Origin of the sequence: Rhodococcus sp. BP-261 (assembly GCF_019835205.1) — a bacterium.
Taxonomy (GTDB): Bacteria; Actinomycetota; Actinomycetes; order Mycobacteriales; family Mycobacteriaceae; genus Rhodococcoides; species Rhodococcoides kyotonensis_B.
Genome location: NZ_JABUCO010000002.1, coordinates 115,343 through 173,013 on the forward strand (window position 1 = coordinate 115,343; position 57,671 = coordinate 173,013).

Here is a 57,671-nt window from a genome sequence, read left to right on the forward strand (position 1 = left end):
GAGACGGCTGCCCGACTCGCGCGCTCGCTCGTCGGCGGCGTTGAGCGACCGACGAAGGTCCGACTCCAACGCCCCGATGCTGTCGCCGCGCATCGGCCGCGGCTCGACGTTGATCTCGATGTTGAACTGACCGAGTTCGGTCTGATAATCCGGATCGGCGATGGCGTCGAGGACCGTCGCATTGGCCATCGCGGGAGCCATCTCGTCGTCGACGAGATTCAGCTCGACCTCCATGCCGATTCTCGGCTGGCCGACGTCGAACGTGTCGTGCGCGAGCATCGTCGCGAGTGCGTCCAGACAGTCCTGGACCTTCTGCCGGAACCGATGCCGGTCCTGACGGGTGAACTTGCGCCGGTCGACGTCGTCGCCCATGTTGTGACCACCCTGTTTTCGCCCCGTATGTTGCCGAGTGTCTCGTATAACCGTGACCGTCGCAGCACAAACGTAGGCGACACGATCACCAGGGAGAGGGCACGAAGTCCTTCAGGAACTGGCCGTAGAGGTCCACCCCGAGTTCGCCCTGGACGATCGGGTCGTAAACCCGTGCTGCGCCGTCGACCAGGTCGAGCGGTGCGTGGAATCCCTCGTCGGCGAGCCGCATCTTGGTCGGATGCGGGCGCTCGTCGGTGATCCAACCGGTGTCGACGGCCGTCATGAGAATGCCCTTCTCGCGCATCTCCTTGGCGCTGGTGCGCGTCAGCATGTTCAGCGCCGCCTTCGCCATGTTGGTGTGCGGGTGACCGGGACCCTTGTATGCGCGGCCGAACTGGCCTTCCATCGCCGAGACGTTGACGACGTACTTGCGACGCGCGGGCGAGGATTCCATGGCGGCACGGAGACGACTGACGAGGATGAACGGCGCGACGGAATTGCACAGCTGCACTTCGAGGAGTTCGACGGGATCGACCTGCTCGACGGTGTGCACCCAGCTGTTCGTGTCCGCGAGATCGGGCACGAGACCACCGGCGTCGATGGCGATGCCCTGCTCGATACGTTCGGCTGTTGCCGAACCGGCCACGAGCGCAAGCGAACTCACGGCGTCCGCCGTCAACGTGCCTGCGACCGCGCCCACGGCAGTGCCGGGCAACGCGCTCGTCAGTGCGGCCGGATGCGCCTCGCTCGTCTTGCCGAAGGTGATCACGTCGGGCCGCGGACCCGACGGCAGCGCTTCGGATTCCGCGTCGATCAACGCACTGTACGACCCGGCCGGGCGCTTCACCGTCTGCGCCGCGTTGTTGATGAGAATGTCCAGCGGACCCTCGGCTGCGACCGAATCGGCAAGGGCCACAACCTGAGCGGGGTCGCGGAGATCGATTCCGACGATGCGCAGACGATGCAGCCACTTGTCGCTGTCCTCCATGGCGCTGAACCGTCGGATCGCGTCGTTCGGGAAGCGAGTGGTGATCGTGGTGTGGGCACCGTCGCGCAGAAGCCGCAGGGCGATGTACATGCCGATCTTGGCGCGTCCACCGGTCAGTAGCGCGCGCCGTCCCGTGAGGTCGGTGCCTGCGTCGCGCTTGCTGCGGTTCGTCGCAGCGCAGTCCGGACACAGCTGGTGGTAGAACGCGTCGACCTGCGTGTAGCGCTGCTTGCAGATGTAGCAAGGGCGAGGACGGATGAGCGTGCCCGCGAATTCCCCCGTCGCACGTGCTGTCAGTGACAGACCTGCCGTCTCGTCGTCGATGCGGTCGGGGGAGCCCGTTGCGGTGGCGGCGACGACGGCCCGGTCCGCTTCGGACTTCGCGTTGCGGGCAGCGATACGACGAGCCCGCTTGAGGTCCTTGAACATCTGCCCCGACGCCCGCTGCACGACAATGGAATCAGGGTGATTCTTGTCCAGATCGCCTGCGAGCTTCAGCACCCGTAGGCACGTCTCGAGATCGGCGGGATCGATACCGGTGTCGGCGTCGGTCATCTTCTTTTTCCTCCCAGGCAGGCGCCTGTCACTCGACTGCATCCGGACAAGGACTGTAGCCGGACGACGACCGAATCGAGAACAACGACGTAGGCCCCGACTCCAAAGGAATCGGGGCCTACGTCGTCTGTCTCAACTCAGATCTTGTTCGATCTCACCGAGATGTCGGTGTCGATCTCTGGTGTCCGAGGGGGGACTTGAACCCCCACGTCCGTTAATAGGACACTAGCACCTCAAGCTAGCGCGTCTGCCATTCCGCCACTCGGACCAGTTTGCGTTGTTCTGTTGTTCGACGAGCACTCCGTCGCTCGCACACCCGGTCGCTGTGTGCTCGTTAAAGCTATACGAGAGACGCCCGATCTCCCAAATCCGCACGTCATGCGACCCGTCACGTCACCCGCGCATCCCGGACAGGTGGTAGGAAAGTGTGGTGTCTTCAGCCGATAACTCCGCACCAGCGACAGTCCCGACCACAGCACTGGACGAGGTCGTCGATCTCGTCAGTGCCCTGATCCGATTCGACACGTCCAACACGGGCGAACTCGAGACCACCAAGGGCGAGAAGGAATGCGCGGAGTGGGTGGCGCGGAAACTCGAGGAGGTCGGATACGAGACGGTGTACGTCGAGTCCGGTGCTCCCGGCCGAGGCAATGTCTTCGCGACGCTCGCCGGCGCCGATCCCGACCGCGGCACGTTGATGATCCACGGCCACCTCGACGTCGTTCCCGCCGAACCCGCCGACTGGAGTGTCCATCCGTTCTCGGGGGCGGTCGAGGACGGCTACGTCTGGGGACGTGGCGCCGTCGACATGAAGGATATGGTCGGCATGGCGCTCGCGCTGGCCAGACAGTTCAAGTCGCGCGGAACCGTTCCGCCTCGCAACATCATGTTCGCGTTCCTCGCCGACGAGGAGAACGGCGGCAAGTGGGGTTCGCACTGGCTCGTCGACAACCGTCCCGACCTGTTCGAGGGTGTGACCGAGGCAGTGGGAGAGGTCGGTGGCTTCTCGCTGACCGTCGCGCGTCCGGACGGCACCGAGAGGCGGCTGTACATGGTCGAGACGGCCGAGAAGGGTCTCGGCTGGATGAAGCTGACCGCGAAGGCGCGCGCCGGACACGGATCCTTCCTTCACGACGAGAACGCGGTGACCTACCTTGCCGAGGCAGTGGCCAAACTCGGCAATCACACGTTCCCATTGGTGATCTCCGATTCTGTCGCGGAGTTTCTTGCCGCGGTCTCCGAAGAGACCGGTCTGGATTTCGATCCGACGTCCCCGGATCTCGACGGCACCCTGCAGAAGCTGGGAAGTATCGCTCGCATCGTCGGTGCCACGCTGCGCGACACGGCCAACCCGACGATGCTGAAGGCGGGATACAAGGCCAACGTGATTCCGCAGACGGCCGAGGCGATGGTCGATTGCCGCGTCGTGCCGGGTCGTCAGGCCGAGTTCGAGCGTGAGGTCGACGAACTGATCGGTCCGAACGTCGAACGCGAGTGGATCACCAAGCTCGATTCGTACGAGACCACGTTCGACGGTCACCTCGTCGACGCGATGAACGACGCCGTCCTGGCTCACGACGCGAACGGGCGGACCGTTCCGTACATGCTCTCCGGCGGCACCGACGCTAAAGCGTTCGCGCGGTTGGGAATTCGCTGCTTCGGATTCGCTCCGCTCAGGCTCCCACCGGAACTCGACTTCGCCGCGTTGTTCCATGGAGTCGACGAGCGGGTACCCGTCGCTTCGCTCGAGTTCGGTACACAGGTACTGGAACACTTTCTGCTCCACAGCTGAGACCCCCAGCTGCACTCAGGATCGCTACGAAAGGACCGTCGATGACATTCGACCCGTACGCCGCGTTGCCCGACCTGCCGTCGTTCCGGCTCACCTCGGAAAATCTCCAGGAAGGGGCGACGCTCGATCTGCAGCAGGTCAGCGGAATCATGGGCGCGGGAGGACACGACAATTCACCGCAGCTGTCGTGGTCCGGCTTCCCCGAGGGCACCAAGAGCTTCGTGGTCACCGCGTACGATCCCGACGCGCCGACCGCATCCGGGTTCTGGCATTGGGCCGTCGCGAACATTCCGGCGGACACGACGTCGCTCGTCGCGGGTGCAGGTGACGACGGCGGCACCGGAATCCCCAGCTCCGCAATCACATTGAAGAACGACGCAGGCCTTGCCCGCTACATCGGTGCCGCGCCGCCCGCCGGACACGGCCCGCATCGGTACATCTTCGCCGTGCACGCCGTGGACGTGGAGCGACTGGAGGTCGACGACACGGCCACGCCGGCGTACCTCGGGTTCAATCTCTTCTCGCACGCCATCGGACGTGCATTGCTGACCGGCGTCTACGAGGCGTGATGGTGTGGGGCGTGCGGTGTGTCGTCCGCGCGCCCCACACGATCGTCAGCGGCTCGCCGACCCCACCGCGTCCGACAGCGTCGAAAAGCCGCCTGCGCGCACACGTTCCGCGATGCCCTTGTTGATGCGCCGCATCCAGAACGGGCCACCGTAGATGAATCCGGTGTAGCCCTGCACGAGGGACGCGCCTGCCGTGATCCGCTCCCATGCCTGATCGGGCGTCTCGATGCCACCGACAGAAATCAACGCGATTCGGCCCCCCACGCGGGCGTACAGCCGTCGGAGCACCTCCAGCGAGCGTTCGGCCACCGGCGCGCCCGACACTCCACCTGCGCCCGCGGCCTCGACGACGGCACGATCGGTGCGCAGGCCTGTCCGCGAGATCGTCGTGTTCGTCGCGACGATTCCGTCCAGTTCGAGTTCGACCGCCAGATCGGCGACGGCGTCGATATCGTCGTCCGTCAGGTCGGGAGCGATCTTCACCAGAACCGGAATCGACACGACGCTCTGTACTGCGGAGAGGATCGGCCGCAGGGATTCCACTGCCTGCAGGTCACGCAGACCCGGTGTGTTGGGCGAACTGACGTTCACGACCAGGAAGTCGGCCAGCGGCCCGAGGAGGGTTGCGCTGGCGGTGTAGTCGGCGGCGGCTTCGGCGGCCGGTGTGACCTTCGTCTTGCCGATGTTCGCGCCGATCGGGATCATGCCGCGACGACCACGCAGGATTCCGGCAGCAGCGCCTGCGCCGTGATTGTTGAAGCCCATGCGATTGACGAGGGCTCGGTCGTCGGGAAGGCGGAACAGGCGGGGCTGCGGGTTGCCGGGCTGAGCCTGAGCGGTGACGGTTCCGATTTCGGCGAACCCGAACCCGAGAGGACCCCAGGCGTCGACACCGTCGGCGTTCTTGTCGAATCCGGCCGCAAGACCGAGAGGCGCGGGGAACTCGACGCCGAACACCGTGCTGCGCAACAACGGATCGTCGACGACGAGGATCTTCTGCACGAGCGCCCGTAGGGGTGCGAACGCGGTCACAGCGCGCATCGCGCCGAAGGCAATGTGGTGAATCTTCTCGGGCGGGAGAAGGAACATCAGCCGGAGCAAAGCGCGATACAACGTGTGACCCACAGATCTTCTCTCTACTTGGAGTCCCGGTCGAGGGACACTCACATGCCCGGTTCGGGAACGTGATAGGCCGTCTTCTTGCGTTTGAGCAGAACCCGTCGACTGCCGTCCGTGTACAGCCGGACCCGGGACAACTCCCAGCCTCCGAACTCGGCCTGAATCGCGAGTCGCATCGATGCTGTCACGCGTGTGACGTCCGGAGGCAGGCGGAGGGGAATGTACTCCCAATCTTCGGAGGTGATGTCCCAGTCGGACGGAACGCGGGTGCGTGCGGCGGTCGTACTCAACGCAGTGGATTTCGGCGCCGTCGATTCCGGCACTGTGGATTTCGGCACTGTGGCATTGCCTTTCGCTGGTGTTCTAACGCCCCTCGACAACCGAAATTCTCTGCAGTCCATTCCCGGTTGCCGACCCGACGAACAGGTCACCGGTGTCGGAATCCACCGCGATCGAATCCGGCTGCCGGACGGTAGGGAACCGTGCGACCTCGACCGGAATGCCCGTGTCCAGCGTGTATCCGACCACTTCGTTGTCTCCGGGCACACTGATCCAGACGACGTCGGACTTGTCATCGTAGGCGACGGCCCACGGCTGCGCATCGACCGGAAAGCGCTGACGGAGCAGCAGATCCTCGGACGAGTAGACCAGCAGTTCGCGTCCGACGGTGTCGGTGACCAGAATCCGTCCGAACCTGTCGGTGTCGAGGTGCGCCGCTCCTTCGCCGGCTCGCAAGGCGAGGCCGAGGGAACCGTCGTCGACTTTCACCTCGGTGAGCGAGGTCTGGTGACGGTCGAGAGCGATCACGCCGTACTGGGTCGATGCCAGCGCGTCGACCGACGTCAGACCGTCGACCGTCTCGACCTGTGACCGATCGCCGTCCGGGTCGACGACGTGAATCGTGCCACCGTCGTCGCCGGCGGCGAAGCGGCCGTCGTCCAGAAGTGCCGCGCTCGTCAGATTGGCGTCGATCGGAATGGAGTCGATGTCCGACGTGCGCAGATCGACTTCGACGAGCGATCGGTCCATCGGCAGCAGCAGGCGACCGTCACCGGCGTCGGCGATCCCGGCGGCCGCTCCCGGTAGTGGAATCTCACGAGGTGGTCGGTCGGCGATCCGGCCGTCGGGAGCGGTGAACACGACGAGCGATCTCTGGTCGTCGGACAGCGCGACGACGGAGCGCGTGTCGGCGTCGAATGTGGTGGAATGCAGACCGGAAGGGGAGTCGGTGACGACGCCGATCGGGGGTACCGCAGTGTCGGGGGAGTCCACTCTCGTCACCGGTTCGAGGTTCACGGCATCGGGTTCGTCGCTGCTGTCGCTCGAGCAGGCCGTCGCGAGAAGCACAGCCGAAGCGGCCGCCATGACCAGAGCGATCCGCCGCGGCGACTGTGTGTGTTCCATCGGTTCGTCTGCTCCTGACAACGTTCGTGTTCTCGGTGACCGCTCCCAAGCCTGCCTGATCGCTCCGGCGAGCCCGTCGTCGGACCCGACTCGGACGGATCTGCGCGTGGCGGTACCGTGTTTCGCGGGGAGAAAACGAGGAGTCGAGTTGGAAACCGAAAATCGTTTCGACACCGCAGGCACTTCACTCCAGCACGTCGAATCCGACCGATTCGACGTCGAAGAGATCACCACGGGATCCCACGCCAACGGATTCGGCAGGACCGACGACGGTCGGCCGTTCGCGTTCCGTGTTCACCGAGGCACGTTGTATCTGGCGGTCTACCGCGCGAACATGTCGTCCGCCGTCCCCGACGAGTCCGACGTCTCGGCCGTCGCCGAGCAGTCGATGACCGAGGTCGACATCGCCGACGAACGCAGCGTCGTCGCCGCGGTGCGCGACGCCGTCAACCATGCAACTCCGGTCGACCCGTCGACCAGCGAGTCGTCACCGATGCGGTCGCTTCTGGGTCGGATGAGCTCACTGATCGACGTCGGCTGACTCCGGGCGCGACGAGCCGTCGCGCACCGGCAGCACGAGCAGAGCCCCGGTCACGGGGTGATCGAGCACCTCGACGGAATGACCGTAGACCCGGGACAGCAGGTCCGCCCGCAGCACCGTCCTCGGACTACCGACGGCTTCGAGCGAGCCGTCGTGCAGCACCGCGATCCGGTCGGCGTACGCGGCTGCGAGACCCAGATCGTGCAGAACGACGACGACGGCACTCCCGGCGAGTGCGCGTCCGCGTGCGACGGACATCACCGTTTCCTGATGACCGAGGTCGAGCGCGGCCGTCGGCTCGTCCAGGAGCAGTGTCGTGGTGTCCTGGGCGAGAACTCGGGCGAGGGACGCGCGTGCTCGTTCGCCGCCGGACAGACTCGAGAACGGTCGGTGCGCGAACCGAGCGACGTCGCACTCGTCCATCGCGGCTGCGATCGATGCGTCGTCCATGTCTTGGTACGGCGTTCCGTTCCACGGCGACCGGCCCATCCGCACGACCTGTTCGACGGTGAACGAGAACCCGACGGTGTGCTGTTGGGGTAGAACGGCTCGCCGACGCGCGGCTCGAAGATCAGACCACGACGACAACGGTCGCCCCTGTAGTTCGACCGTGCCCGCCTGGGGATCGGTCTCTCCGGCGAATACTCCGAGGGCCGTCGACTTGCCTGCTCCGTTCGGTCCGACGAGCGCGAGAACCTCGCCTGCGACGATGTCCAGGTCGAGCGACCGCAGAACGGTACGACCGGACCGAACGGCGTCGACGCCTCGGGCGCGCAGTGTGACGTCGCCCGGCGTGACGGGGGTGAGTTCGTCGTGTCGGCGGGAGAACAGCCTCATGCCCAGCCGCCCTGTTTCGCTCTGGTGCGGCGCAACATCCAGAAGAAGAACGGCGCGCCGATCAGCGACGTGATCATGCCGAGCGGCATGTCGACGTTCGCGACGAGCGAGCGGGCCAGCAGATCGGAGCCGATCAACACCACGGCACCGCCCAACGCGCTTGCGGGAATCAGTGTGCGGTGCGCCGGTCCGAGAAGCATGCGCATCAGATGCGGAACGACGAGCCCGACGAACAGGATGATGCCGGTGAACGCGACCCCGGACGCCACCAACAGCGCGACGACGACGATCGCAAACTGTCGCAGCCGTTCGACGTCGACGCCGAGGTGTCGTGCGACGTTCTCGCCGAGCGCAAGGAGATCGAGCCGGTGCGCGATGGCCATCGACGCTGCGATCCCGACCACCGCCAGCGGAGCGACGACCGCTACAGCCTGCCAGGTGGCCCCGGACAGTGATCCAAGCTGCCAGAAGACGATCTGATCGCGAGCCGCGGGCGACGCCACGAACGTGAAGAACGCGATGAGACCGCCCGCGAAGGCGTTGATCGCGACGCCGGTGAGGATGAGCGTCACCACCTCGGTCCTGCCGCCCCCGCGTGCGAGGAGATAAACGAGCACGGTCGTGATCAGCCCGCCGAGGAACGCGGCGGTGGCGACCGACCAGACGCCGGCGAATGCGCTGCCGAGCACGAATACGGACGATGCACCGACCGCTGCTCCCGACGACACGCCGATGACGCCCGGCTCGGCGAGCGGGTTGGCGAAAACACCCTGCAGCAGTGCGCCCGCGCAGCCCAGGCTTGCGCCCACGACGGCTCCGAGTGCGATACGCGGGAAGCGAACTTGCCAGAGTGTGACGTCGCCGCTCGGATGCGACGGCATGGGGCCGACGTCGAGACCGACGCGGTGGAGGATGCTTCCGACGACTTCCATCGGGGTCGTCTCCACCTGGCCCGTACACGCGGAGATCAGAGCCAGCACGACGACGAGTGCCACGAGCACACCGAACACCGCCCAGGTGCGCAGGTGTCGGTGCCGTTCCGGCGTCGACCCGACCTGTGTCTCTGCGTGGGACGTCATGAAGCCGGTTCGTAGACGGCCTTCGCGAGGGCGCCCAGTACTTTTCCGGTGTTCGGCCCGAAGCTGAGGATCACGCCGTCGGCCATGTCCACGATGCGCTCGGACTGCCCGGCCGGCGTCTGGGCGATCCCGGGCACCTGTTCGAGGCCCTCGATGCCGCCGATGGACTCGAGGCCGTCGGTCATCATCAGGATGACGTCGGGTGCGGCTGCAATCAGCGCTTCGCTGGTGACCGGCACGAACTGCTGGGTCAGGCCGGATGCGGTCCCCGCGTCGTCGGCGCCCAGCGCTGCGACGAGCGAATCCGCTCCCGAGCCGGGTCCGGCAAGCATCTTGATCGCGGGACCGCGCATGTACAGGAACGCGATCTTCAGCGGGTCACCGTCGGTCGGCGCCGCGCGTGTCGCGGCGTCGATCTCGGAGGCTGTGCGCTCGGCGAGACGTGCGCCCTGGTCGGGAACGCCGAGTGCCGACGCGACGGCCTCGATCTGCGGTCCGACGCCGTCGAGAGTGCGCGTCGGGTCGAAGTAGACGACCGGGATGCCCGCAGCCCGCAACTGGTCCTGGACCGCGCGTGGCCCGATGCTCGTGTCGGTCAGCACGACGGTGGGGTTCAGCGCGAGGATTCCTTCTGCGCTCAGCGAATGGCCGCCAGGGGTGACATCGGTGACGTCGGAGACCGCCGGAAAATCGGCGGACGTGTCGCGGCCGACGAGGTTGTCACCGAGTCCGAGGGCATACACCGTCGTGGCGAGGGTGCCGTACTGGTCGGCTGCGACGATCCGGCTGGCGTCGGACACCGTGACGTCGACTCCGTCCAGACTCCGCGTCGTGACGGGCAGCGCCGGTGCAGGCGCGTCGGCGATGGGTTCCGGATCCGGATTCTCGACGACGGCCGTGCGCGGTCCGATCGAGCCCGCGGACTCACCGCCGTTCCCGGCATCCGTTCCCGCGCACGAAACGAGGACGACGGACGACACCGCGGCAACGATTCCGAAGGCCAGCCGTGTTCGCTTCGCGCGCAATCCGTTCACGCGAACAAGGTTAGCCTGTCCATGATCAGCTGCTGACGTCGTTCAACGCCGACGTGATCGCGCGCGGGAGTTCGAGATCCTCGGCGACCAGTACGCCCGTCAGCTGCGCCAGATCGCGCGCGCCGACGATGGCAGCACTGACGCCGGGTCGATCACGCGCCCAGGCCAGCGACACCGCGAGAGGCGACGTGCCGAGTCCACTGGCCGCGGTGACGGTGGCGTCGACGACGTTGTCGGAAGTGTCGGTGAGGTAGGCGGCGATGGAGTGTGCGTGCAGGTCGTCGGCGCCGCGCGAGTCCGCAGGCGTGCCCTTGCGGTACTTGCCGGTCAGAACACCGCCCGCGAGCGGAACGGCCGCAAGGACGCCGACGCCGTGATGCACCGCCGCAGGAATCAGCTCGTCCTCGATGCCGCGTGCGAGCAGGGAGTACTCGGCCTGTGTCGCGACAATGCGGCCCGCTCCTGCCGCTCCTGCTGCCGTCGCGAGTTGCCACCCGAGGTGACCGCGCGCCCCGACGTAGCGGACCTTGCCGCTCGTCACCGCGTAGTCCAGTGTGGCCGCGATCTCGTCGACCGGTGTATTCGGATCCCAGGCCGCGACCTGCCACAGATCCAGGTAATCGGTGCCCAGTTCGCGCAGTGTTTCCTCCAACTGGCCCAGCAGAGCGCGTCGCGAGCAGTCCACGCGGTAGGTGTCGCGCTGCGTCGACACGCCGGCAGCACCGCTGACGATCAGATCGCGGCGCGGGACGACGTCGTCGAGGACCTCGGCGAGAACTCGCTGTGCGCGGCCGTCACCGTAGGCCGGCGACGTGTCGACGAGAGTTCCACCGGCGTCCGCGAACGCAGACAGCTGAGCAGCGGCGTCGTCGCCGTCGGTGCCGCTGCCCCATCCGAGGGTGCCGAGTCCGAGTCTCGACACACGCAGCCCGCTGGAGCCGACAGATCTCTGCTTCATGACGTTCGACAGTTCCTCACTAGAGTGATTGCGGCACGGGGCGCGCCGAGTCAGCAGAGTAGTGCGCGACGCGGGGCGGTGCGAGTGTCGCCCGGTGCGCATGTCGGTTCTTAGGTACGGTCAGCATCGTGAACATGCTCGCCGAATCCACAGCTCGGAGCCGTCCGAACGGACGCCGCATCACTGGACGGGGGCAGGTCCGTTGATCGGTGAGTCCATGACCTGGTTGCAGGCGATCGTCCTCGGAGCGGTGCAGGGGCTCACCGAGTTCCTGCCGATCTCGTCGTCCGGTCACCTGCGCATCGTGTCCAGCGTCTTCTTCGGCGACGACGCGGGCGCGTCGTTCACCGCGGTGTCGCAGCTCGGCACCGAAGCCGCGGTGCTGCTGTTCTTCTGGCGCGACATCGTGCGCATCGTGAAAGCGTGGTTCGTCGGCCTCCGGGACAAGACGCAGCGCACCCTGGACTACCGCCTCGGCTGGTACGTGATCATCGCCACCATTCCGATCGGCGTGCTCGGGTTCTTGTTCAAGGACCAGATCCGCACCGGGGCTCGCAATCTCTGGCTGATCGCGACGATGCTGATCGTGTTCGCCATCGTCATCGCCGTCGCCGAGTACGTCGGCACCAAGCGCAGGCCGATCGAGCAGATCACGACGCGCGACGGCCTGGTCATGGGACTGTCGCAGTGCCTCGCGTTGATTCCTGGTGTCTCTCGCTCGGGTGCCACGACGAGTGCCGGCCTCTTCATGGGCCTCGAACGCGAAGCGGCGGTGCGGTTCTCGTTCCTGCTCGCGATCCCCGCGGTCACCGCGTCCGGCCTGTTCTCGCTTCCCGACGCCTTCGCGCCGGCGGGCGAGGGTCTGAACGCGTCGGGACCGCAGTTGATCGTGGCGACGCTGGTGGCCTTCGGTCTCGGCTACGCGTCGATCGCATGGCTGCTGAAGTTCGTCGCGAACCACTCGCTGTACTGGTTCGTCGGCTACCGCATCGTGCTGGGTGTGGGAGTCATGGCGCTGCTGGCGACGGGCGTCGTCTCGGCGACCTGATAGGCCGGGCGTGGAGCCTGGAGAAACGACCTGATTCAGTCTGCCTACTAGGCTGGCGTTCATGACGGTGATCTTGTTGCGCCACGGTAGGTCCACGTCGAACACGGCCGGAACGCTGGCGGGCCGGTCGGTGGGCATCGGCCTGGACGACCGCGGGGTGGAGCAGGCTGCGTTCGTCGCCGAGCGCCTCGGTTCGCTCCCGGTGGAGGAGATCGTGCGTTCGCCGCTGCAGCGGTGCGAGCAGACCGTCGAACCGCTGGCTGCGAAGCGCGGGCTGACCCCGGTGGTCGAGGAGCGGCTGCTCGAGGTCGACTACGGGTCGTGGACCGGGCGGGCGATCAAGGAGTTGGTGAACGAGCCGCTCTGGAAGGTCGTGCAGCAACACCCGTCCGCCGCGATCTTCCCGGACGGCGAGGGTCTCGCGCAGGTTCAGGCGAGAGCGGTCGCAGCGGTCCGTGAGCACGATGCACGACTCGCCGAGGAGTACGGGCGAGACGTGTTGTGGGTTGCCTGCACGCACGGCGACGTCATCAAGTCGGTACTGGCGGACGCACTCGGCTGCCACCTCGATTCCTTCCAGCGCATCGTCGCCGATCCAGCATCGGTGAGCGTCGTGAGGTACACCTCCACCAGGCCGTTCGTGCTGCGAACCAACGACACGGGGCTCGATCTGTCGGGTGTGGTTCCTGCCGTCGAGAAGGCGTCGTCCACGTCGTCCGGATCGGCGTCGGAATCGCAGGCCGGGTCGGATTCCGACGCGGTGCCGGGCGGAGGTTCCGGAGCGTAGTCCGCTCGATAGCGGATAATGAAACAGTGCGGGGTCCGATAGGGCGGATCCCTTCGGTACGTTCTTTCGAGCTCGTACGCCATGAACCCAGGAGGTGCAATGCCACGCGCAATACATGTTTTCCGCACCCCTGATCGATTCGTCGCAGGAACCGTGGGTGAGCCCGGCGACCGATCGTTCTTCCTGCAAGCCGTACACGAGACGCGAGTCGTGTCGGTCGCTCTCGAGAAGCAGCAGGTTCAGGTACTCGCCGACCGTATGGGTCTGTTGCTCGACGAGGTGCATCGTCGGTTCGGCGCGGACGTACCACCGGAGGAGACGACGGTGGGGGACACGAGTCCGCTGCTGACGCCGATCGACACCGAGTTCCGCGTCGGGACGATGGGTCTCGGCTGGGACGCGGACGCGAACGCCGTCGTCGTCGAGTTGTTGGCCATCAGCGAGACCGAGGTCGACGAGTCGGTCGTGCTCGACGACACCGACGAGGGACCCGACGCCGTTCGGGTGTTCCTGACACCGATCCAGGCGCGCGAGTTCGCGCTGCGCTCGGAGAAGGTAATTGCCGCCGGACGGGCCCCGTGCCCGCTGTGCGGTCAGCCGCTGGCGCAGGACGGCCACACGTGCGTGCGATCCAACGGATACCGGCGTGACGCGACCTTCGGCTCCGCGACCGAACTGGGCGACGAACTTTGATCGAAGACAGGCCACCGTTCGCCGGGCGTGCCGTCATGGAAACCGGCGAACTGACCGTCGTCGGTCGGGTCGTGTCCGCGAGCAACGCGACGTTGGTGTGCGAGGCAACCCTCGACGGGGACGCTTCCGGCACGTCGACCGCATCGTCCGAGCCGGTGCGCTGCGTCTACAAGCCCATTCGCGGCGAGGTGCCGCTGTGGGATTTCCCGGACGGCACTCTCGCGGGCCGTGAGATCGCGTCGTACGAGATTTCCGACGCGCTCGGCTGGGGCGTCATTCCGACGACGATTCTGCGCGACGGGCCGTTCGGGCCCGGCATGGTGCAGCGCTGGATCGACACTCCCGAGCCGCACGGGGAGGACGGTACGCGCATCGACCTCGTCGACCTCTGTCCACCCGAGCTCGTGCCGGAGGGGTGGATTCCGGTTCTACAGGCGTACGACGGCGAGGGGCAGGAAGTCGCCCTCATCCACGCCGACGATCCACGTCTGCAGCGCATGGCCGTCCTCGACGTACTGCTCAACAACGCCGACCGTAAGGGCGGCCACGCGCTCGAGGGACTCGACGGCTACGTCTACGGCGTCGATCACGGCATCTGCCTGCACTCCGAGGACAAGCTGCGCACCGTGCTGTGGGGTTGGTCCGGCAGGGCGATCGACGACGCGTCGATGAGCGACATCGTCGAGTTCGTCGACACGTTCGCCGACGCCGTCGAACCGCGACTGCGCGGCCACATCACCGAACACGAGATCGACGCACTGCTCGCGCGAGCACGCGGACTGATCGCACGACCTGTCATGCCCGAGCCTCGGTCGAGTAGGCCGATACCGTGGCCCGCCTTCTGAGACGACTCCGATAGGCTCGTCTGCATGCAGTCTTGGTCCGACACAGCCGTTCCGTCGATCCCCGGTCAGGGGCCACCACTTCGGTTGTACGACACCGCGGACCGGCAAGTGCGACCGGTCACTCCGGGTGAGCAGGCGAAGATGTACGTCTGCGGAATCACCCCGTACGACGCGACGCATCTCGGTCACGCCGCAACGTATCTGACGTTCGACGTGGTGAACCGTCTGTGGCGCGACGCCGGACACGACGTGCACTACGTCCAGAACGTCACCGACGTCGACGATCCGCTCTTCGAGCGTGCGGACCGCGACGGTGAGGACTGGCGTGATCTGGGTGCCCGGGAGATCGCGCTGTTCCGCGAGGACATGGAGGCGCTGCGTGTACTGCCTCCTCGTGACTACATCGGTGCGGTCGAGTCGGTCGACGAGGTCGTCGAACTGGTCGAGAAGCTGCTCGCTTCGGGTGCGGCGTACGTCGTCGACGACGAGCAGTACCCGGACGTCTACTTCCGTGCCGACGCGACGCCGGAGTTCGGATACGAGTCCGGTTACGACCGCGCGACCATGGACAAGTTCTTCGCCGAGCGCGGGGGAGACCCCGACCGCGTCGGCAAGCGGGATTCGTTGGATGCGCTGCTGTGGCGTGCCGAGCGCCCCGGTGAGCCGTCGTGGCCGTCGCCGTTCGGTCCCGGTCGACCCGGTTGGCACATCGAGTGTGCGGCGATCGCACTGAACCGCATCGGATCCGGCATCGACGTCCAGGGCGGCGGCAGCGACCTGATCTTCCCGCACCACGAGTTCTCCGCCGCGCACGCCGAGGCGACGTCCGGCGACGGCCGTTTCGCGCGCCACTACGTGCACACCGGCATGATCGGTCTCGACGGCGAGAAGATGTCGAAGAGTCGCGGCAACCTCGTCTTCGTGTCGAAGCTGCGCGCGCAGGACGTGGATCCGGCGGCGATTCGTCTCGGTCTGCTGTCCGGGCACTACCGCCAGGATCGAGCGTGGACCGACGAGGTGTTGGAGCGTGCGCAGGAGCGTCTGGCGCTGTGGCGTCGTGCCGCGGCATTGGAATCCGCCGTCGGCGCCGACGACGTCGTCGCACGACTGCGTCAGCACCTCGCCGACGACCTGGACACCCCCAAGGCGCTCGACGCCCTCGACGCGTGGGCGAGTTTCGCTGTCGCGCAGGGCGGTTCGGACGCGTCGGCACCCGGTCTCTTCGCGGACGCCGTCGATGCGTTGCTCGGTGTGAATCTGCGCTGACCGACGAAGCACCTCGAACCCCGTGCGCTGGGTCGGCGCACGGGGTTCTCGGGCGTCAGCGAGCGAACTCGAGCCCTCCCTCGGCACGCGTCGGAACCCGACGCGTCAGCGGGGAACCCAGTGCCGCAGCGAGATCCGTGCCGTCGTGCTCGGCGAAGAGCTCTCCGTTGTCCCACACCAGAAGGGCGGCGCTGACGGTGTTCTCGGCGGTCGAGTGCGCGAGATCGTAGTGCGCGCAGCCGGGGACATGGGAGTACGTGATCCACAGGTCGTACCCGGTCATGAACAGGTCGAGATCGAATTGAACACTGAGACCGAGCAATTCGCTTCGGCCGTTGTCGTCGACACCGGCGAACGCCTCGTCGAGCGCGAGCAGTCGCGGCGAATGCGGGTCGGCCGACGACAGCATGACGTGGGCAGCGGCGAACAGCGGCAGGTGCAGCGACACCGACTGCTCACCGCCGGACAGTGCACTGTGACGGGCCACCGTCAGACGGTCCTCCGTCCCGTCGCCGCGGATCAGTGAGAACGAGAACACGCGCCAACGTCGATAGTCGAGCGTCGTAGCGAGAATCTCCGGATAGGAACGCTCGGGGTGCGCGGCACGTGCGATCCGAATCTCCGACGCGAAATGGGCACGCATCGTCGCGAGATCGTCCGCATTCAGTGCCGACGCGTCGCGGTCGAGCAGCTTCGAGATCGCCCGGGCGCCGTCGTCGAGATTGTCGGCCAGTACCCAGTGCACGCCGATCGTGTTGCCCGACGACATCTTTCTCTGCTTCATCTCGGTCGACATCTGCGCGATCAGCTCGCGGGCGTCGACGGTCCGTTCGTGGATCTGCTGCGCCAATCCGGTGAGAAGAGCATCCTCGAGGATGCGTCGCTCGTGCTCGGTGAGCAGCAGCTCCTGGTTCGACCGTGCATCGGCGATCCGTTCGGCGAATTCGCCGACCGACGAGTACCCCTGCTCGTCCTGGACGCGGACGACGGTCAAGCCGTCCGGCGCGTCCCACTGCAGTCGGTAGTCCTGGCCGGACCCGGCGAGTTGCGAATCGAACTCCTGTAATGCCCCGGTCAGCGCGGTCCGCGTGCTCTTGCGGTACGAATCGCTCGCCCTCACCGACGAAGTCGCTGCGTCGAGCGCCCGATGCATCCGGTGCACCACCGGTGGCAGAACCTGGATCTCCTCGTCCGGGCCGGAGGCGTGCTGGATGCGGTACAGAATCTGATCGACGGTGAGCCACGCCGAGTCGCTGGCCGGCCACGCGTAGACCTCGTCCACGCCGAGAATCGTGAGCAGATCCTTGCGTGCGTAGGGTGCGAGACGGTTTGCGTCGCCGAGTGTTTCGGTCAGTGCTGCCCGCAAGCTCTCCTGGGCGGTGTTGCACGCGCCCTCGGCCTTGCCGATCGCCTCACCTGCCTCCTTGTCGGCCTTGCGGGCAGCACGCTGTTCCACCTTGCACTTCTCGATACGCTCGCGCGCCTGCTCGAGATCGGCGTCGATCTGGTCGGCGGTGGCACCGAGATTCTCACGCAGAAGCTCGAGACGCTGTACCTGCTGGTGATGGTTCTCCTCGGCGATCGCCGCTTCCTCGGCGAGTTCCTCGGCGAGACCCGTTGCTTCTTCCAGACGGTTCTGCGCTTCCCGCTGGCGTTCCGCTTCGCGCACGTTGTCGCCGCGGCGGCGCAGGACGAGCGCACCTTGGTTCTCGAAATGCCGAATCGCCGCGGCGAGCGAGTCCACGTCCCGAGCGGTGTGCGGGGTGCGGTGCGCGACGGCGGTGGTTCGCAGATGCTTCTCGCGGGCGGACAGTTCGGCGATCGCCTGGTCGAGTTCGCGGTCGGCCGCCGTCGACGCACCCTGCGACGTGCGCAGCGCACCGGCAGCCTCGGTGACGGACTTCTGCGCCTTGGCGATGGCCGCCACTCTCGGCAGCTTCTTGGCGGCCGTGGCCAAGTCTCGGAGGAGTTCACCGGCCGCGCGCTCGGTGTCCTGGGCGGCGGTCAGCGCGGCCTCGGTGGACACGATCGACCCGTCGAGCTCGGCGATACGAGCGGCGCGACGCCGTGCGCGTGCCGTGGCTCCGATGTACTCCGCGTCGCTCTTGACGTGACGGCCCTGCTGTACGCCCTGCCAGAACCGGCCGTCGACGCCGACGGACACCGCCGAGTTCTCGGGCGCGCCGTCGCGGCGGAGGGCGACCGACTCCAGAATCGCGCGGACCACCCCTTCGGGAACATCCGTATTCGGCTCCACCTCGAGAACGTCCGCCAGCGTCGAACCACGCGGGCGATCGGTCTCGGGTATCGCGACCAGGAACTGGTCGGATTCGAGCGACGTCGGCGCGTCCGACGCCGAGACCCACCCGTCGAGCAGGTTCGCCGCCTGCAGCGCCGCTTCCACGCCCGCCGCATCGGCTGGGTCGACCCCGTCGGCGAACCGGACGAGTTGCCACAGCGGCGCGCCGACGAGCCCGTCGCGCGAGCTGATGCGGGCCGCGAACGGCGGGGGAGCGTCGTCGTGCTCCGCGCTGATCGTGTCGCGCTCGGATCGCATGGACGCCAGTTCCTCCGACAGCGCTGTGGCTGTCATCGACGCCTGCGCCCGTCGTGCACGCACCGACTCCAGACCGTCCGCCGACGCGTCGGAGAGCACGGCGTCGAGGCTCGGTGCGTCGTCGTCGCCGATGTGCGGCACGGCGGCGTCGAGCTGTTCGAACGCCGTGACACCGATGTCGGCCGACGCGTACAGCGTCGAGTGCTCCGACCACCACGAGCGAAGTCCCGACGCGAACTGGGCCCGTGCCAGTTCGACGGCGGCTTCGGCCTCGGTGACGGCAGCGCGCGCCGCGTCGAGAAGTTCGCGTGCACGAGCACTGCTCTTGTCGGCCCGTGCCCGTTCGGTCGCCGCCTTCTCGACGGTACTCAGCGCCTCGCGCACAGCGCGGACGTCGCCGTCACGTTCCTCGGCGTGGCCACGAAGTGCGGTGGTGAACTGGTCGCTACGCGAACCCGACGGCAACGGCGTCCACACGATGCCCGCGTCTTCGGCTGCCGCCTGAAGGTCGTCCTCCGCCCGACCGAGTGCTGCGACGGAGTCGCGCAGCGCGGTCTCTGCTCGGGTCGCGTCCGCGGACCGTTTCTCGAGTTCGGCCTGGGCGCCTCGTGCACGATCGGTCTGGGTCTTCGCGGACACGGCGAGCTTCTCGGCGGACTCGGCGAGATCGTCCAGCTGCTGTTTGCCCTCGTAGGCGCTCGAGCGCTGCAACGTCTCGCGGTCGGCGACAGCCTGGTCCAGTGCACGCTCGGCGTCGTCGAACCGCTTCTCGGCCGCTTCGCGTTCGCCGAGGCGTCGTTCCTTCAGCGCTGCGGCAGCGAAGTGCGCCGTCGTTGCGTGCGTGACGGCTTCGAGGCGGCGCGTCACCGTCTCGATGTCCGAACGTGCCTGCACACGAAGGTATTTGGAGTAGACGGAGACGAAGCTCTTCGCGGCTTGATCGGCTTGGGCGAGCCCTTCGAGGGCGCGGCCGACCTCTTCCATGTCACTGAACGATCGTGCGGCTTCGAGAACGAGTTGTTCGTCGAGCGGACGCAGACCGTCGGTCAGCGCTTGCGACAGGCCCTTCGGGTCGAGATTCTTCGCGAGCTGTGGCCGACGCAGCGTAAGGATCAGGTTGATCAGCTGGTCGTAGCGCTGCGCACCGAGTCCGAACATGCGGGCGTCGATCGCAGCGCGGTAGTCCACCGGGCGATCGGTCAGCGCATCGGTGCCCAGCTGCTCGGCGAGCTGCTTCTTGGTCAGCGGGCGATCGTCGGAACCGATCAGCGAGAAGTCGACGCCCACACGGCCGTCCGCGACGAAGTACCACCGCGTGACCTTGTCGTTCGACTTGGTGGCGCGCATGCCGATGCCGACGGTCACCGACTCGGGATCGTCCGTCGAACCGCGCCCGAACTCCATCCAGACGTATGAGTGCGCACTCTCCTGTCCGCGGTACAGGAGGTTGGACTTCATCGTGCGTTCCTCACCGGCGAACGGATTCAGCCTGCGCGGTTCGATACGTCCGTCGAGCACGAAGGGGAAGAGCACCTCGAGTGCCTTGGTCTTACCCGAACCGTTCGGTCCGCGCAACACCAGTCGCCCGTCGGCGAAGGAGAACTCCTGGTCGCGGTAGTCCCACAGGTTGATGATGCCCGCGCGGGTGGGGCGGAAGCGCTGTGTGTGTGCTGTCATCTAGTGCGCCTCGGTTTCTGCTGAGTTCGAGTTGTCGAAGAGGGAGTCCTGGGGCGTGCGCTCGCGCACGTTCACCATGACGTCGCGGTAGCGGGCGATCGCGGGGAGCACGAGCACTCCGCCGGACACGCTGCGCACCAAGCGAAGTCGGTCGAGCATCGCGATCGCGCGTTCGCGCAGTCCATCGGGGTCCGCCTGCCATTGCGCGGCGAACGTCTTCCCGAAGCGTTCGATCAGGTCGGCGACAACGCGTGCGAGCCAGCTGTTCTCGAGGAACGGGTAGGTCGCGGCCTCCGTGTCGTCCTTCGAAGCCAGTGTTGCGGAACCGAACTCGGCCAGATCGTCGAAGACGCCGCCACCGGGGATCGCGGCGTCGAGGCGGTCGATCAGATCCGAGTCGTCCGGCATCGTGTGCGTGGCCAACTCGTCGGCGTCCGGATCGACGACCCGATCCGACATCTCGCCCGCAAGCAGCAATGCGACCTGGGCGATGGTGCCGGTACTCGGAAAACGTATGTCCGACAACCGTCCTGACGTGTCGATCAGTGCGACGCCCTCGGCGCGCCGTTCGGACACCAACCCGGTGAGCAATTCGACGTCGGCGACGGTCCGGTCGGCTGCGAGCGCCGAACGCTCGTCACGATCCAGGTCGTCGAAATAGACGACGGGCCGTTCCACCAGCAACCGTCGCACCTGTCGAATGGTCTCCTTCGGATCGGAGCGGACCGGGGTGTCGTCGTCCTCCATCGTGACGACGTCCGACCCCGCCAGCAGGCCGGTGACCGATCGGAGGTGCTGAATCGCACGCGGGGGCCGGAACATGGCGACGACGACGGACCGCTCGATGTCGTAGAGCGCCTCACCGGATGCAGGGTTGTTCGCCCAACCGCCTGCATCGCCGTCTGCGAGCGAGATTGCGCCGCGAGTACCGAGCCAGCCCACGGCGTCGACGAACGCATCGCGGTCCGAGGCGCGGTCGGTTGCCAGTTCGACGCCGTCGACCTGAGCTGCTTCTCCGGCAACGTGATCGGCCAATTCGGACAACGTGATCTGGTTTCCCGCTCGACCGAGAGCTGCCAGCGCCAGCGCCAGGTACGCGTACCGTCGCCGATCGAACACCCGATCCGACGCCGTGCGCGCCGGCTGAGTCGGGTCGAGCGCGTCGAGCACGGGAAACAGCCGGGCGGTGGTTTCGGTGACCTCGAGTCGATACCCGAAGAGTTCGAGCAGGTCCTCGCGCAGTTCGGTCGCCCAGCGTCGGAGCAGAGGGAGGGCGATCCGGTCGGGAAAGGTCGTCGTCACGAGATGGTTGGCGAGCGCTACCCGCGCTGCACGCTGATAGGAATCGAGTGCGAGAGTGGGGATGTCGCGTGCCCTCATCGACGCGTCACCTCTGCGACGTCGAGCGTGAGTCGGTCGAGATGCAGTCTGCCCCTTGCTGTTCGGACGACAGTGGACGTCGGGCTGTCGCTCAGCGTCAGCTTGACGCCGCTGTCGGACCCCGTGGATCCCGACGTTCGACCGCTGACCTTCACGCGTGCGGTCAGGGCGGCATTGAGCAAGCTCAACAAGACCTCGGTTTCCTCCTCGTCGAGGGTGCGTTCGAAGACACCTGCCGTCGCCAGCGACTGCGCCGCGACGCTGCGTGAGCGCTGGGCTTCCAACTGGCGCTCGCGGAGGCGTCGAATACTGCCGTCGTTGCGTTGCAACCGGCCGGGGACACCGGGCGACGGCGTCCTGCCGGTTTCGGCGAGCGTCCGGGAGATCTCGACGGGGGGAGCATCCCACCAGCTTCGCGACGTCGGGATGATGTCCGCATCGGGATGCACCATCGACAGGTGTCGGGGGCGTCCGAGCCCGAACACCGCATGGAACAGCGCGTGCGCGCTGTCCTCGGTCGGACTGTTGGCGAACCACCCGGCAAGGTGACGTAGCTGGCTCTCGCGGCTGACGCCGCCCTTCCGCGTCTCGGTGACGCGGCGCAGAAGCGACAGAACTGCCGCGATGGCGCTCATCGTGCCTTCGCGCAGTCGTTCGGATTCGCTGAGCTGGGATTCCGCCGCGACGAACCAGTGCGACAGGCCGGACCACCGGGCACGCCAGTCGGCGCGGCGTTCGTCGACCGTCAGGAACACTCGCTCGTCGCTGACCGCAGCACGGTCGATCAACGCGTCGATGCCGGTGGCCTCGACGACGCCGATCGCCTCGGCCAACTTGGGCGCGTAGCGCGTCAGGTCCGAGCTGAACTCACGCATGTGCGTCAGCAGCGCGTCCTTGTGCACGAGAAACGACTCGGGAGTGATCTCGGTGGTGCGCACCAGGTCACCGAGCACGAGGTAGAAGTGGGCGGCACGCGTCGCCATCTCCGACAGAGTCGAGTCGAGCCGCGACAGTTTGCGGTAGATCAGGTCGCCGTCGGCCTGACGGTTCGCGTCGGCGAGTTCGTGCATGTCGGCCAGGAGTTCGGGGAGCACGAGCCGCGAGAGCGACGCGTCGTCCAGGCGGGCGCCCAGCACGTCCTCGACGGCACGGAACGCCTTGTAGCCGGCCTGACTGAACTGATAGACGAAGTGGCGGTTGCGGTACTCGGCGAGCGTCGCGGCGCGTGAGCCGTCGTAGCTGCGTTCGAGGAGCTCCCAGGAATGCAGCTGTTCGAGCAACGGCCCGATTTCCGACGCGCGCAGCTGCGCATCGTCCGGCGCATTCCTGGCCAGGGTGTCGGCGATGTCGGCGGCGTGCAGGAGAACGACGTAGTTGGCACGGGCGATGTCGAACGCGCGCAGCACCCAGAGGTACTCGTGCCGCTTCTCTGCCACGGTGAACGCGAACAGTTTGAGGCGATCTTCCTGCAGAAACGTCGCCGCGCCCATCGCACGTGCGTTGTCGTCACCCGAATCGCTCACTGGAACAGGGTAGGGGGTGCGCGTGTGGGAGCGAAAACACGTGACGTTCGTTCTCGTGCAATCAGCTGCCGAGGCGACTCCCACCCGTCGACGGATTCGCGGGAATTTCGCAGCGGACGTCATGTCCGCGCAGGTTGCAGCAGCTGCGCGGGTTGCAACGTGCGCGCTGGCTGGAACCTGCGCGGACAAGCGAGACGTCCGATCGCTCCTTCCCGCGCAGGTAGCTGGCCGGGCGTCGACTCAGGAAGAACTCACAGCCGGCGTGGACCCCCTGTCAGGGGGCGCGGCCCGTGGCATCGCAATCGGCGCCACCACCGCGAGAAGAAGTGCGGGGACCAGGAATCCGGCTGCAGGGTGTACGAGGTAGAGCGGCGTCAGTGCGAGTGGCGCGAGGGCGGCGCCCGAGAAGCGGAAGGCCTGAACCACCGATACCGCGCCGCCCCGATTCGCCCCACCGCCGAGTACTGCGGCGTTCACGCCGACGAGCACGAATTGCGATGCCACGCCCGCCAGTGCCCACGCGACTCCGACGGCCCACAGCGCCGGAGCTGTTCCGGCTACGGCGACGAGAGCAGCACCCGCGACAGCGCCGATGACGACGGTTCGGCCCGAGCCGAGACGGTCGATCAACCGACCGACCGCCCGCGCCGTCAGGATGCCGGTCAGCCCGAAGACGGTGAGCAGCACACCGCGCTGGGGCGCATTCAAGCCGAACACGTCCTCGGCGCGATACGCGAGCATGAAGTTCAGCCCACCCAGCGCGCCCCACCCGAGCAGCGCGACCAACCCGATACGCACCACATGCGGGCGCAGTGCGTCGCGGAGCCGTTCGCGCGGCGCTGCCGACGTCGCGTCATCCGTGCGCGGCAGGCCGACGAGACCGAGAACCGCCGACACCACCGCCAGCACGACGAACGCGTAGCGCCAGTCGAACTGTGCAGCCACCCCACCGACGAGCGGCGCACTCGTCTGCCCTGCCGCCTGCAGCGCGCCGAACGTCCCGAGAACTCGGCCGAGACGTTCACGAGGGGTCGCCGCCGCGAGGGTTGCGAGCAGCAGAGGCGTCGTGAACGCGTTTCCGCATCCCTGCACCACTCGCGCCGCGAGCAGAATCTGGAGCGTCGGCGCCAGCGCGCAGACGATGGACGCGAGTGTGTACACGCCGTAGGCGATCCGGACCGTGCGCAGGCGTCCCCACCTGGCGCCGAGCGTGCCCGACACGAGCATCGTCAGCGCGAACGGCAGCAGATACGCCGTCAACGACGACGACGCGGACCCGGTGGAGACACCGAGCGAGTCACCCATCTCGGGAAGCATCGACGCGACCAGTGCGCCGCCGAACGGGCCGAGAAAGCCTCCCGAGTACAGCGCAGCGACGCGAAGACGTTCGGATCGAGGTCTGTCCTGGGGTCGAGTACCCGTCACAGACCGAAGCTGCCGGGACCCCGCCGACGGAGATAGCGTTCGAACTCGGCGGCGATGGCGTCACCGTCGATCTTGGAGATGGCGTCGGTGATGTCGACCTCGGCGTCGCCGCGCTCCTCAAGGCTGCGGACGTACTCGCTGATCTCCTCGTCCTCCTTCGTCATCTCGGTGACGGCTTCCTCCCAATCCTCTGCCTGGGTGGGGAGCTCGCCGAGCGGCACCTCGATGTCGAGTACTTCCTCGACACGCTGGAGCAACGCAACCGTTGCCTTCGGGTTGGGCGGCTGCGAGACGTAGTGGGGAACCGCGGCCCAGAACGACACGGCGGGTACGCCTGCCTTGACGCACTCGTCCTGCAGAACTCCGGTGATGCCGGTCGGACCTTCGTAGCGGGTCTGTTCGAGATTGAACCGTTCGGCCGCCTCCACGCTGTGCGCGCTTCCGGTGACGGGAACAGGGCGGGTGTGCGGCGTGTCGGCCAGGAGCGCGCCGAGGATGACGACGGTGTCGACGCCGAGCTGCTCGATGAACTCCAACAGGTCGTCGCAGAAGCTACGCCACCGCATGTTCGGCTCGATACCGCGCAGCAGAACGATGTCGCGGGCGCTTCCGGGGGGAGAACACACCGACAGACGCGTCGACGGCCACTGGATCTCGCGGGTGACGCCGTCGACCTGCCTGATGGTCGGTCGGTTGACCTGGTAGTCGTAGTAATCCTCGGAGTCGAGCTCCGCGAGCGGACTCGCGTCCCAGATCAGTTCCAGGTGTTCGACGGCACCGCTCGCGGCGTCGCCCGCGTCGTTCCAGCCTTCGAACGCAGCCACCAGAATCGGGTCGCGCAGCGTCGGCAGCGGCATCTCGTCGTCGTCGACGAGCTCGGAAACCGGCGAAAACGGTGTTGCGTTCGACACAGCGGTGGAGACCGCATCCAGTAGCGTTTCGGCTGCGCTGTCCGATTTGTCGCGCTCTGCGTCGATGTTGTCGTCGTTGTCGGCGGGAAAGTTGCCGTCGCGGTTTCGGGGACTCACCACGACAGACTACGACCAGGCAGCGCTGTCGTGGCCGCGGCGCCTTGCCCTCTACTCTGTAGGGATGCCTGCGCTACATAGAACCGGCCTGCTGGATGCGATTCGTTCTCGCGTTGTGATCGGCGACGGCGCTATGGGAACGATGTTGCAGGACGCGAATCTGACGCTCGACGATTTCCTGGGTCTCGAAGGCTGCAACGAGATCCTGAACGAGACCCGCCCGGACGTGTTGCGCGAAATCCACCGGGCGTACTTCGCGGCAGGTGCCGACGCGGTGGAGACCAACACGTTCGGCTGCAATCTGCCGAACCTCGCCGACTACGACATCGCCGACCGCATCCGCGACCTCGCCGAGAAGGGCACCCGTCTCGCCCGTGAGACCGCCGACGAGATGGGCAAGGGACGCGACGGCATGGACCGGTTCGTCCTCGGATCCATGGGTCCGGGCACGAAGCTGCCCACCCTGGGTCACGCGCCGTTCGCCTCGCTCCGCGACGCGTACACCGAGGCAGCGCTCGGCATGATCGACGGAGGCGCCGACGCGATCCTGGTGGAGACCTGCCAGGATCTGCTCCAGGTCAAGGCGGCCATCATCGGCAGCCAGAACGCGATGGACAAGCTCGGCGTCCGTATCCCGATCATCACCCACGTCACGGTCGAGACCACCGGAGCGATGCTGGTCGGCAGCGAGATCGGCGCAGCGTTGACCGCGTTGGAGCCGCTCGGCATCGACATGATCGGTCTCAACTGTGCGACGGGTCCCGCCGAGATGAGCGAGCACCTGCGTCACCTGTCGAAGCACTCGACGCTTCCCGTGTCGGTCATGCCGAACGCCGGCCTGCCGACGCTGGGCGCGAACGGCGCCGAATACCCGCTGACGGCACCTGAGCTGGCGACGGCTCTCGGTTCGTTCGTCAGCGAGTACGGCCTGTCGCTCGTCGGCGGCTGCTGCGGTACGACGCCCGAGCACATTCGTCAGGTCGCAGACCTCGTGCACGGTGTGACCAAGGCCGACCGCGTGCCCGCCCCGGAGCCCGGTGTGTCGTCGCTGTACACGGCCGTTCCGTTCGAACAGGACGCCAGCATCCTGATGATCGGCGAGCGCACCAACTCCAACGGATCCAAGGCCTTCCGTGAGGCGATGATCGCCGAGGACTACGAGAAGTGCCTCGACATCGCCAAGGATCAGACCCGCGACGGCGCCCACATGCTCGACCTCAACGTCGACTACGTCGGCCGCGACGGCGCCGCCGACATGGCCGCGCTCGCGTCACGTCTCGCGACGGCGTCCACGCTGCCGATCATGCTCGACTCGACCGAGCCTGCGGTGCTGCAGGCAGGCTTGGAGCACCTGGGCGGGCGCAGCGCGGTCAACTCGGTGAACTACGAGGACGGAGACGGTCCCGACTCCCGCTTTCACAAGATCATGACGCTGGTGAAGGAACACGGTGCCGCGGTCGTTGCGCTGACCATCGACGAGGAGGGTCAGGCTCGTACTGCCGAGTGGAAGGTGCGCGTCGCCGACCGACTGATCGAGGACATCACGACCAACTGGGGTCTGAGCCACGAGGACATCATCGTCGACACGCTGACGTTCCCCATCTCGACCGGCCAGGAGGAGGTCCGACGCGACGGCATCGAGACCATCGAAGCCATCCGGCAACTCAAGGCGAAGTATCCGAACGTGCACACGACGCTGGGTCTGTCGAACATCTCGTTCGGCCTGAATCCCGCTGCACGGCAGGTGCTCAACTCGGTCTTCCTGCACGAGTGCACCGAAGCGGGCCTCGACACGGCCATCGTGCACGCGTCGAAGATTCTGCCCATGAACAAGATTCCGGACGAGCAACGCGAGACGGCTCTCGATCTCGTGTACGACCGGCGCACCGACGACTACGACCCGCTGCAGAAGCTCATGCAGCTGTTCGAGGGAGTGTCGGCCGCATCCGCCCGCGAGTCTCGCGCCGAGGAATTGGCGCGCCTGCCGTTGTTCGAGCGACTCGAACGTCGCATCGTCGATGGCGAGCGCAACGGTCTCGACGCGGATCTCGATGCTGCGATGACCGAGAAGCCGCCGCTCGAGATCATCAACGAGACCCTCCTGTCCGGAATGAAGACCGTCGGCGAACTGTTCGGCTCCGGTCAGATGCAGCTGCCGTTCGTGCTCGCGTCGGCCGAGGTCATGAAAGCTGCGGTGGCGTATCTCGAACCGCACATGGAGGCGACGGACGACGACGGCAAGGGGCGCATCGTGCTCGGTACCGTCAAGGGCGACGTGCACGACATCGGCAAGAACCTCGTCGACATCATTTTGAGCAACAACGGCTACGAGGTCGTCAATCTCGGTATCAAGCAGCCGATTTCGACCATCCTCGAAGCTGCGCTCGACAAGCGTGCCGACGTCATCGGCATGTCCGGTCTGCTCGTGAAGTCGACGGTCGTCATGAAGGACAACCTGATCGAACTCAACAACAAGGGAGTCGCCGAGAAGTTCCCGGTGCTGCTGGGCGGCGCGGCACTGACGCGGTCCTACGTGGAGAACGATCTTCAGGACGTGTACGAGGGCGAGGTCCACTACGCACGCGATGCGTTCGAGGGTCTGCGCCTGATGGACACCATCATGACCACGAAGCGTGGTGGAGGCCCTGCGCCCGACAGCCCGGAAGCGTTGGAGGCCAAGGCGAAAGCCGAGGAGCGCAAGGCGCGCCACGAGCGTTCGCGTCGAATCGCCGAGCAGCGAAAGGCGGCCGAGACTCCCGTCGTCGTGCCGGATCGTTCCGACGTTGCGGCCGACATCGAGGTGCCGGTGCCGCCGTTCTGGGGCACGCGCATCGTCAAGGGTGTCTCGCTGACCGAGTACGCCGGTCTACTCGACGAGCGGGCACTGTTCCTCGGCCAGTGGGGTCTGCGGGGCGCACGCAAGGGTGAGGGCGCGACGTACGAGGATCTCGTCGAGTCGGAAGGTAAACCGCGCCTGCGCTACTGGCTCGACCGCCTCAGCACCGACGGCATCCTGGCGCACGCGGCGCTCGTGTACGGGTACTTCCCAGCGGTTTCCGAGGGCGACGACGTCGTCGTGCTCACCGAACCCGAGCCCGACGCACCGGAGCGATTCCGCTTCTCGTTCCCCCGCCAGCAGCGTGACCGGTTCCTGTGTGTCGCCGATTTCGTCCGTTCGCGCGAATCGGCGCGCGAGCGAGGGCAGGTCGACGTGCTTCCGATGAACCTCGTGACGATGGGCCAGCCGATCGCGGACTTTGCGAATCAGCTGTTCGCGTCGGATTCGTACCGGGATTACCTCGAAGTGCACGGCATCGGAGTACAACTCACCGAAGCGCTCGCCGAGTACTGGCACCGCCGCGTCCGCGAGGAGTTGAAGTTGGCAGGCGGGACCAGTGTCGCGGCCGACGACCCGACGAACCCGGAAGGGTTCTTCAAGCTCGAATACCGTGGCGCGCGTTACTCGTTCGGCTACGGCGCGTGCCCCGACCTGGAGGATCGCATCAAGCTGGCGGCTCTGCTCGAACCGGAGCGAATCGGCGTCAAGCTGTCCGAAGAGCTGCAGCTGCATCCCGAACAATCGACCGACGCATTCGTGCTTCACCACCCGGAGGCCAAGTACTTCAATGTCTGAGAACACTCTGCTCGCTGTTCTGTGGGACATGGACGGCACACTGCTCGACTCGGAGAAGATCTGGGACGTCGCGGTGGCCGAGCTGTCGCTCGAGCTGGGCCGTGAGCTGACGGCCGAGGTCCGTGAGAGCACCCTCGGCAACTCGATGCGCGGCGCGCTGACGAAGGTGTTCGCGCATACCGGCACCGAGGTCACCGACGAATCGTTGAAGCGCGGACGCGACTGGCTGACCGACCGCGTCGGAACTCTGTTCGCAGAAGGCATCCCGTGGCGACCGGGTGCCAAGGATGCGCTGCAGCTGGCCCGCGACATGGACCTGAAGACCGCGCTCGTCACCAACACCGAACGCGGCCTCGTCGAGAACGCGTTGGAGACGATCGGTCGCGAATACTTCGACTTCACCGTGAGCGGAGACGAAGTCGAGGAAGGTAAGCCGCACCCTGCGCCGTACCTTCGCGGGGCGTCGCTGCTGGGTCTCGAACCGTCGTCGTGTCTGGCAGTGGAGGATTCGCCGACGGGATCGCTCTCGGCGCATCGGGCAGGCTGTTCGGTGCTGCTCGTGCCGTCCGAGGTGTCGGTGGACGCGCGGCCGGGTTACGTCGTCCGCGAGTCGTTGGTGGGACTCACCGCTGAAGGATTTCGGTCGGCGTGGCGCGACGCACGACCGGCGTGAACAGTGATGAGAGGCGTCGGCCGCGTCACGAATCCAGCGTCATGAAAGAATCATCCACCGTGAAGACCTTCGACTCACTGTTCGCCGAGCTCACCGACCGTGCCGCCACCCGTCCCGAGGGTTCCGGCACCGTGGCCGCGTTGGATGCAGGTGTGCACGCTCAAGGGAAGAAGATCATCGAGGAAGCGGGCGAGGTCTGGATCGCCGCCGAACACGAGGGCGACGACGCGCTGGCCGAGGAGATCTCCCAGCTGCTGTACTGGGTTCAGGTGTTGATGGTGGGTCGCGGGCTGAAGCTGGAGGATGTCTACCGACATCTGTGAGCAGGTTCTCCTCCATCGGACTTCTCTCACATAAGGACATCGTCATGTTGCGCGTAGCAGTTCCCAACAAGGGTGCTCTCTCCGAATCCGCCGCAGAGATTCTCAAGGAAGCCGGCTACCGGCGTCGAAGCGACTCCAAGGACCTCACCGTCCTCGACCCCGCCAACGGCGTCGAATTCTTCTTTCTCCGCCCCAAGGACATCGCGATCTACGTCGGTTCCGGCCAGCTCGACCTGGGCATCACCGGCCGCGATCTCGCGCTCGACTCGGGAGCTCCCGTCGACGAACTTCTGTCTCTCGGATTCGGGCGTTCGACCTTCCGTTACGCCGGACCACAGGGCAAGGACTGGTCCACCGACGACCTCGCCGGCCTCCGCATCGCGACGTCGTACCCCAATCTGGTGAAGGCCGACCTCGCAGCGCGTGGAATGGAGGCGACGGTCATCCGGCTCGACGGTGCCGTCGAGATCTCCATTCAACTGGGTGTCGCCGACGCGATTGCCGACGTCGTCGAATCCGGTCGCTCGCTGCGGCAGAACAATCTCGTCGCATTCGGTGAGTCGTTGTGCGATTCCGAGGGTGTGCTGATCGAACGAGCAGGCAGCGACGGAACGGACGGCAGCGACAGCAGCGACCGAACTCGGAAGCAGCTGATCGCCCGCATTCAAGGTGTCGTGTTCGCGCAGCAGTACCTGATGTTGGATTACGACTGCCCGAAGGCCATTCTCGACGAGGCAGTGAAGATCACGCCGGGAATCGAATCGCCGACGTTGTCGCCGATGGCCGACGAGAACTGGATTGCGGTGCGGGCCATGGTCTCTCGCAAGGCCCACAATTCCGTCATGGACGATCTCGCCGAGCTCGGCGCGAAAGCGATTCTGGCGTCGGACATCAGGTCCTGTCGAGCGTTCTGATCACCGGAACGTCGATACCTCACCGAGGTCGTACCAGCACCGTCTGAGCGATCCGCCCGACGGGCCCGCGTTCGTCGTGGAGCACTCCTGCGGACATCGCGAATCCGCCGGGGCCGGTGGATGTTTCGGCGGACACGCCCACCCAGTCACCGACCGGTTCGCGAAACACGTGCACGGTGAGATCGGTGTTGAGGAACGTCCATCGGTCGATGTCGATCTTGGCACCGATCCCGTTGGCGATGTCCGCGATCGAGAACAAGCGCTCCATCGGAGTCATCGATTCGCCCTCCACGAGAGCGGGTTTCGGACGTGCCCACACCTGACCGGGCCCGTCGACGCCGAACTCGGTGAGCGCGCGCATCTCGACGTTGTCGAGGTAACCGGACTTCCAGGTGCCGCCCCAGGTGTGAACAACGGCCTCGGACAACGGTTTCAGCGGCGTGTCTGCGGCGGACGAGACGGCGGCCGTGTCCGCGCTCGCCATGCGCCACGCCGTTCCTCTGGCGACGGCTCGGTCGACACCGGAACTCGTACGCGCCCACAGCTCGGCGACGACGAGTTCGATGGACGACCCGGGGCGCTCCATCCACGCGCGAACTTCGATGTCTGCGATGGGAACTGGGCCGAGTAGCTCGACGACGACCCGCGTGAGCTGCATGTCGAGACGAGGGGAGACGCGCCCCAGCGCTCGGACCAGCAGAGCAGACGGGGGCGCGCCGTGCTGCATCGTGGGTGCCCACAGGCTGACGGTTCGATCGGTGGCGCGGAACACCTCGTGTCCGCGCTCGTTCGGGCCGAGCGGAACGTAGAACGCGTCGGCGGTCGCTGGACTCGGTGTCATCGGTCGCCTCCGGCAGGCCAACCGGGGTACGCAGGCGGGGTTCCGCCGAACTCCGGGCACAGCGGCTGGTGATCGCACCACTTGCACAGTGTTCCGCGACGGGGTTGGAAATCGCCGGTCTCGCCCGCGGTCACGATCGCCTTCCAGATCGCGGACAGCATGCGCTCGAAGCGCAGCAACTCGCCCTCGTCGGGGGCGTACGTCAACGACTTCTTGTCCGCGAGATACATCAGCTTGAGCTGCGCAGGAACGATGCCGCGCATCCGCATGATCACGAGCGCGTAGAACTTCATCTGGAACAGCGCCTTGGCCTCGGTGAATCCGCTGGGCGCACGGCCGGTCTTGTAGTCGACGACGCGAACCATGCCGTTGGGCGCGACGTCGATCCGGTCGATGAAACCGCGCAGGGGAGTGCCGTCGGCGAGCTCGATCTCGACGCGCTGTTCGCACGACTCGGGTTCGAACCGAGTGGGATCCTCCATCTCGTAGTAACCGCTGACGAGTGCTCGTGCTTGGTCGAGCAACGTGGCACGTTCGTCAGGAGTGAGCAGATCCGCAATCTCCGGAGACTCGGCGACGACGCGTTCCCACGCTGGGTCGACGAGCTCGACTGCCGTCGCCGAATCTCTTGTCGCGCTTGGCATTCCGTACAGTGCTTCCAGTGCTGCGTGAACGACGGTTCCCTTGACCTGAGCGGTGGTCGACTTCTCCGGGATGCGATCGACCGCACGGAAGCGGTACAGCAGCGGGCACTGTTTGAAGTCGTTGGCGCGCGAGGGTGACAGTGCGGGCCTGCTCCGTCGAGAAGGGTCCGTCGCGTCCGGGGCAGTCGATCCGACGGAGAGCTCCATCGGCAGCGAATCGGTGATACTCACACCACGCAGACTAAGCCCGTCGTCCGACACGATCGTGGAGGCACGTAATCTGGTCGGTCGAGTCGTCGTCCACTTCGGAGGCGACACGACCTCCGCGAGCACCGACGAAAGAGAGAACTGCTGTGTCTTCGGACGAGAGCATGTCTTCGGACGAGACCCAGTCCCACCTCGAGATTCAGTCACACGACGAGATCCAGTCCCATGACGAGAGTCTCGCGCACCACACCGGTCCGGCGCGCAGCGGCCCGTTCCGTGTCGGTGACCGCGTTCAGCTCACGGACGGCAAGGGACGTCACTACACCGTCGTTCTCGACGCGGGCAAGGAGTTCCACACCCACCGCGGCGGCATCACGCACGACGCGCTGATCGGCGCCGACGAGGGCAGCGTCGTCACGTCGGTGAACGGCACGCCGTACCTCGCTCTTCGTCCGCTGCTGACCGACTACGTGCTCTCGATGCCGCGCGGCGCGCAGGTGATCTACCCGAAGGATGCGGCGCAGATCGTGCACGAAGGGGACGTGTTCCCCGGGGCTCGCGTGCTGGAAGCCGGTGCAGGGTCGGGAGCGCTCACGTGCTCGCTGCTTCGCGCCGTCGGACCGAGCGGCACCGTCATCTCGTACGAGATCCGCCAGGATCACGCCGACTACGCGGTCAAGAACGTCGAGACGTTCTTCGGTGAGCGGCCCGACAACTGGGAACTCACCGTCGCGGACATCAGCCGGTTCGCCGACGACCGGCCCGGGGAGACCGTCGACCGCGTCGTTCTCGACATGCTGGCTCCGTGGGACGCGCTGCCCACCGTCGCCGACGTGTTGGTCCCGGGCGGCGTGCTCATCGTCTACGTCGCGACCGTCACGCAGCTGTCCCGCGTCGTGGAGGCCCTGCGCGAGCAGGAATGCTGGACCGAGCCGCGCTCGTGGGAATCGATCGTGCGCGGATGGCACGTCGTAGGCCTCGCCGTGCGCCCCGAACATCGGATGCAGGGGCACACGGCCTTCCTCGTCAGCGCGCGAAAGCTTGCGGCGGGGACGGTGACGCCCAAGCCGCAGCGTCGCTCCGGCAAGGGCTGATCACATGCACCGGCCGATCGACTCCGAGTTCTATACGCAGGGCGCCTGTCCCATGGCGAGGATCTGGCACGCACTCGCGTCGGACACCTTCCACTTGCCGTCGATCAGTACCCACGTGTTCGGCGTCGGAGCCGTCGCGCCTCGTGCGGTCGCGATCGTGACCGGCGCGGTCGCCGTCTCGCCCTCGACCGCCGGCTCGTCGACCTGGAAGGTGATGTCCCCGTAGTTCGCGAGGGCGGCCGTCATCTGCTCGAGGTTCGCCAGCCGAGCCTGACCGTTCTCCACGGTCGCGGCCTTGGTCGTCGCGTCGACCTGCGGGTCGACGAGCAGGTTCAGCGACGCGGTCAACTCGTCGACGGTCGGAGCTGCGACGTTCCCCGCCGCGGACCGAGTGGTCTCCGAGGTCACCGCGGCAGTCGTCGTGTGATCCGCGTGATCGGTGTCGTCGCCGGAGCTGCACCCGGCGATCAGGAGTGCCCCCGAGACGGACACGACCGCTGCTGTGACTTTGAACATTTTCACTGGTGACGTCTCTCCCTCGAGATGCAGAAATCGCAGGTGGTCAGGCGAGGCTAACATGACGCGACTCAGGGTTCGGACGGCTCGAACCGGGGCATACGAGACCACTGGATCGTGTCCACACGCACTTTTGCCGCCGTGCCGGTAGCGTTGACTGATCGGACTGGGAGGAGTCGCTCATGAGCTCGACAGACAATCCGGATTCGGCCGCGGCCAGAGCGGAACTCGACAACGTGCGCGCCGAAGCTGCGTCGCTGCGTCGACAGCTGGGCCAACTGGGCGAATCGCCTGAACACGTACGCGAACTCGAGGCGCGCGTCGACTCGCTTTCTCTGCGCAATTCGAAGTTGATGGACACCCTCAAGGAGGCACGCCAGCAACTCATCGCGCTGCGCGAAGAGGTCGACCGCCTGGGACAACCGCCGAGCGGCTACGGGATTCTGTTGACCGTCCACGAGGACGACACCGTCGACGTGTTCACGTCGGGGCGCAAGATGCGGTTGACGTGTTCGCCGAACATCGAGACCGACACGCTCGCATCGGGGCAGACCGTCCGGCTGAACGAAGCGCTGACCATCGTCGAGGCAGGTTCGTTCGAGCAGGTCGGTGAGATCAGTACGCTCCGCGAGCTCTTGGGTGACGGCTCGCGGGCGTTGGTGGTCGGTCACGCGGACGAGGAACGTGTGGTGTGGTTGGCCAAGCCGTTGTTCGACATGGCCAACGACGAGGGCCCCGACGATCCAGGCGAGCCGTCGCGCAGGCTTCGGCCCGGCGATTCATTGCTCGTGGACACGAAGGCGGGCTACGCATTCGAACGAGTTCCCAAGGCGGAGGTCGAGGACCTCGTGCTCGAGGAAGTGCCCGACGTCGGCTACGAGGACATCGGTGGCCTCGGAAGGCAGATCGAGCAGATTCGTGACGCGGTGGAATTGCCGTTCCTGCACAAGGATCTGTTCCACGAGTACTCGCTTCGGCCTCCGAAGGGTGTGCTGCTGTACGGCCCGCCGGGATGCGGTAAAACGCTGATCGCCAAGGCCGTCGCCAACTCGCTTGCGAAGAAGATCGCCGAGGCGCGCGGCCAGGATGCCAAGGAAGCCAAGTCGTACTTCCTGAACATCAAGGGCCCCGAGTTGCTCAACAAGTTCGTCGGTGAAACCGAGCGTCACATCAGGATGATCTTTCAGCGTGCGCGCGAGAAGGCGTCCGAGGGAACGCCGGTCATCGTGTTCTTCGACGAGATGGATTCCATCTTCCGCACGCGCGGATCGGGTGTGTCCTCCGACGTCGAAACCACGGTCGTGCCACAGCTTCTCGCCGAGATCGACGGCGTGGAAGGTCTCGAGAACGTCATCGTCATCGGCGCGTCCAACCGCGAGGACATGATCGATCCGGCCATCCTTCGCCCCGGCCGTCTCGACGTGAAGATCAAGATCGAGCGTCCCGACGCGGAGTCGGCACAGGACATCTTCTCGAAGTACCTGACCGATTCGCTGCCGGTCAACGCCGACGACCTCGCCGAGTTCGGCGGAGATCGGCCGTCGTGCGTACGCGCGATGATCGAGCGGGTCGTCGACCGTATGTACGCCGAGAGCGACGACAACCGGTTCCTCGAGGTCACGTACGCCAACGGGGACAAGGAAGTTCTGTACTTCAAGGACTTCAATTCGGGCGCGATGATCCAGAACATCGTCGACAGGTCGAAGAAGTACGCGATCAAGTCGGTTCTCGAATCGGGCAATCCGGGTCTGCGGGTGCAGCACCTGTTCGACTCGATCGTCGACGAGTTCGCCGAGAACGAGGACCTGCCGAACACCACCAACCCGGACGACTGGGCGCGTATCTCCGGCAAGAAGGGCGAACGCATCGTCTACATCCGCACGTTGGTCACCGGCAAGAACGCGAGTGCGTCGCGCGCGATCGACACCGAGTCCAACACGGGGCAGTACCTGTAAGGGCCGTGTGAGGCAACCGAGGTCTTCGTCGGGGCCGTTCGTACATCGTGCGAACGGCCCCGACGCTTTCGGCCGTTCGACGGTCCTGGGTTCGATGCCGGTCGCGTTCATCACCTAGGCTCGTAGATTATGCAGCGCATCATCGGTATCGAGGTCGAGTACGGAATTTCGTCACCGAGCGAACCGACGGCGAACCCGATCCTGACATCCACCCAGGCCGTGCTGGCGTACGCCGCGGCGGCCGGAGTGCCGCGTGCGAAGCGAACCAGGTGGGATTACGAGGTCGAGTCACCCTTGCGCGACGCACGCGGATTCGATCTGGGTCGCTTCAGCGGGCCGGCCCCGGTCATCGACGCCGACGAGGTCGGCGCCGCCAACATGATCCTGACCAACGGCGCACGGTTGTACGTCGACCACGCCCACCCCGAGTATTCGGCACCGGAGGTGAGCGACCCGCTCGACGCCGTCATCTGGGACAAGGCGGGCGAACGCGTCATGGAGGCGGCCGCTCGCCACGCGTCGAGTGTTCCCGGAGCGCCGCGTCTGCAGCTCTACAAGAACAACGTCGACGGCAAGGGCGCGTCGTACGGCACGCACGAGAACTACCTGATGTCGCGAGAGACGCCGTTCTCCGCGGTGATCGCCGGACTGTCACCGTTCTTCGCATCCCGCCAGGTCATCACGGGATCCGGACGGGTCGGTCTCGGGCAGTCGGGCGACGAGGCCGGTTTCCAGCTGTCGCAGCGCGCAGACTACATCGAGGTCGAGGTGGGGCTCGAGACCACGCTGAAGCGCGGCATCATCAACACGCGCGACGAGCCGCACGCCGACGCGGACAAGTACCGCCGGCTGCACTGCATCATCGGCGACGCGAACCTCGCCGAGATGGCGACGTACCTCAAGGTGGGCACGACGGCTCTCGTCCTCGACATCATCGAGGCGGGCGTCGACCTGTCGGACCTGCAGCTGGCTCGTCCGGTCACGGCCGTCCATCAGATCAGCCACGACCCGACGCTGCGGCAGGCTGTTGCACTCGCCGACGGGCGGGAACTGACGGGTCTGGCCTTGCAGCGCATCTACCACCAGCGCGTCGCGAAGTTCGTGGCCAGTGAGGGCAACGACGACCCCCGCGTCGCCGACATCCTGGACAAGTGGGCCATGGTGCTCGATCTGCTCGAACGCGATCCCATGGAGTGTGCGAACCTGCTGGACTGGCCTGCGAAGCTGCGGTTGCTCGAGGGATTCCGTCAGCGCGAAGGGCTCGGCTGGTCGGCGCCCCGGCTGCACCTCGTCGACCTGCAGTACTCCGACGTCCGCCTGGACAAGGGCCTGTACAACCGCCTCGTGGCGCGCGGCTCGATGGAGCGGCTCGTCACCGAACAGCAGGTTCTCGACGCCGTGTCGACGCCGCCCGCGGACACGCGCGCCTATTTCCGCGGAGAGGTTCTGCGCAAGTTCGGGGCCGACATCGCCGCTGCCAGTTGGGATTCGGTGATCTTCGACCTGGGCGGCGACTCGCTCGTCCGAATCCCGACGCTCGAGCCGCTGCGCGGCAGCAAGGCGCACGTCGGCGAACTTCTGGAGACCGCGGAAACGGCCGCCGAACTCGTCGAGCAACTGACCACCTGATCTGCGGCTGCGCCGCCGTCCCCGGTATTCGAAGTCGTCGGACGTTGTGTCTTGCCACCCCTGGCGCGTATCGAATCGGTAGGGTGAAGGTCCGAGCACATCGATGCGAATACGTAAGGAGGTCGGCGACTATGGCTACGGAGCAGACACGGCGCTCTGGCGGTGGCGACGGCGACGACGAGGTCCCAGGCGAGGCCGGTGGTGGTCAGGAACGTCGCGAGAAGCTGGCGGAGGAGACCGACGACCTTCTCGACGAGATCGACGACGTGCTCGAGGAGAACGCTGAAGATTTCGTTCGCGCCTACGTTCAGAAGGGCGGCCAGTGACGGAGGATCGCACAGCCGGACACGCCCCGCGTGATCTGTTGCCGTCGTTCGGCTCTCATCACTCGTCGTTCACCGATTACCTGCGCGACCATGCACCACATCTGCTCCCCGAGGGCCGTATGACGGCGGCCGGCCACGGTATGTCGGACGTTGCGCCGCACGGCACGACCATCGTCGCCGTGACCTTCGCCGGTGGCGTCCTCATCGCGGGAGACCGGCGCGCGACGCAGGGAAACCTGATCGCGAATCGGGACATGCAGAAGGTGTTCGTCACCGACGAGTACTCGGCGGCGGGCATCGCAGGCACAGCAGGTATCGCGATCGAACTGGTACGCCTGTTCGCGGTCGAACTGGAGCATTACGAGAAGATCGAGGGCGTTCCGCTCACGTTCAACGGCAAGGCCAACAAGCTGTCCTCGATGGTGCGCAGCAACCTGGGTGCCGCGATGCAAGGTCTGGCTGCCGTCCCGCTTCTCGTCGGTTTCGACATCGACGTCAACGAGCCGGAGAAGGCGGGCCGCATCGTCTCGTACGACATCGTGGGTGGACGGTACGAGGAGCAGTCGGGATATCACGCAGTCGGGTCGGGCTCCCTGTTCGCCAAGGCAGCGCTCAAGAAGCTGTACACGCCCGGTGCCACCGAGGATGCAGCCCTCGCTGCCGTCGTCGAGGCATTGTTCGACGCCGCGGACGACGATTCGGCAACCGGTGGTCCCGACGTCACGCGGGGGATCTACCCCACGGCCGTGGCGGTCACCAGCGTCGGTGCCGCTCCGGTGGCGGAATCTCGAATCGCGGACGCGGCGCAGGCTGTCATCGCGCAGCGCGCGGCCGAAGCCCGACACGCATCGCAAGGGGGGACCGCGTCATGACCATGCCGTACTACGCGTCGGCCGAGCAGATCATGCGCGATCGCTCGGAGCTCGCGCGCAAGGGCATCGCACGGGGCCGAAGCGTCATCGTTCTCACGTTCGCCGACGGCGTTCTGTTCGTTGCGGAGAACCGTTCGACCGCGCTGCACAAGGTCAGCGAGCTGTACGACCGTCTCGGTTTCGCGGCGGTCGGCAAGTACAACGAGTTCGAGAGCCTCCGCAAGGCAGGCATTCTGCACGCGGACACCAAGGGCTACACGTACGACCGGCGTGACGTCACCGGCCGCTCGCTCGCCAAGACGTACGCGCAGGCACTCGGCACGATCTTCACGGAGCAGTTGAAGCCGTACGAGGTCGAGATCTGCGTCGCCGAGGTCTCTCATTCCGACGAGGCCCCGTCGACGCAGCTTTATCGCATCACCTACGACGGGTCGATCGTCGACGAGCAGGATTTCGTCGTCATGGGCGGCACGACCGAGCCGATCGTGACGGCACTGCGCGAGTCCTACCGTCCCGGGCTCGACCTCGCCTCTGCGGTGAAGATCGCCGTCGCGGCGTTGTCCGACGGTGCAGGCGCAGGTTCCGGGGCGACAGCAGGCGGTTCCGCCGACGGTGAGAAAAAGGTTCTCGAGGTCAGCTCGCTCGAGGTCGCCGTGCTCGATCAGGCACGCCCGCGGCGTGCGTTCCGCAGGATCGCAGGCCCGGCGCTGGAAGATCTGCTTCCCGCGTAACCCATCGGCAATTCGGGCCGGCGTCGCGTCCTACCGATCGCGGTAGAGTGCGACGCCGGTTCCGCTCGCGAACTCGAACACACGGCCGTCCGCGGTGACCTCGCCGTCGGTCGCGAGTGCCACCTCCGGTCCGACGACGGACACCGTCACGGACCGAACCCGTTCGCAGACGTACGTCGTCGACGACCCGAGCGTGCCGGTCGCGGCCGCCAACAACAGACGCGTGCGAGACAGAAACGGCTTCGACGGCAGGTAGCGCACGTCGAGGGTTCCCGAGCCGATGGAGTCCCGCGACATCGGAACCTGGTCGGACGGTGAGTACCGACCGTTCCCGACGAACAGCATCCACACTGCCTTGCGCCGGCCGTCGATCGTGACGTCGAGCGGCTCGGCCGCGGCGAGGACGCGCGCCATGGCCACCGCTGCGGCAGGCCATTTCCCGATCCGCCCCTGCAGCTTCTCGCGGATGCGCACCGAGTCCGGGTAGCCGCCGAACGTCGAGGTGTTGACGAACGACACCGTACGCGCGTCGTCCACACGCACGGTCGCGACGTCGACCATGGCAGCACGTCCGTTCTCGATGGCCGACGCGGTCGCTTTCACGTCGACGATGCCCGCGTCGCTCGCGAAGTGGTTCAATGTTCCGCCGGGGAACACGGCCAGCGGAAGACCGTGCCGCACAGCGGAATCGGCGACTGCGACGATCGAACCGTCGCCGCCGCACACCCCGAGCGCCCGCGGCTGGGCCGCCGCGATGCGCCGTTCGAGTTGCTCACCGAAATCCAGATCGAGGTCAGGCTCGAACAGTTCGGCATCGGGGAGGTATCGACGAATGTCGTTCGTGATGCCGTCGTCGTCGGTGCCGGCCCCCGAATTCGTCAAGACCAACAACCCGCCGCCGCGGGGGAGTGCGGGAGCATCGCATTCTCCCCGTACGTCGGCAGGTTCCTCGGTACGCACCGCCCACCAACGGCGGGTGGAAAGAGCGAGCGTTGCGCCCAGTGCGGCACCGGCGACGACGTCGCTCGGCCAATGAACGCCGGTGTGCACGCGTGAGTAGCAGACTGCTGCGGCGACCGGGGCGAGGACGGCCCCCGCCGCAGGCGATTCGAGGGCGACGCCGGTGACGAACGCCGCGGCGGACGCCGAGTGGCCGGACGGGAACGACGACGACACCGGGGGCGACAGAAGACGACGAACGAGCGGCGTCAGTTCGGTGCCGGGACGCGTCCGCGGAAAGAGCGGCTTGAGAAGTCCGTTCGCAACGGCGCTCGCCGCGCCGACGGCGAGCACGCCTCGAACGGCTCCGCGGCGTGTACGACCCGGACGCAACGCAAGGATGCCTGCGGACACTCCCCACAGGACGCTGTGGTTCGCTGCCGTGCTCAGCGCACGAAGTGCAGGATCGGCAACCGACGCCCGCAGTGTCGCGGTTCGGTCGAACATCGCCTCGTCCCACGCGTGAACTCGGCTGGAACAGAAGTGAAGCGTGCGGAACGACCCGGGTGCGAACGAAGCGGAACGGGTTCTCATGCGTCGAGCGTAGGTGTGCAGGCCCGGCACTCGCCGAATGCGGTGTGTTGGGAGCCGTCATCGGCGCCGTCTGCGTTGTACTGTCGAAGTGTGCAGCGACGAATTATGGGCATCGAGACCGAATTCGGTGTGACGTGTACGTTCCACGGGCACAGGCGACTCAGCCCCGACGAGGTAGCCCGCTACCTCTTCCGGCGGGTCGTGTCGTGGGGACGTAGCTCCAACGTCTTTCTCCGCAACGGCGCGCGCCTCTACCTCGACGTCGGTTCGCATCCCGAATACGCGACCGCCGAGTGCGACAGTCTCCTCCAACTCGTCACGCACGATCGTGCGGGCGAGCGCGTTCTCGAAGACCTCCTCATCGACGCCGAGCAGCGCCTCGCCGAGGAAGGCATCGGCGGCGACATCTACCTGTTCAAGAACAACACCGATTCGGCAGGCAATTCGTACGGCTGCCATGAGAACTACCTCGTCCAGCGAGCCGGTGAGTTCTCGCGCATCTCGGATGTGCTGTTGCCGTTTCTGGTCACCCGTCAGCTGATCTGCGGCGCGGGCAAGGTGCTGCAGACGCCCAAGGCCGCCACGTTCTGCCTGTCGCAGCGCGCCGAGCACATCTGGGAAGGCGTCTCGTCGGCGACGACTCGGTCGCGCCCGATCATCAACACCCGCGACGAACCGCACGCGGACGCCGAGAAGTACCGTCGCCTGCACGTCATCGTCGGCGATTCGAACATGGCCGAGCCCACCACGATGCTCAAGGTCGGCACCGCCGCGCTCGTCCTCGAGATGATCGAAGCAGGTGTCGCGTTCCGAGACTTCGCTCTGGACAACCCGATTCGCGCGATCCGCGAGGTCAGTCACGACCTGACGGGTCGCAGGCCCGTGCGTCTGGCGGGCGGACGGCAGGCCAGTGCCCTCGAGATACAGCGCGAGTACCACTCTCGCGCCGTCGAACATCTGAAGAACCGCGAGCACGACCCCCAGGTCGAGCAGGTCGTCGACTTGTGGGGCCGCACCCTCGACGCCGTGGAGGCCCAGGACTTCGCCAAGGTGGACACCGAGATCGACTGGGTGATCAAGCGCAAGTTGTTCCAGCGCTATCAGGACCGGTATTCCATCGAATTGTCCGATCCCAAGATCGCTCAGCTGGATCTGGCCTACCACGACATCAAGCGGGGCCGGGGCGTCTTCGACGTACTGCAGCGCAAGGGTCTCGCCAAGCGCGTCACCGAGGACGATCAGATCGACGAGGCCGTCGACGTGCCGCCGCAGACGACGCGCGCGAAGCTTCGAGGCGAATTCATCACTGCCGCGCAGGAGGCAGGTCGTGACTTCACCGTGGACTGGGTGCATCTCAAGCTCAACGACCAGGCACAACGCACCGTTCTGTGCAAGGACCCGTTCCGCAGCGTCGACGAGCGTGTCGAGCGGTTGATCGCGTCGATGTAGCAGTCTTCGCTACGACCATTAGGCTTCTTCACGTGGCGATCAGCAAAGTCGAACGATTGATGAACTTGGTCATCTGTCTGTTGTCGACGCGTCAGTTCGTGACGGCGGAGCGGATCAGGGAAAGCGTCGCGGGATACGGGGATTCGGCAAGCGACGAGGCGTTCGGTCGGATGTTCGAGCGCGACAAGAACGAACTCCGCGACCTGGGCGTTCCTCTGGAGACGGGCGTGTCCGTCGGGAACAACGGTGTCGAGGGGTACCGCATCAACCGCGACGCGTACGAACTGCCCGACATCGATCTGAGTCGGGAGGAGGCAGCAGCCGTCGCCGTCGCCGTTCAGTTGTGGGAATCGCCCGAACTCACCTCGGCCGCGCAGAGCGCGCTGCTGAAGCTTCGTGCCGCCGGCATCCAGGTGGACCAGGACGAATCGGCCGCGTCCGTGACCGCTGTGCCCGCGCGTACACGGGGATCGGAACCTGCGCTCGGCGCTCTGCTGGCGGCCATCGATGCCGGCCGTTCGGTGAAGTTCGATCACCGGAGTTCGACGTCGGATCCGTTCACCACTCGAACGGTCGAGCCGTGGGGCGTCGTCACGTTCCGCGGGCGCTGGTACCTGGTGGGTCACGACCTCGATCGAGACGACGTTCGTACGTTCCGCCTGTCGCGCATCGGAGACGACGTGACGACGTTCGGAAGGGCGGGAAGCGTCGGCAAGCCGGACGACGTCGATCTGCAGGCGATCGTCGAGCGAGTGGCGGGGACCGCGGAGGTGAGTGGGACGGCCACCATCTGGGTCGCCGACGACCGTGCGCTCGAAATCAGACGCCTGGGCGACGTCGTCGAGCATCGCACCGTCGGAGGTCGAACGGGATCGGTGGTGCAGATCCCGGTGCGCTCGTGGGAATGGGTGACCCGGTTGGTCGCCGGACACGGCGCCGATGCGTTGGTACTCGCACCGCTCGAACTGCGTCAGGACGTGCTCACCACGCTCCGATCCGTCGCCGGTGACGCCGGCGTCGAGTCGACCGCGAACGTGACCACCGGAGTGCTCGGAATGCAACGATGAGCGCGCGTCTGTCGGTGCGGCTCGCTCGCTTGCTCAACATGGTTCCGTTCTTCCTCGCCAATCCGGGCATGAGCGCGGCCGAGGCGGCCGACGAACTCGGCGTGTCCACGAGCACTCTGATGGCCGACCTCAATCAGCTGTGGATGTGCGGACTGCCCGGCTACGGACCCGGTGATCTCATCGACCTGTCGTTCTCCGAGGAGAGCATCGAGGTGACGTTCTCGGCAGGAATCGACCGCCCTCTGCGGTTGACGTCCACGGAGGCGACGGCCTTGCTCGTGGCGCTCCGAACGTTGACGGCCATGCCGGGAATGGTGGACCCGTCGGCAGCGCAGCGCGCGATCGCGAAGATAGAGGACGCCGCAGGTACCGCGGCGGCGAACGTGCCGTCGTCCTCGGACGGTGGCATCGATGCTTCCCGGGTCGAGAATGCGACGGCAGCGGCAGTGCGCTCCGCGTCGCGCAACCAGCACGCGCTCGATCTGACCTATTACTCGGCGTCCCGCGACGCAGTATCCGAACGTGTCGTCGACCCGATCCGCACCGTCTTGATCGACGACCACAGTTACCTTCAGGCGTGGTGCCGTCGTGCCGAAGGTGTGCGGTTGTTCCGCTTCGACCGAATCGATCGCGCCGTGGAGCTCGACGAGCCGTCCCGGCCCCCGGAGGGTCTGCCGCAGGACGACAGTTTCGACATCTTCAACGACGACCCGACGCTGCCTCAGGCGCGGCTGCGTATCGCGCCCGGCTACGCGTGGGTGATGGATTACTACCCGATGACGCAGGTCGGCGCCGACGCGGACGGCTCGCTGACAGTGACCATGCGTTTCGCGACCCTCGCGTGGATGACGCGTCTGACGTTGGGCTTCGGCGAAGGCGTCACCGTTCTCGGGCCCCCTGACCTGCAGCGCAGTGTCGAGAACCGCGCGCGGTCGGCGCTGGCTGCCTACGCGGACCTGGAGTGACTCGGAGCCTGTTGTTTCGTTCGACTCAATACAGATGAACGGACAGGAAACGGCCGGTCCTCGGCGGCGTTCCCGCCGGAAACTCGGGTACGCTCGACACCATCTGATCTTGGGAGGTAAACATGGGAGCCATGAGCCCGTGGCACTGGGCGATCGTCGCGCTCGTTGTCGTCATTCTGTTCGGTTCGAAGAAGCTGCCCGACGCAGCTCGTGGACTCGGACGTTCGTTGCGCATCTTCAAGAGCGAAGTCAAGGAGATGCAGAACGACGGCAAGTCCGACGCTCCGGCCGCACCGACCGCAGCTCCGGCACAGCTCGATTCGACCCGTCCGGTCGACGCGCACGCTCACGTTCAGCCGGACTCCAAGTCCGCCTGACGTAACCCACACACTGGGGCAAACCGGGGTGCACGCCTGCACCCCGGTTCACTGCTGAGCGAAGACAGAGAATGCGAATCCCGTTCGATCCACGGCGAAGCAAGCGCCGCCTGAATCCCGACGGCACGATGTCGTTGGTCGATCACCTGTACGAACTGCGGACCCGACTGATGTGGTCGCTGCTGGCAATGGCGGTGACCACTGCGTTCGGGTTCTTCTGGTATTCACACACGATCGTCGGCATCGAGAGTCTCGGTGACCTGTTGCGTGGCCCGTACTGTTCGTTGGACCCGAGCCTGCGGGCGAATCTGAGCGGCGACGACGAGTGCAGGCTGCTCGCGACGGGGCCGTTCGATCAATTCCTGCTGCGGTTCAAGGTTGCGTTCACCGCGGGCGTCGTGATGGCGTGCCCGGTTTGGCTGTACCAGATCTGGGCGTTCGTGACGCCCGGCCTGTACTCGCAGGAACGCAAGTACGCCATCGGTTTCGTGACGTCGGCGGCGACGCTGTTCGTCGCCGGTGCGGTGCTCGCGTACTTCATCGTCGCCAAGGGACTGCACTTCCTGCTGTCGATCGGTGACAACGTGCAGATCACCGCGCTCAGCGGTGAGCAGTATTTCGGCTTTCTCATCAACCTGCTGATCATCTTCGGAGTCAGTTTCGAGATCCCGTTGTTGGTGGTCGCGCTGAACTTCGTCGGTGTCTTGACGTACGAACGACTCAAGGCATGGCGCCGCGGACTGATCTTCGCCCTGTTCGTGTTCGCAGCCATTGCGACTCCGGGCCAGGACCCGTTCTCCATGCTGGCACTGGCTCTGGCGTTGACGCTGTTGTTCGAGATCGCGGTCCAGATCGCGCGTCTGAACGACAGGCGTAAATTGCGGAAGAGAAACGACGATTGGGGTGATGTATCCGATGACGAGGCAACGTCGATCGACTCCGCGAGTTCCATCGAGTCTCCGGTTTCCGTCACGCCACCGGCAGCACGCGAGCAGATCGTTCGCCGCGACCAGGATTTCACCGACACGATCTGACGTGATCGAGTGACCGTCTCCACGTCGGAACTGCAGAGATTCGCCGGCGCTCTGAATTTCCCTCTCGACCGTTTCCAGGTCGATGCATGCACGGCCCTGGAAGCCGGTCACGGCGTGCTCGTGTGTGCCCCGACGGGTGCGGGCAAGACGGTCATCGGCGAGTTCGCCGTTCATCTTGCGCTGTCCGCCGGTCGCAAATGCTTCTACACGACGCCGATCAAGGCGCTCAGCAACCAGAAGTTCGCTGATCTGACCGCCCGCTACGGGCGCGAATCGGTCGGCTTGCTCACCGGTGATTCGAGCATCAATCCGGACGCGCCGGTCGTCGTCATGACCACCGAGGTGCTGCGGAACATGCTGTACGCGTCGTCCGACGCACTACGCGGCCTGTCGCACGTCGTGATGGACGAGGTGCACTACCTCGCCGACCGCTTTCGCGGCGCGGTGTGGGAGGAAGTGATCCTGCACCTGTCGCAGGACGTTCGACTGGTCAGCTTGTCCGCGACGGTCAGCAACGCCGAGGAATTCGGTGCGTGGATGGAGACGGTCCGGGGAGACACGACGGTGGTCGTGGACGAGAACCGGCCGGTTCCGCTGTCCCAGCACATCATGGTCGGTCGTCGCCTGTTCGATCTGTTCGACAGCAGGGCCAATGCAGACGGCGCATCGAAGGTCGTCGTCGACAAGGAACTCGTCCGACACGTCAAGCAGCGTCAGGCACTCGACCACGTCGATCGCTGGCAGGCCCCCCACAGTCGCGGCCGCGGCCGCTCCGGTGGTGGTGGCAGTTACAGCGGCAGCGTCAACAACCGACCGCTTCCGCGCCCCGAGGTCATCGCGCGCCTCGATCAGGAGGGACTGCTGCCGGCGATCACGTTCATCTTCTCCCGTGCGGGATGCGACGCGGCGCTGACGCAATGTCTGCGATCGAGGTTGGCGCTGACGACCCCGGATCAGGCCGAGGAAATCCGCTACATCGTCGACAAGCACACGTCCGAGTTGCCACGTCAGGATCTTGAGGTGCTCGGGTTCTGGGAGTGGCGTGAGGCGCTCGAGCGGGGACTCGCCGCCCACCATGCCGGAATGCTGCCGGTGTTCCGGCACACCGTCGAGGAACTGTTCGTCAAGGGGCTGGTCCGTGCGGTGTTCGCGACCGAAACGCTCGCCCTCGGCATCAACATGCCCGCGCGCACCGTGGTGCTGGAAAAGCTCGTCAAGTACAACGGCGAAACGCACGCCGAGCTGACGCCTGGCGAGTACACGCAGTTGACGGGACGCGCCGGTCGGCGCGGAATCGATGTCGAGGGTCACGCCGTCGTGCTGTGGCAACCGGGAACCGAACCGACCGAGGTCGCCGGTCTCGCGTCCACACGCACGTTCCCGCTCAGGAGTTCGTTTCGCCCCGGCTACAACATGTCGATCAACCTCGTCGAGCAGTTCGGGGCGGCGGATTCGCGCGCACTTCTCGAGCGGTCGTTCGCCCAGTTCCAAGCCGACCGTTCGGTGGTGGGTCTCGTGCGCGGCATCGAACGGAACGAGACGACGCTGGCTCAGCTCGGTTCGAAGCTGGGTGGACCCGAGGGCGAGTACTTCGAGTACGCCAGCCTCCGTGAACGGCTCAAGGCGCGTGAGAAGACGCTCGAACGCCAGGGGAGGCAGGACCGTCGCGACAAGGCCGTCGAGTCACTGCGTGCATTGAAGCGCGGCGACGTCGTCTCCATTCCGAGCGGCCGTCGCAGTGGCCTCGCCGTCGTACTGGAACCCGACGACGATCGCGGCGATCCGAGACCGCTCTTCCTCACCGAGGACAAGTGGGCCGGGCGACTCTCGGCCGCGGACTTCCCGTCGCCTGCCGACCCTCTCGGCCGTATGCGCCTGCCACGGCACGTCGACCACCGCACCGCTCGCACCCGTCGTGACCTGGCGGCGGCTCTCCGGTCCACGGGAATCACGGCCGGGTCGGACAGGCGGCGTCGCAAATCGACGGCGGCGGACGATCGCGAGCTCGCGACGCTGCGGCGCAGCATCCGGTCGCATCCGGTTCACTCGCGTCCTGATCGTGACGAACTCGGGCGAGTCGGGGAGCGCTACAACCGAATTGCGCGAGAGACCGAGACGATGCGTCAGAAGGTGTCCGCAACGACCAACTCGCTCGCGCGAACGTTCGACCGCATCCTGGCCTTGCTCGCCGAGCGCGACTACATCACCACGGGCAAGTCGCCGACGGTGACCGAGAACGGCAGTCGTCTCGGCCGCATCTACTCGGAATCGGATCTTCTTGTCGCCGAATGCCTCCGGCAAGGGTTGTGGCGAGGCTTGTCGCCGGCCGAGCTCGCCGCGGTGGTGTCCGCGGTCGTCTACGAGTCACGCCAGGAAGGCGACCCGATCCCGCACGGCCCGACGGGTCCGATTCGATTCGCACTCGGCGAAACGGTCCGCGTGTGGACAGAACTGCATGCCGACGAGGTCCGCCACAAGCTGCCGCCGACGCGTGAGCCCGACATGGGATTCGTGAAGGCCGTGTACCGCTGGGCCAGCGACAATTCGCTCGTCGACGCGTTGCTCGCGGCCGGTGACCACGGAAAGGCCCTGTCGGGAGGCGATTTCGTCCGGTGGTGTCGGCAGGTCATCGATCTGCTGGATCAGGTACGCCTGGCAGCGCCCGATCCGGAGCTGTCGAAGACTGCAGCGCGGGCGATTTCGGCGCTGCGTCGTGGAGTGGTCGCCGTCGATGCCGCCTGAGTCGGCGCGGCGGGATACGGTATCGGTCGAGAAATCGAAACTCAGTGGAGGCGAGATGAGCGGCCCTTACGGTCCTGGCAATCCTGACGATCAGTGGTCCCGTACACAGGGTGAATCGGGGAGCGATGCACCCGACGCCGGGCAGTCCGGTTCGCAGGCGTGGGGCCAGTACTCGCAACAGCCGTACGGCCAGTACCCGCAGGGCCAGACTCCGCAGGCCGAGAACCCTCAGGCTCAGAATCCCCAGGCTCAGAATCCTCAGGGCGGCCAGTACCCGTACCCTCAGGGCCACTATCCGCAAGGTCAGTACCCACAGGGGCAGTATCCACAGGGCCAGTACCCACAGGGCTATCCGCAAGGGCAGTACCCGCCGGGTGGCTATCCGCAAGGGCAGTATCCCGGCCAGCAACCCGGACAACAGCAACCCGGACAACAGCAGTACGGACAACAGCAGTACGGGCAGCAGCCCGGGCAGTACGGCCAGTACCCGCAGCAGGCCTACGGCCAGGGTCAGCCGGGTCAGGGTCAGCCGGGTCAAGGGCAGTACCCGCAGGGGCAGCAACCGTGGAATCCGGGTCAGCAGCCATCGCAGGGAAGCAGCTCGAAAACTCCGCTGTTCGTCATCCTCGGCCTGGTCCTGGCCATTGCCGTCATCGGCGGCGTTCTGTTCGCCACGCTCGGCGGGGGCAAGACCCTGGACCGGACGGCGGCCGAGTCCGGCGTCGAGGAAATCGTGACCGGCACCTACGGATCGTCTGGAGTGACCGACGTGTCGTGCCCGGACGGCCAGGATGTCAAGCGCGGCAACTCGTTCGACTGCTCGTTGAACGTCGACGGGATCTCGCGCACCGTGACGTTGACGTTCACCGACGACGACGGCACGTACGAGGTGTCGCGGCCGCGCTGACCGCGTTCCGATCGAGTCAGCGAGCGCCGTGAGTCGACATGGCAGCGGTCAGTCGATTCACGGCGTTGCCGATACCCAGTTCGGACGCCAACTCCGCCAGCCGAGCCTCGTCGGCCGGAACCGCGGGGATGACGTCGGAACGCGAGAACACGACGTCGGCGTCCCGGACGACGCGCACCACCGGTAGCGCGGCGTCGAGATAGTCGCTCGCTGCGGCCAACTTCGCTCGAATGCCCTGTGCCAGATCGGATGTCGGATCGGACGCGGCCGCGCGGAGCGCCTCGATCGAGCCGAACCGCAGCATGAGCGTCGACGCGGTCTTCTCGCCCACACCCTTGACGCCCGGTAGCCCGTCGGACGCATCACCCCGAAGCAGAGCGAGTTCGGCATAGGCGTCGCCCGCACGGTGCAGGGGGACGCCGTACTTCTCGGCGACCTCGACGGGCCCGAACAATTCGGCCTTCGCGAGTCCGCGCCCCACGTACAGCACGCGTACCTCGTTGGGTTCGTCGGCGGCGACCTGGAGGAGATCTCGGTCGCCACTGACGACGACGACAGGGTCGGTGCGTTCGCGGGCAGCGAGCGTGCCCAGGACGTCGTCGGCTTCGAGTCCCTCGGCGCCCGCGGTCGCGACACCGGCCGCGGCCAGTACGTCCATGATCATGTCGACCTGGGGTGTCAAAGTCTCGGGCACTTCCTCGCTGTCGGGGCTGCCGACGACTGCCTCGGCGACTCGGTGTGCCTTGTACGACGGGACCGCGTCGACGCGGAACTGCGGTCGCCAGTTCAGATCCAAGCAGACAGCCATCCGCGACGGCTCGGTGCGCGTCATCAGTGCGGCCACCATGTCGATGAAACCGCGGACCGCGTTGACGGGTCTTCCGTCGGGAGCCGTAATCGATTCGGGCAGAGCGTAGTAGGCGCGAAACCACAGGCTGGCTCCGTCGAGAAGGAGCAAGGGCGACTTTCCCGGGGCTGTCATGGGCAACATCTTGCCAAACGCCGATAGCCTGAAGTCATGAGTTCCGATTCGACACATTCGGCTGCCCGTTTTCCGTCCGAGGTCTACGCCTCCCGCCTGACCCGCGCCGCGGAGTACGCGCGGGAGGCCGGGCTCGCGGCACTGCTGATCACGCCCGGACCGGACCTGCAGTACCTCGTCGGCTCGAGAGCCAGTTCCTTCGAGCGACTGATCTGCCTCGTCGTGCCTGCCGACGGTGAAACGCCGACGGTCGTCGTACCCCGCTTGGAGCTGGCCGCCTTGACCGACTCCGCGGTGGCGGAGCTGGGACTGCAGATCACCGACTGGGTCGACGGCGTCAGCCCCTACGATCTGGTGGCCGGGGCGCTGCACCCCGGCGCCGCAACGGCCGTCGACGACGCCATGCCCGCGCTGCACTTCGTTCCGTTGGCCGCGGCCGTCGGTCGAGTACCGGTGTTGGCAACGGACGTGCTGCGGCGCCTGCGCATGATCAAGGACGATGCGGAGATCGACGCACTTCGTCGGGCCGGTCAGGCCATCGACCGCGTACATGCACGGATGGGGGAGTTCTTGAAGGTGGGCCGCACCGAGGCCGACGTCGCCGCGGACATCGGTGCGGCCATCGTCGACGAAGGCCACACCGGAGCCGAGTTCATCATCGTCGGGTCCGGCCCTCACGGCGCCGACCCGCACCACGAGGTGTCCGACCGGGTCATCGAAGCAGGTGACGTCGTCGTCATCGACATCGGTGGGCCCGTCGCACCGGGCTACAACTCGGATTCGACGCGCACTTACGTGCTCGGTGAGCCGACGCCGGAGATCGCCACGCAGTACGCGGTGCTCGAACGCGCACAGCAGGCCGCGGTCGACGCGGTGCGGCCCGGAGTGACAGCGCAGTCGATCGACGCAGCGGCTCGCGACATCCTGGCGTCCGAGGGGCTCGGAGAGGCGTTTTTGCACCGGACGGGCCACGGGATCGGACTCTCGGTGCACGAGGAGCCGTACATCGTCTCCGGCAACGACATCGAACTGACCGAAGGAATGGCCTTCAGTGTCGAACCCGGTATCTACTTCCGGGGCGAGTGGGGAGCCCGGATCGAGGACATCGTCGTCGTCACCGCCGACGGCTGCGAATCGGTTAATCTCCGTCCGCACGGCCTCACGGTTCTTCCCGTCGACTAGTCCCCGCGGGAACGAGCTGTCACCGCCCGAGCAAGGATTTGGAGCCCAGAACGCGCTGGACCGCGATTCGGATGACGACCCGTTCCGGATTCTCACGGGGGACGCGGTATCGCTCGGCGTAGCGCCGCTCGGCCTCGGCGACGTCCGGCCGCTCGGTCAGGACCTCGCTGGGGCCTTCGAGCGTCAGCCAGCGCGCCCCGTCGACCTGGCTCACTGCCGCGTATCCACCACGGGCTGCGTTGATCGCCTTCTGGGATCGACCGCTGGTGATGATGCGAGCGATGCCGGCGTCCGGATCCCAGGTGAACCCGACGGCGACGACGTGGGGTGTGGAATCCGGTCGCAGTGTCGTCAGCGTCGCGAGATGGCGGTCGGTGAGGAACTGCAGTGCCTCTTCGGTCAGTGACGAAGGGTCGGCGGGGGTGGTAGCCATGGACGAAACGTTAATCGGACAGACTGTGTGACGTGACGACCACTTACGACCACGGGACACTTCTGTTGCTCGGCGGCCGCAGCGAGATCGGCGTCGAGCTGGCCGTTCGGCTCGCGCAGGGACGAACCGTCGTACTGGCAGCGCGGCGGAAGGACGATCTGTCCGAGCAGGTGGCGCGGGTACGCGCGGCGGGCGCGCGTGACGTCGTCACCGTCGAGTTCGACGCCGACGACCTGAGTTCACACCGCCCCTTGCTCGAAGCGGTGGCGAACGAACACGGACCGCTCGGCACCGTCGTCCTCGCCTTCGGGATCCTCGGTGATCAAGCGCGTGCCGAGGTCGACGCCGAGCATGCGGTGGCCGTCGTGCACACGGACTACGTGGCGCAGGTGTCCGTGCTGACGCACGCCGCGAATCTGCTGCGGGCGCAGGGACGCGGACAGCTCGTCGTGTTCTCCTCGATCGCGGGCAAGCGTGTGCGCAAGGCCAACTACGTCTACGGTTCCGCCAAGGCCGGCTTGGATGGGTTCGCATCCGGCTTGACCGATGCGTTGCACGGATCCGGTGTGTCGTTGCTCCTGGTGCGCCCAGGGTTCGTCATCGGTTCGATGACCGAGGGCATGACTCCCGCGCCGTTCTCGAGCACGCCGGGGCAGGTTGCCGACGCGACCGCGCGGGCAGTGAAGGCCGGTAGGGCCCGCGTGTGGATTCCCGGCATCCTCGCGCCGATCAACATCGTCATGAATCTGCTTCCGGCGTGGATCTGGCGAAGGATGCCGCGCTGATGCCTGCCTCCGTGGACGTACCGATCGACGTCGTGGGTATCGGCGCCGACGGTTGGAACGGACTGTCCGATGCGACGCGTGCGATCGTGGAACGGGCCGACGTCGTGTTCGGGTCCGCCCGACAGTTGGAATCGGTACCGGTGCCGGACGCGAGAAAACGGCAGTGGGCCAGTCCGATGCTGCCGACGCTGCGCGGTGCGATCGACGAGTTCGACGGCCGTTCGGTCTGCGTGCTGGGGAGCGGCGACCCGATGTTCCATGGGATCGGCGTCACGCTGACGCGGGTGTTCGGCGCCGACCGACTGCACGTGATACCCGCCCCGTCCTCGCTGTCGTTGGCCTGCGCGCGGATGGGATGGGCAGTGCACACCACGACGACGGTCAGCCTGGTGAACACTCCCGTCGGGGCGCTCGGTCCTGCCCTCGCCGACGGGGTGAACGTGCTGGTGCTCTCGCGTGACGGCACCACTCCGGGCGCTGTCGCAGAGTTGTTGCGGCAGAACGGGTTCGGCGAGTCGCGTGTCACCGTGCTGGAACAGCTGGGCGGCCCTGCGGAGCGCTCTGTTCGTTCCACCGCGAACACGTGGGCCGAGGGGGCGGCCGATGCGCTGAACGTCGTCGCGATCGAATGCATCTTCTCCGGAACGACCAGGCTCACGCGCGTTCCCGGTCTGCCCGACACCGCGTACGCCGGAGACGGGCAGCTGACCAAGGCGGAAGTGCGCGCGCTCACTGTCGGCGCACTCGCACCGTCTCCGGGCGAGACGCTGTGGGACGTCGGCGGCGGCTCGGGATCCATTGCCATCGAATGGATGCGCACCGATCCCCGATGCCGTGCGGTCGTCTTCGAATCGGCGCCGCACAGGCGAACTCAGATCACGCAGAACGCGTCGACGCTCGGGGTGCCTGCGTTGCGATGCGTCGGAGCCGCACCGTCTGCGTTCGAGGACTTGGCGGACGACGGTCCGGTGGACGCACTCTTCATCGGCGGTGGGCTCACCCAGGACGGCATGCTCGACGCGTGCTGGGCACGGGTGCGATCCGGTGGCCGCGTCGTCGCCAACGCCGTCACTGCCGAGTCGGAAGCGCTGTTGCTGCAGTGCGTTTCGCGTTACGGCGGGTCGCTGCGAAAGTTTCAGATCTATCGCGGTGAACCGTTGGGGTCGTTCACGAGCTGGCGTCCGCAACTGCCCGTCGCGCAGTGGGTTTCGGTCAAGCCGTGAAAGTTCTGATTCTGGGAGGCACGTCCGACGCGCGCGCCCTCGCGCAGTCTCTCGACGGCGACGGCCGATTCGATGTCGTGACGTCGCTGGCGGGTCGTGTGCGGGATCCATTGCTGCCCGCCGGACGTGTCCGCGTCGGCGGTTTCGGTGGCGTCGACGGTCTCGCGTCCTGGATTCGAGAACACAAGATCGGTGCCGTCGTCGACGCGACTCACCCGTTCGCCGCGCAGATCTCGGAGAACGCGGTCGCGGCCGGCGCCACGACGTCGATTCCCGTTGCGGCGCTGCGTCGTCGGGCGTGGGTTCCCGGACCCGGCGACCGCTGGACGGCCGCGGCGTCGGTGCAGGACGCGGCAACGATCGTCGGCGACAGGCCTCGGCGGGTGTTCTTGACGATCGGACGTCAGGGCGTAGGCGCGTTCGGTGGCGATGCGGCATCGTGGTTCCTCGTCCGAAGCATCGATCCGCCCGACGTCGACTTGCCCCCACAACACGAGTTGCTGCTGGCGCGTGGCCCGTTCACCGTCGACGCCGAACGTGACCTGATGCGGAGTCGGCGCATCGACCTGATCGTGTCGAAGAACAGCGGGGGAGCGATGACCGAAGCCAAGCTGGTCGTCGCGCGTGAACTCGGGCTGCCGGTCGTCATGATCGAACGACCGCGGCCCCCGCACGGCGACCTCGAGACGGATTCGGTCGGCGACGTCGTGACCTGGTTGGACGACCACCTATGACGGGTTGGCTGCCACCTCGGGATAACGCCGCGGCGTGAATATCTGCGTACCGCTGCCGGTCTCGACGACCGTGGTCTGCGACGAGCCGATGATGAGCAGACACCGCATGTCGACGTCCGCGGGATCGAGGTCCGCGAGGCGCACCGTCCGTACCGTCTCGTCGTCGCTGCCGACCGCACGACCGATGATCACCGGTGTGTCCGGCCCACGATGCTCGAGCAGGAGATCGCGCATCGCCGCCACCTGCCACGTACGCGACTTCGACGCAGGGTTGTAGATCGCGATCGCCATGTCGGCGGCTGCCACGGCGGACAGCCTCTGCGCGACGACGTCCCACGGCTTCAAGCGATCCGACAGCGAGATGACGGCGTAGTCGTGGCCGAGCGGTGCGCCGACTCGGCTCGCCACGGCGTTCGCTGCGGTCATTCCCGGAACGACTCGGACGGGCACGCCGGACCACTGGGGTTCCGCCGCGACCTCGACGACGGCGGATGCCATCGCGAACACGCCTGGATCGCCGGACGAGACGACGGCGACACGCTTGCCGCGCTTGGCCAGATCGAGCGCGAACGCGGCACGTTCGGACTCGACCTTGTTGTCGCTGATGTGGCGAGTCTGCCCGGGGCGCACCGGCACTCGATCCACGTAGGTGACGTACCCGACCAGATCGGTCGCGGCCGCCAGTTCCCGGCGCACCTCGTCGGTGGTCCACCGGTCCGCGCCAGGACCGAGTCCGACGACGACCACTTCACCTGTCGTGCTCGCGCCGCGTGCTGCCACCGGGTTGTTGACGGGGCTCGGAACGATCGCGATCGAGAAGTACGGCACCTCGGATGGGTCGACCTCGGCCGCGGCGAGAACACGCTGCGCGGGTGTGCTCGCCCGCTCGACGTACTTCGCCTCGTCCAAGCGTCCCGACTCCCGCAGCGCACGAACGACATTCGGGTAGGTGCGGCCCAGCTTCATGATCGCGGCCGCGTCGGTGGTGCGGAGGCGACGCGTCAGCTCCTCGACGGGCAGGGTTCCCGGCAGGACCGTGAAGACCTCGTCGCGTTCCACGAGCGGTGTGGCCAACGCCGCCGACGCCGCGCTCACCGACGTCACGCCAGGAACGACCTCGACGTCGAATCGATCGCACAACCGCTTGTGCATGTGCATGTACGAGCTGTAGAACAGCGGATCGCCCTCTGCCAGAAGAACTACCGACCGACCTGCGGACAGGTGGGCAGCGAGTCGGTCCGCGGATTCCTCGTAGAACTCGTCGATCGCGCCCTGGTATCCACCCGGGTGGTCCGTCGCCTCCGTCGTGACGGGGTAGACGAGGTGTTCCTCGATCTGGCCGTCGCGCATGTAGGCAGCAGCGACGCCCCGCGAGATGCTTCGGCCGTGCCGCGCACTGTGGAAGGCGACGACGTCGGCCTCGCCGATGACGCGGGCGGCCTTGACGGTCACCAGTTCCGGATCGCCCGGGCCGAGCCCGACGCCCCACAATTTCCCGTGTTGCACGCTCATTCTTCCTCGCTCGCAATGGCGTTGACGGCGGCCGCCGTGATGGCGCTTCCACCGCGCCGACCGCGGACGACGATGTAGTCGAGCCCGAGCTCGGACGCGATCAGGTCTTCCTTCGACTCGGCTGCACCGATGAATCCGACAGGGCCGCCGACGATCGCGGCCGGTCGGGGAGCACCTGCAGCGAGCATCTCGAGCAGATGGAACAGAGCTGTCGGAGCGTTACCGATCGCGACGACCGCGCCGTCCAGCTTCTCGCCCCACAGCTCGAGCGCCGCCGCGGTGCGCGTGGTGCCGAGCTTCTCGGCGAGAGAGGGAACCGCTGGATCGGACAATGTGCAGAGCACGTCGTTGTCGGCAGGCAATCTCCGACGCGTGACGCCTGCGGCCACCATGTTGGCGTCGCACAGAATCGGCGCGCCTGCCCTCAGCGCGGCGCGGGCCTTCGAGACGACGTCGTCGGTGGCAGCGACGACCTCGGTCAGATCGACTTCACCGCATGCGTGGATCATCCGGACGACGACCTGCGCGACGTCGGGTGCGAATGCCGACAGATCGGCCTCCGCCCGAATGGTCGCGAAGGACTGCCGGTAGATCTCCGCACCGTCGCGGATGTAGTCGTACATGAAGTTCACGATAGGGGAGTGCTACGAGGCGTCAGGACACCCGGTAGCCGGTGGGTCCGGCGACGACGTCGACGACGTCGCCTTTCGGTTTACCGCATCGCCGCTCGCATCCGGACCAGTGCTGGCGACGTCCGGCCTCGACGGCACCTCTCTCGACCGCCTGCGTGAGGTCGCCGCGCACATCGGCGTGGGACCTCTCGCACCCCGGTGATCCGGTACATGCACTGACCTGCGCCCACGGCGAGGATGCGTCGAAGATCAGTCCCATCGGTGCGAGCACTCGAACG

Annotated in this window: 52 protein-coding genes and 1 tRNA gene (2 of these 53 running past the window's edge); 29 read left to right on the plus strand and 24 right to left on the minus strand. The window is 66.4% G+C overall.

The window, feature by feature from the left end:
- The 3 genes from HQ354_RS02940 to HQ354_RS02950 form a co-directional block, all read right to left on the minus strand.
- Nucleotides 1-372, minus strand: the 5' end (the start) of a protein-coding gene (locus HQ354_RS02940; RefSeq protein ID WP_222634130.1) for a glutamate-cysteine ligase family protein. Its footprint begins 1,125 nt before the window's first position; only the first 372 of its 1,497 coding nucleotides appear in the window; the start codon lies at nt 370-372; the stop codon falls past the left edge of the window.
- Nucleotides 373-457: 85 nt separating this feature from the next.
- Nucleotides 458-1,915 (minus strand): SDR family NAD(P)-dependent oxidoreductase, encoded by a 1,458-nt coding sequence (locus HQ354_RS02945; protein ID WP_222634131.1) that lies wholly within the window; start codon nt 1,913-1,915, stop codon nt 458-460.
- Nucleotides 1,916-2,094: 179 nt separating this feature from the next.
- A tRNA-Leu gene (locus HQ354_RS02950) sits at nt 2,095-2,183 on the minus strand.
- Between the two features lie 162 nt (nt 2,184-2,345).
- Here HQ354_RS02950 and HQ354_RS02955 point away from each other — a divergent pair.
- Complete coding sequence (locus HQ354_RS02955; protein ID WP_114329711.1) at nt 2,346-3,707, plus strand: M20/M25/M40 family metallo-hydrolase; 1,362 nt, start codon at nt 2,346-2,348, stop codon at nt 3,705-3,707.
- 41 nt (nt 3,708-3,748) lie between these two features.
- Nucleotides 3,749-4,276: a YbhB/YbcL family Raf kinase inhibitor-like protein gene (locus tag HQ354_RS02960; protein ID WP_222634132.1), complete on the plus strand. Its 528-nt coding sequence runs from the start codon at nt 3,749-3,751 to the stop codon at nt 4,274-4,276.
- Between the two features lie 45 nt (nt 4,277-4,321).
- On the opposite strand, the gene HQ354_RS02965 is transcribed toward HQ354_RS02960, so the two are convergent.
- The 3 genes from HQ354_RS02965 to HQ354_RS02975 all read right to left on the minus strand — a co-directional run bounded on the left by HQ354_RS02965 (nt 4,322) and on the right by HQ354_RS02975 (nt 6,799).
- Nucleotides 4,322-5,389, minus strand: a complete 1,068-nt coding sequence (locus tag HQ354_RS02965) for a quinone-dependent dihydroorotate dehydrogenase (RefSeq protein WP_222634227.1) — start codon at nt 5,387-5,389, stop codon at nt 4,322-4,324.
- 50 nt (nt 5,390-5,439) lie between these two features.
- Nucleotides 5,440-5,685, minus strand: coding sequence for a DUF5703 family protein (locus tag HQ354_RS02970; protein WP_261768465.1), 246 nt, complete (start codon nt 5,683-5,685; stop codon nt 5,440-5,442).
- Nucleotides 5,686-5,758: 73 nt separating this feature from the next.
- Entirely contained in the window at nt 5,759-6,799 is a 1,041-nt protein-coding gene (locus tag HQ354_RS02975; RefSeq protein WP_261768441.1) for a YncE family protein, read from the minus strand.
- A 148-nt stretch (nt 6,800-6,947) separates the two neighbouring features.
- Between HQ354_RS02975 and HQ354_RS02980 the strand changes: the two genes are divergently transcribed.
- On the plus strand, nt 6,948-7,340 hold the full coding sequence (locus tag HQ354_RS02980) for a hypothetical protein (RefSeq protein ID WP_261768440.1): 393 nt from the start codon (nt 6,948-6,950) through the stop codon (nt 7,338-7,340).
- Here the strand turns inward: HQ354_RS02980 and HQ354_RS02985 are convergent.
- From HQ354_RS02985 to HQ354_RS03000, 4 genes are read right to left on the minus strand one after another with little or no spacing between them, the layout of a single operon-like run.
- A complete protein-coding gene (locus HQ354_RS02985) occupies nt 7,320-8,177 on the minus strand; it encodes a heme ABC transporter ATP-binding protein (protein ID WP_222634134.1) in 858 nt (285 codons plus the stop codon). The genes HQ354_RS02980 and HQ354_RS02985 overlap by 21 nt on opposite strands.
- A complete protein-coding gene (locus HQ354_RS02990; RefSeq protein WP_222634135.1) occupies nt 8,174-9,256 on the minus strand; it encodes an iron ABC transporter permease in 1,083 nt (360 codons plus the stop codon). The genes HQ354_RS02985 and HQ354_RS02990 overlap by 4 nt, the downstream gene beginning before the upstream one ends.
- Nucleotides 9,253-10,290, minus strand: a complete 1,038-nt coding sequence (locus HQ354_RS02995; protein WP_308115105.1) for an ABC transporter substrate-binding protein — start codon at nt 10,288-10,290, stop codon at nt 9,253-9,255. The genes HQ354_RS02990 and HQ354_RS02995 overlap by 4 nt, the downstream gene beginning before the upstream one ends.
- Before the next feature lie 25 nt (nt 10,291-10,315).
- Nucleotides 10,316-11,248: an aldo/keto reductase gene (locus tag HQ354_RS03000; RefSeq protein WP_222634136.1), complete on the minus strand. Its 933-nt coding sequence runs from the start codon at nt 11,246-11,248 to the stop codon at nt 10,316-10,318.
- 205 nt (nt 11,249-11,453) lie between these two features.
- On the opposite strand from HQ354_RS03000, the gene HQ354_RS03005 reads away from it, so the two are divergent.
- From HQ354_RS03005 to mshC, 5 genes are all read left to right on the plus strand, one after another.
- Nucleotides 11,454-12,296 carry an undecaprenyl-diphosphate phosphatase gene (locus HQ354_RS03005; RefSeq protein ID WP_174551413.1) on the plus strand — a complete coding sequence of 281 codons (843 nt, stop codon included), beginning with the start codon at nt 11,454-11,456 and terminating at the stop codon, nt 12,294-12,296.
- A 61-nt stretch (nt 12,297-12,357) separates the two neighbouring features.
- Nucleotides 12,358-13,083 carry a histidine phosphatase family protein gene (locus HQ354_RS03010; RefSeq protein ID WP_222634137.1) on the plus strand — a complete coding sequence of 242 codons (726 nt, stop codon included), beginning with the start codon at nt 12,358-12,360 and terminating at the stop codon, nt 13,081-13,083.
- Nucleotides 13,084-13,182: 99 nt separating this feature from the next.
- On the plus strand, nt 13,183-13,776 hold the full coding sequence (locus HQ354_RS03015) for a DUF3090 domain-containing protein (RefSeq protein WP_068424165.1): 594 nt from the start codon (nt 13,183-13,185) through the stop codon (nt 13,774-13,776).
- A 35-nt stretch (nt 13,777-13,811) separates the two neighbouring features.
- A complete protein-coding gene (locus HQ354_RS03020) occupies nt 13,812-14,621 on the plus strand; it encodes an SCO1664 family protein (protein WP_222634138.1) in 810 nt (269 codons plus the stop codon).
- 24 nt (nt 14,622-14,645) lie between these two features.
- Complete coding sequence (gene mshC / locus HQ354_RS03025) at nt 14,646-15,887, plus strand: cysteine--1-D-myo-inosityl 2-amino-2-deoxy-alpha-D-glucopyranoside ligase (RefSeq protein ID WP_222634139.1); 1,242 nt, start codon at nt 14,646-14,648, stop codon at nt 15,885-15,887.
- A gap of 55 nt (nt 15,888-15,942) precedes the next feature.
- Here mshC and HQ354_RS03030 read toward each other — a convergent pair whose 3' ends face one another.
- The 5 genes from HQ354_RS03030 to HQ354_RS03050 all read right to left on the minus strand — a co-directional run bounded on the left by HQ354_RS03030 (nt 15,943) and on the right by HQ354_RS03050 (nt 25,306).
- The gene (locus HQ354_RS03030; RefSeq protein ID WP_222634140.1) at nt 15,943-20,121 is read right to left on the minus strand and encodes a TIGR02680 family protein; all 4,179 of its coding nucleotides are present in this window, start codon (nt 20,119-20,121) and stop codon (nt 15,943-15,945) included.
- Nucleotides 20,122-21,501, minus strand: coding sequence for a TIGR02678 family protein (locus HQ354_RS03035; protein ID WP_222634141.1), 1,380 nt, complete (start codon nt 21,499-21,501; stop codon nt 20,122-20,124). It lies immediately after the preceding gene.
- Complete coding sequence (locus HQ354_RS03040) at nt 21,498-22,991, minus strand: TIGR02677 family protein (RefSeq protein WP_222634231.1); 1,494 nt, start codon at nt 22,989-22,991, stop codon at nt 21,498-21,500. Before HQ354_RS03040 ends, HQ354_RS03035 begins: the two co-directional genes overlap by 4 nt.
- A gap of 273 nt (nt 22,992-23,264) precedes the next feature.
- Nucleotides 23,265-24,449: an MFS transporter gene (locus HQ354_RS03045; protein ID WP_068424155.1), complete on the minus strand. Its 1,185-nt coding sequence runs from the start codon at nt 24,447-24,449 to the stop codon at nt 23,265-23,267.
- Complete coding sequence (locus HQ354_RS03050) at nt 24,446-25,306, minus strand: PAC2 family protein (protein WP_114329706.1); 861 nt, start codon at nt 25,304-25,306, stop codon at nt 24,446-24,448. Before HQ354_RS03050 ends, HQ354_RS03045 begins: the two co-directional genes overlap by 4 nt.
- 235 nt (nt 25,307-25,541) lie before the next feature.
- On the opposite strand from HQ354_RS03050, the gene metH reads away from it, so the two are divergent.
- Genes metH through hisG form a run of 4 tightly spaced genes read left to right on the plus strand, consistent with a single transcriptional unit; the run spans nt 25,542 to nt 31,021 of the window.
- Nucleotides 25,542-29,111, plus strand: a complete 3,570-nt coding sequence (metH, locus tag HQ354_RS03055) for a methionine synthase (protein ID WP_222634142.1) — start codon at nt 25,542-25,544, stop codon at nt 29,109-29,111.
- The gene (locus HQ354_RS03060) at nt 29,104-29,784 is read left to right on the plus strand and encodes an HAD family phosphatase (RefSeq protein ID WP_222634143.1); all 681 of its coding nucleotides are present in this window, start codon (nt 29,104-29,106) and stop codon (nt 29,782-29,784) included. The genes metH and HQ354_RS03060 overlap by 8 nt, the downstream gene beginning before the upstream one ends.
- A gap of 41 nt (nt 29,785-29,825) precedes the next feature.
- Nucleotides 29,826-30,107 carry a phosphoribosyl-ATP diphosphatase gene (locus HQ354_RS03065; RefSeq protein ID WP_174551393.1) on the plus strand — a complete coding sequence of 94 codons (282 nt, stop codon included), beginning with the start codon at nt 29,826-29,828 and terminating at the stop codon, nt 30,105-30,107.
- Between the two features lie 44 nt (nt 30,108-30,151).
- Complete coding sequence (gene hisG, locus HQ354_RS03070; protein ID WP_222634144.1) at nt 30,152-31,021, plus strand: ATP phosphoribosyltransferase; 870 nt, start codon at nt 30,152-30,154, stop codon at nt 31,019-31,021.
- Between the two features lie 19 nt (nt 31,022-31,040).
- Here the strand turns inward: hisG and HQ354_RS03075 are convergent, their stop codons facing one another.
- On the minus strand, nt 31,041-31,862 hold the full coding sequence (locus HQ354_RS03075) for a thioesterase family protein (RefSeq protein WP_222634145.1): 822 nt from the start codon (nt 31,860-31,862) through the stop codon (nt 31,041-31,043).
- Entirely contained in the window at nt 31,859-32,713 is an 855-nt protein-coding gene (locus tag HQ354_RS03080; protein WP_222634232.1) for a RecB family exonuclease, read from the minus strand. The genes HQ354_RS03075 and HQ354_RS03080 overlap by 4 nt, the downstream gene beginning before the upstream one ends.
- Before the next feature lie 164 nt (nt 32,714-32,877).
- On the opposite strand from HQ354_RS03080, the gene HQ354_RS03085 reads away from it, so the two are divergent.
- Complete coding sequence (locus HQ354_RS03085; RefSeq protein WP_222634146.1) at nt 32,878-33,807, plus strand: tRNA (adenine-N1)-methyltransferase; 930 nt, start codon at nt 32,878-32,880, stop codon at nt 33,805-33,807.
- A 30-nt stretch (nt 33,808-33,837) separates the two neighbouring features.
- On the opposite strand, the gene HQ354_RS03090 is transcribed toward HQ354_RS03085, so the two are convergent.
- Nucleotides 33,838-34,323 carry a hypothetical protein gene (locus tag HQ354_RS03090; RefSeq protein WP_222634233.1) on the minus strand — a complete coding sequence of 162 codons (486 nt, stop codon included), beginning with the start codon at nt 34,321-34,323 and terminating at the stop codon, nt 33,838-33,840.
- 182 nt (nt 34,324-34,505) lie between these two features.
- Here HQ354_RS03090 and arc point away from each other — a divergent pair, with 182 nt between their 5' ends.
- The 5 genes from arc (at nt 34,506) to prcA (ending at nt 39,836) form a co-directional block, all read left to right on the plus strand.
- A complete protein-coding gene (gene arc / locus HQ354_RS03095; protein WP_222634147.1) occupies nt 34,506-36,278 on the plus strand; it encodes a proteasome ATPase in 1,773 nt (590 codons plus the stop codon).
- Nucleotides 36,279-36,407: 129 nt separating this feature from the next.
- Nucleotides 36,408-37,907 carry a depupylase/deamidase Dop gene (gene dop / locus HQ354_RS03100; protein WP_068424139.1) on the plus strand — a complete coding sequence of 500 codons (1,500 nt, stop codon included), beginning with the start codon at nt 36,408-36,410 and terminating at the stop codon, nt 37,905-37,907.
- Nucleotides 37,908-38,038: 131 nt separating this feature from the next.
- On the plus strand, nt 38,039-38,233 hold the full coding sequence (locus tag HQ354_RS03105; protein ID WP_068424137.1) for a ubiquitin-like protein Pup: 195 nt from the start codon (nt 38,039-38,041) through the stop codon (nt 38,231-38,233).
- The gene (gene prcB, locus HQ354_RS03110; RefSeq protein ID WP_068424135.1) at nt 38,230-39,105 is read left to right on the plus strand and encodes a proteasome subunit beta; all 876 of its coding nucleotides are present in this window, start codon (nt 38,230-38,232) and stop codon (nt 39,103-39,105) included. The genes HQ354_RS03105 and prcB overlap by 4 nt, the downstream gene beginning before the upstream one ends.
- Complete coding sequence (gene prcA / locus HQ354_RS03115; protein WP_068424133.1) at nt 39,102-39,836, plus strand: proteasome subunit alpha; 735 nt, start codon at nt 39,102-39,104, stop codon at nt 39,834-39,836. The genes prcB and prcA overlap by 4 nt, the downstream gene beginning before the upstream one ends.
- A gap of 30 nt (nt 39,837-39,866) precedes the next feature.
- Here the strand turns inward: prcA and HQ354_RS03120 are convergent, their stop codons facing one another.
- Nucleotides 39,867-41,282, minus strand: coding sequence for a bifunctional phosphatase PAP2/diacylglycerol kinase family protein (locus HQ354_RS03120; RefSeq protein ID WP_222634234.1), 1,416 nt, complete (start codon nt 41,280-41,282; stop codon nt 39,867-39,869).
- 177 nt (nt 41,283-41,459) lie between these two features.
- On the opposite strand from HQ354_RS03120, the gene pafA reads away from it, so the two are divergent.
- The 7 genes from pafA (at nt 41,460) to HQ354_RS03155 (ending at nt 49,910) form a co-directional block, all read left to right on the plus strand.
- Entirely contained in the window at nt 41,460-42,818 is a 1,359-nt protein-coding gene (pafA, locus tag HQ354_RS03125) for a Pup--protein ligase (protein WP_222634148.1), read from the plus strand.
- Nucleotides 42,819-42,850: 32 nt separating this feature from the next.
- Nucleotides 42,851-43,885 (plus strand): YafY family protein, encoded by a 1,035-nt coding sequence (locus tag HQ354_RS03130; RefSeq protein ID WP_222634149.1) that lies wholly within the window; start codon nt 42,851-42,853, stop codon nt 43,883-43,885.
- Nucleotides 43,882-44,850 carry a YafY family protein gene (locus tag HQ354_RS03135; RefSeq protein WP_222634150.1) on the plus strand — a complete coding sequence of 323 codons (969 nt, stop codon included), beginning with the start codon at nt 43,882-43,884 and terminating at the stop codon, nt 44,848-44,850. Before HQ354_RS03130 ends, HQ354_RS03135 begins: the two co-directional genes overlap by 4 nt.
- 122 nt (nt 44,851-44,972) lie before the next feature.
- Nucleotides 44,973-45,227 (plus strand): Sec-independent protein translocase subunit TatA, encoded by a 255-nt coding sequence (gene tatA / locus HQ354_RS03140; RefSeq protein WP_068424127.1) that lies wholly within the window; start codon nt 44,973-44,975, stop codon nt 45,225-45,227.
- Between the two features lie 71 nt (nt 45,228-45,298).
- The gene (gene tatC / locus HQ354_RS03145; RefSeq protein ID WP_068424125.1) at nt 45,299-46,261 is read left to right on the plus strand and encodes a twin-arginine translocase subunit TatC; all 963 of its coding nucleotides are present in this window, start codon (nt 45,299-45,301) and stop codon (nt 46,259-46,261) included.
- 9 nt (nt 46,262-46,270) lie between these two features.
- Nucleotides 46,271-49,003, plus strand: a complete 2,733-nt coding sequence (locus HQ354_RS03150) for an RNA helicase (protein WP_222634151.1) — start codon at nt 46,271-46,273, stop codon at nt 49,001-49,003.
- 55 nt (nt 49,004-49,058) lie between these two features.
- Complete coding sequence (locus HQ354_RS03155) at nt 49,059-49,910, plus strand: DUF4333 domain-containing protein (protein WP_222634152.1); 852 nt, start codon at nt 49,059-49,061, stop codon at nt 49,908-49,910.
- Nucleotides 49,911-49,926: 16 nt separating this feature from the next.
- On the opposite strand, the gene HQ354_RS03160 is transcribed toward HQ354_RS03155, so the two are convergent.
- On the minus strand, nt 49,927-50,901 hold the full coding sequence (locus tag HQ354_RS03160; protein ID WP_222634153.1) for a 5'-3' exonuclease: 975 nt from the start codon (nt 50,899-50,901) through the stop codon (nt 49,927-49,929).
- Between the two features lie 27 nt (nt 50,902-50,928).
- Here HQ354_RS03160 and HQ354_RS03165 point away from each other — a divergent pair, with 27 nt between their 5' ends.
- On the plus strand, nt 50,929-52,074 hold the full coding sequence (locus HQ354_RS03165) for a Xaa-Pro peptidase family protein (RefSeq protein WP_222634154.1): 1,146 nt from the start codon (nt 50,929-50,931) through the stop codon (nt 52,072-52,074).
- A gap of 19 nt (nt 52,075-52,093) precedes the next feature.
- On the opposite strand, the gene HQ354_RS03170 is transcribed toward HQ354_RS03165, so the two are convergent.
- The gene (locus tag HQ354_RS03170) at nt 52,094-52,507 is read right to left on the minus strand and encodes a pyridoxamine 5'-phosphate oxidase family protein (protein ID WP_222634155.1); all 414 of its coding nucleotides are present in this window, start codon (nt 52,505-52,507) and stop codon (nt 52,094-52,096) included.
- 23 nt (nt 52,508-52,530) lie between these two features.
- On the opposite strand from HQ354_RS03170, the gene HQ354_RS03175 reads away from it, so the two are divergent.
- From HQ354_RS03175 to HQ354_RS03185, 3 genes are read left to right on the plus strand one after another with little or no spacing between them, the layout of a single operon-like run.
- Nucleotides 52,531-53,292, plus strand: coding sequence for an SDR family NAD(P)-dependent oxidoreductase (locus HQ354_RS03175; RefSeq protein ID WP_222634235.1), 762 nt, complete (start codon nt 52,531-52,533; stop codon nt 53,290-53,292).
- Nucleotides 53,292-54,515, plus strand: a complete 1,224-nt coding sequence (gene cbiE / locus HQ354_RS03180) for a precorrin-6y C5,15-methyltransferase (decarboxylating) subunit CbiE (protein ID WP_222634156.1) — start codon at nt 53,292-53,294, stop codon at nt 54,513-54,515. Before HQ354_RS03175 ends, cbiE begins: the two co-directional genes overlap by 1 nt.
- Nucleotides 54,512-55,249, plus strand: coding sequence for a cobalt-precorrin-6A reductase (locus tag HQ354_RS03185; RefSeq protein ID WP_308115106.1), 738 nt, complete (start codon nt 54,512-54,514; stop codon nt 55,247-55,249). The genes cbiE and HQ354_RS03185 overlap by 4 nt, the downstream gene beginning before the upstream one ends.
- Here the strand turns inward: HQ354_RS03185 and cobJ are convergent.
- The 3 genes in view from cobJ to cobG are tightly spaced (at most 31 nt apart) and all read right to left on the minus strand, a layout consistent with a single transcriptional unit that may run on beyond the window.
- A complete protein-coding gene (gene cobJ / locus HQ354_RS03190; protein WP_222634158.1) occupies nt 55,244-56,761 on the minus strand; it encodes a precorrin-3B C(17)-methyltransferase in 1,518 nt (505 codons plus the stop codon). The two genes, HQ354_RS03185 and cobJ, sit on opposite strands and share 6 nt — an antisense overlap.
- Nucleotides 56,758-57,384 carry a precorrin-8X methylmutase gene (locus HQ354_RS03195; protein WP_222634159.1) on the minus strand — a complete coding sequence of 209 codons (627 nt, stop codon included), beginning with the start codon at nt 57,382-57,384 and terminating at the stop codon, nt 56,758-56,760. The genes cobJ and HQ354_RS03195 overlap by 4 nt, the downstream gene beginning before the upstream one ends.
- A 31-nt stretch (nt 57,385-57,415) precedes the next feature.
- Nucleotides 57,416-57,671, minus strand: the 3' end of a protein-coding gene (gene cobG, locus HQ354_RS03200; RefSeq protein WP_222634160.1) for a precorrin-3B synthase. 881 nt of this gene lie beyond the right edge of the window; only the last 256 of its 1,137 coding nucleotides appear in the window; its start codon lies beyond the right edge, outside the window; its stop codon occupies nt 57,416-57,418.

Coding starts and splice junctions, on each gene's coding strand:
- HQ354_RS02945 (WP_222634131.1), bottom strand. CDS start 1,915: ATGACCGACGCCGACACCGGTATCGATCCCGCCGATCTCGAGACGTGC.
- HQ354_RS02960 (WP_222634132.1), top strand. CDS start 3,749: ATGACATTCGACCCGTACGCCGCGTTGCCCGACCTGCCGTCGTTCCGG.
- HQ354_RS02975 (WP_261768441.1), bottom strand. CDS start 6,799: ATGGAACACACACAGTCGCCGCGGCGGATCGCTCTGGTCATGGCGGCC.
- HQ354_RS02985 (WP_222634134.1), bottom strand. CDS start 8,177: ATGAGGCTGTTCTCCCGCCGACACGACGAACTCACCCCCGTCACGCCG.
- HQ354_RS02990 (WP_222634135.1), bottom strand. CDS start 9,256: ATGACGTCCCACGCAGAGACACAGGTCGGGTCGACGCCGGAACGGCAC.
- HQ354_RS03000 (WP_222634136.1), bottom strand. CDS start 11,248: ATGAAGCAGAGATCTGTCGGCTCCAGCGGGCTGCGTGTGTCGAGACTC.
- HQ354_RS03010 (WP_222634137.1), top strand. CDS start 12,358: ATGACGGTGATCTTGTTGCGCCACGGTAGGTCCACGTCGAACACGGCC.
- HQ354_RS03015 (WP_068424165.1), top strand. CDS start 13,183: ATGCCACGCGCAATACATGTTTTCCGCACCCCTGATCGATTCGTCGCA.
- HQ354_RS03020 (WP_222634138.1), top strand. CDS start 13,812: ATGGAAACCGGCGAACTGACCGTCGTCGGTCGGGTCGTGTCCGCGAGC.
- mshC (WP_222634139.1), top strand. CDS start 14,646: ATGCAGTCTTGGTCCGACACAGCCGTTCCGTCGATCCCCGGTCAGGGG.
- HQ354_RS03030 (WP_222634140.1), bottom strand. CDS start 20,121: ATGACAGCACACACACAGCGCTTCCGCCCCACCCGCGCGGGCATCATC.
- HQ354_RS03035 (WP_222634141.1), bottom strand. CDS start 21,501: ATGAGGGCACGCGACATCCCCACTCTCGCACTCGATTCCTATCAGCGT.
- HQ354_RS03040 (WP_222634231.1), bottom strand. CDS start 22,991: ATGGGCGCGGCGACGTTTCTGCAGGAAGATCGCCTCAAACTGTTCGCG.
- HQ354_RS03050 (WP_114329706.1), bottom strand. CDS start 25,306: ATGCCGCTGCCGACGCTGCGCGACCCGATTCTGGTGGCTGCGTTCGAA.
- metH (WP_222634142.1), top strand. CDS start 25,542: ATGCCTGCGCTACATAGAACCGGCCTGCTGGATGCGATTCGTTCTCGC.
- HQ354_RS03060 (WP_222634143.1), top strand. CDS start 29,104: ATGTCTGAGAACACTCTGCTCGCTGTTCTGTGGGACATGGACGGCACA.
- HQ354_RS03065 (WP_174551393.1), top strand. CDS start 29,826: ATGAAAGAATCATCCACCGTGAAGACCTTCGACTCACTGTTCGCCGAG.
- hisG (WP_222634144.1), top strand. CDS start 30,152: ATGTTGCGCGTAGCAGTTCCCAACAAGGGTGCTCTCTCCGAATCCGCC.
- HQ354_RS03075 (WP_222634145.1), bottom strand. CDS start 31,862: ATGACACCGAGTCCAGCGACCGCCGACGCGTTCTACGTTCCGCTCGGC.
- HQ354_RS03080 (WP_222634232.1), bottom strand. CDS start 32,713: ATGGAGCTCTCCGTCGGATCGACTGCCCCGGACGCGACGGACCCTTCT.
- HQ354_RS03085 (WP_222634146.1), top strand. CDS start 32,878: ATGTCTTCGGACGAGACCCAGTCCCACCTCGAGATTCAGTCACACGAC.
- HQ354_RS03090 (WP_222634233.1), bottom strand. CDS start 34,323: ATGTTCAAAGTCACAGCAGCGGTCGTGTCCGTCTCGGGGGCACTCCTG.
- arc (WP_222634147.1), top strand. CDS start 34,506: ATGAGCTCGACAGACAATCCGGATTCGGCCGCGGCCAGAGCGGAACTC.
- dop (WP_068424139.1), top strand. CDS start 36,408: ATGCAGCGCATCATCGGTATCGAGGTCGAGTACGGAATTTCGTCACCG.
- HQ354_RS03105 (WP_068424137.1), top strand. CDS start 38,039: ATGGCTACGGAGCAGACACGGCGCTCTGGCGGTGGCGACGGCGACGAC.
- prcA (WP_068424133.1), top strand. CDS start 39,102: ATGACCATGCCGTACTACGCGTCGGCCGAGCAGATCATGCGCGATCGC.
- HQ354_RS03120 (WP_222634234.1), bottom strand. CDS start 41,282: ATGTTCGACCGAACCGCGACACTGCGGGCGTCGGTTGCCGATCCTGCA.
- HQ354_RS03135 (WP_222634150.1), top strand. CDS start 43,882: ATGAGCGCGCGTCTGTCGGTGCGGCTCGCTCGCTTGCTCAACATGGTT.
- tatA (WP_068424127.1), top strand. CDS start 44,973: ATGGGAGCCATGAGCCCGTGGCACTGGGCGATCGTCGCGCTCGTTGTC.
- tatC (WP_068424125.1), top strand. CDS start 45,299: ATGCGAATCCCGTTCGATCCACGGCGAAGCAAGCGCCGCCTGAATCCC.
- HQ354_RS03155 (WP_222634152.1), top strand. CDS start 49,059: ATGAGCGGCCCTTACGGTCCTGGCAATCCTGACGATCAGTGGTCCCGT.
- HQ354_RS03160 (WP_222634153.1), bottom strand. CDS start 50,901: ATGTTGCCCATGACAGCCCCGGGAAAGTCGCCCTTGCTCCTTCTCGAC.
- HQ354_RS03165 (WP_222634154.1), top strand. CDS start 50,929: ATGAGTTCCGATTCGACACATTCGGCTGCCCGTTTTCCGTCCGAGGTC.
- HQ354_RS03170 (WP_222634155.1), bottom strand. CDS start 52,507: ATGGCTACCACCCCCGCCGACCCTTCGTCACTGACCGAAGAGGCACTG.
- cbiE (WP_222634156.1), top strand. CDS start 53,292: ATGCCTGCCTCCGTGGACGTACCGATCGACGTCGTGGGTATCGGCGCC.
- cobJ (WP_222634158.1), bottom strand. CDS start 56,761: ATGAGCGTGCAACACGGGAAATTGTGGGGCGTCGGGCTCGGCCCGGGC.
- HQ354_RS03195 (WP_222634159.1), bottom strand. CDS start 57,384: ATGTACGACTACATCCGCGACGGTGCGGAGATCTACCGGCAGTCCTTC.